Below are 42,260 nucleotides of genomic sequence, written 5' to 3'. Positions count from 1 at the left end.
ACCCTTTTCGTCCCGTAACCTGTGTATTTTCAGCGCGGAAGTCTTCCTCCAGCAATGGGAGTATCTCCGGGTGAGCGTCCAGCACCCGCGATAGATTACTAAGGAACAAGCCAAACTTGTGTGGTGCATACACATCAAATAAACTGTTCTGTGCCGTGCGGGATTCTCGCATGGTAAGGCCCTTTTCTTTGTGCTTTGCTTTTTTGTCGAAGACAATTCTACAAAGTATTAGGGCCTTTTTAACCCTCTGATCGAGATTTTTCTTTTATTTTCAGAAGCTTAGCCGTTTATGGACGGGCACTAGCTAACAGCTCGCAGCTTCTTCGTCCTCTTCCTCCTACTTCGCGAATGGCCAGCGCGACAAAAAGCGCCAGAAACGGTCCCAGATGTTGACCAGACCCATCGGTTCAAAAATCAGAAAGCCAATGATCATCAGGCCGAATAAAATGTCGCGGACCGGGCTTACCCAGGTTTGCGCCGTAGCATCACCGCCAGTGACGTAGCCGGCGACAACTTTCAGCAACTCCGGTACCAGCAGTATCAGAATAGTGCCGAATATGGGCCCGAGTGTGCGCCCCATGCCACCGGCAACGAGGCACACAACCAGAGTAATAGACATGTTCAGCCCAAAGTCCTCCGGCAGTATAGCCGGGAAAAAGTAAGCCCACAGGCTGCCGGCCGCACCGCAATAAGCAGCAGAAATGGCAAAGCTTTTCAGCTTGTGGCTGAACAGGGCAATGCCGAGAATCTCGGCCGAGTAATCTTTGTCGCGAATGGCAATCAGAGCACGGCCAAACCGGGTGCGGAACAGGTTTTGAGCGAACAGCAGCATGATCACCATCACTGGCATAATGAAGAAATACTTGGCTTGCTGTGACACCAGTTCATAGCCAAAGAAAACGGCATTGGGCGTTTCAGTGCCGCGCACGCCGCCGGTCCATTCGGCCAGCCAGTCCTGCTCGATCAGAAACAGAATGATGAAGTTGGCCGACAAGGTCGCCACGGCCAGGTACAGCCCTTTAACGCGAAGCGATGGCAGCCCGAACAGAACGCCAAAAGCTGCCGCAACAACGGTTGAAATGACCAGTGTGATCAGTGGAAAGGTCAGCGGCCATTCATGATGAATGGCGACTGTGGTGTAAGCGCCCACGGCGAAGAAAGCGCCGTGCCCGAGCGACATCAGCCCGGTATAGCCGATCAGGACGTTCAGCCCGACAACGGCCACGATGAAAATGCCGATCTGGCCGGCCAGCAGCAGTGCATAATTGCTCGCCATAAAAGGGAAAACGGCCAGGGCAATGAGGGCTGCCACCAGCCCCCAGCGTTTGGGCCAGATCGACCAGATACCCTCATCGGCGCTGTAGTCAGTCTTGAAATGTCCGGTGATCATGGCGTTATCCTGTGGTCTGTCTGGTTTGGTTTGAGTGCCAATGCCGCCCAATCGGCACGTTCTTCGAAACGTGAGGTTAAGGGTTGGGAATCAGATGCTTCGGTCATATTCGCTCAATCTCCTCCTGACCCATAAAGCCATGGGGCCGGATCAGAATAACCACCAACACCGCAACATAAGGGACGATTTCTGCCACGCCACCGCCGAGTTTCCATTGCGCCATCGAACTGAGAATGCCGACCAGCATCGAGGCGATCAGCACGCCGGCAAAGGAGTCGAGCCCGCCCATCAACACCACGGCCAGCACAGACAAACCAAACAAACCAATCGCCGGCGACAACCCATTGCGGCTGGCCAGAATGGCCCCCGCGACGGCCCCGGTCGTTGAAGCGACCAGCCAGGCGGTGGAAAACACTTTGGGCACATTGATGCCCATGGCGTAGGCGGTGCTCTGATCTTCAGCTGTGGCTCGTATCGCGACGCCGGAACGGGTATAGCGCAGCACCAGCATCAGGGTCGCGAATAACAGCAGGGCGACCAGCAGGTTGACCAGAGAACCGCTGAACAAAAACAGATTCTGGTCGAACAGTTGAAAACGGATCGGGAAATTGGGCCCGAGCGCCGGGACTTGCTCGGCCTCGGCCGTCCAGATCAAACCGGCACTGCCTTCGAGGACCCAGATCAGACCAACCGTCGATAGAATCATCGCGAAGGCCGATTGCCCCAGCAGCGGGCGCATCACCAGTCGTTCGATGATCAGCGCCAGCACCGCATTGGCGGCTAATGCGCCCACCAGTCCCAGCAAAATGCGGGGCAGGTCACTGACCCAACTGGCAATGGCGGCGCGGGGCGAAAACATCGGAGCGTCACCAGCGTAGGCTAGCAACCAGGCAGGCTCCCAACTGCTGACCCAGCCAGGCATGAAGGCCGCTTCCGGCAGAACCACCGAAAAGGTGAAATAGAAGTAGGCACCGAAGAGAATCAGGTGGCCGTGTGCAAAGTTGACCACCTTGGTGGCCTTAAACACGGCAACAATACCCAGCGCGATTAACGCCAGCAGGCTGCCGGAGATCACCCCGTTGATCATGTACTGAATGAACTGGCCCATCAGGCGATTGCCTCCCCGGCTGTGTTGTCACTGCGATCGCTGGTGCCGAGGTACGCCTCGATAACAGCGGGGTTAGCTTGCACCTGTTCGGGGCTGCCTACAGCAATCTGGCGACCGAAGTTAAGCACCACGACCTGGTTGGAGATGTCCATCACCATGCCCATGTCGTGTTCAACCAGCAAAATGGTGGTGCCCCAGCGGGCCTGAATGTCGAGAATGAAACGGGCCATGTCTTCCGTTTCCTCCCGGTTCATGCCAGCCACTGGTTCGTCGAGCAGCAATACCCGGGGTTGCATGGCCAAGGCGCGACCCAGCTCGATACGTTTTTGCAAACCATAGGGCAGGGCGCCTACCGGGGCTTTTCGGATGTGGTCCAGTTCCAGAAAATCGATGACGTCCCGCTCGATCTCAGCCCGCAGCCGGGCTTCTTCCCGTTGGGCGTTTCCGTAATAAAAGCCTGCAGACCAAAACCCCGTGTTCAGTCGGGTATGGCCACCGAGCTTGATGTTTTCGAGCACTGACATTCCACGGAACAGGGCGATGTTCTGAAAGGTCCGGGCAATGCCAAGTGCGGCCCGTTTGTCGGCGCGCATGCCCGTGATGTCCTGTTCATCGAACAGAATTCGACCCTTTTGGGGGGTGTAGAACCCGGAAATGATGTTGAACAGGCTGGTTTTGCCCGCACCATTTGGGCCGATAATAGCGGTGATTTCACCAGACGCGGCGGTAAACGAGACATCGTCCAACGCCTTGATTCCGCCAAAGGCCAGGCTGGCCTCGGTAATACTGAGCACGGTCATACCCTCCCGGCCAGGCGAGGGATGGTAAGAAATAGCATGGCAGCGACTCCGGAGTGGCTCAGGTCGTGCCCGACCACTCGCTTATTGTTGTTGTTCGTCGTGATACTAACGGGCGTCCTGTTCAATCACTGTGCGGCTATGGCATCTGTGCTTTTTACCCGATGCCTGGCGCTTGAACGTCCGCGTATGTGCAATTTTGCTCTACTTATAACTAGTCCAGCTCGGGTGTTTTGTAAACGAAAGGTGGCTATTTGTTATTTTTTTGCATCAATGGTTCGGCTGGGGCGTGATCCGTGATTTGGTATCAAGGTGCGTGGCCGGGTGCTTTCGGCTTTTTAGTGGGCAATAGTTGACTGTTTTACTCAGGTATTTATAATTCGCGCCCATCAGAGCCTCTTTGCCATTCGGCAGCGGCTCGACGACCTTGATCCATGAACATCCAGCCATTTGGGGGATCACCCGCATGAGACTGACGACCAAAGGCCGCTATGCGGTAACGGCCATGCTGGATCTGGCGCTGAACCAGGAGGCTGGCCCGATCAGTTTGTCGGATATTTCCGACCGGCAGGGCATTTCACTGTCTTACCTGGAGCAGCTCTTTGCCAAATTGCGGCGCCATACGCTGGTGACGTCTGTGCGTGGGCCAGGCGGTGGTTATCAGCTGGGCCGGGCGAGTGATCTGATCAGCGTGGCCGACGTGGTGGATGCCGTCAGCGAATCGCTCGATGCCACCAAATGCCAGGGGAAAATCGGGTGCCAGCAGGGCGAAGTCTGCCTGACCCATCATCTGTGGCAGGACCTCAGTCAGCAGATTCATGACTTTCTGCACGGCATATCCCTGTCCGATCTGGTCGGGCGGCGTGATATTCAGGCGGTCAGCCAGCGTCAGCATCAGTTTTTGAAAACCGGGCGTTCCGAAGTCCCGAACGAAGCCACCATATTGGCCAGTCAGTTATGAGCACGCAACCGATGTACTTTGATTACGCCGCGACGACCCCGGTCGACGAACGCGTCGCCGAGCGAATGATGGCGCACCTGACCCGTGATGGTATTTACGGTAACCCGGCCTCACGCTCGCACCTGTTGGGTTGGCAGGCCGAGGAAGCGGTGGAAGATGCCCGCAATGAAGTCGCCGACCTGCTGGGTGCCGACAGCCGCGAGATCGTCTGGACCAGCGGTGCCACCGAGAGCAATAACCTCGCTATTAAAGGTGTCGCGGAACAATTCGCGCCCGGCGACTGCCATTTCGTTGTTGCCGCAACAGAACACAAAGCCGTGCTCGACCCGGTCCGCTACCTGGAACAAAAAGGGTATGGCCTGACGGTGGTTATGCCCGATGCCGATGGTGTTGTTTCGGCAGAAGCCGTCGCCGCCGCGCTGCAACCCAATACGCGTCTGGTCAGCATCATGGCGGCCAACAATGAGACCGGTGTGCTGAACCCGGTGGCGGGCATTGGCCAGCTGTGTACCGATCACAACATTTGGTTTCACGTGGATGCTGCGCAAGCCGTTGGCAAGATCCCGGTTCAGGTCGATGACTGGCAAGCGACGATGGCGTCGGTGTCGGCGCACAAGTTTTATGGCCCCAAGGGCGTCGGCGCTTTGTACGTGCGGCGTCGTTCCAGTTTAACGCTGTTGCCCCAGATTCACGGCGGCGGTCATGAACGCGGCATGCGTTCCGGCACCCTGGCGACTCATCAGCTGGTGGGTATTGGAGTGGCGGCCAGTCTGGTCGCAGAACACCTGACTGACGAAAGCCAGCGCATCGCCATGCTGCGCGATACGCTCTGGCAGGGCATTGCCGATCTCGGTGAGATACACATTAACGGCGGTCAGGCGCCACGTACGCCGGGGCACTTGAACATTCATTTCGGCGGCATCGACGGCGAGTCCCTGATGATGGCGTTACGCGATCTGGCGGTGTCTACCGGGTCGGCCTGTACGTCCGCCAGCGTTGAACCTTCGTACGTATTAAAAGCCATGGGCCTGAGTGATCAGGCTGCACACGGTTCCTTGCGCTTCAGCCTGGGCCGTTTCACCACCCGTGAAGAGGTGGACCAAGCCATACACCGTATTAGGGACGCCGTGACGGCCTTGCGCAAGCAAGCCAGCGCGGTGACCTCCTGACCTTCGCAGGGGAATATCATGAGTGAGAATATTGACCAGTATCTGAAGTCGGAATACTCGGCCGGTTGGATAACCGATATCGAGTCACTGACCATTCCGCCCGGTTTGAATGAAGACGTCATTCGTCTGATTTCGGCCAAAAAGCAAGAGCCAGAATGGATGCTCGAGTGGCGTCTGAAGGCTTACCGTGCCTGGCTGGACATGAAAGAACCAGAGTGGGCGCACGTGGTCTACCCAAAGCCGGATTTTCAGGCGCTGTCTTACTATTCGTCGCCAAAAAGCATGGAAGACGGCCCGCAGTCACTCGATGAAGTCGACCCCGAACTGCTGCGCACCTATGAAAAGCTGGGCATTCCCGTTCACGAGCAGGAAGTGCTGGCGGGTGTAGCGGTTGATATGGTGTTCGACAGCGTATCGGTGGGTACAACCTTCCGTCAGAAACTGAAAGACGCGGGTGTGATTTTTTGCCCGATTTCTGAAGCCGTGCATGAATACCCCGAGCTGGTACAGAAGTATCTGGGTTCGGTTGTGCCGCAGAAAGACAACTTCTATGCCGCCCTGAACTCAGCGGTCTTTTCCGATGGTTCCTTTGTGTACATTCCCAAGGGCGTGCGTTGCCCGATGGAACTGTCGACGTATTTCCGAATTAACGAAGCCAAGACCGGACAGTTCGAGCGTACGCTGATCATCGCCGATGAACGCAGCCAGGTCAGTTATCTTGAAGGCTGCACCGCGCCGATGCGCGATGAAAACCAGTTGCACGCGGCCGTGGTTGAACTGGTTGCGCTGGACGATGCCGACATCAAGTATTCAACGGTACAGAACTGGTACCCGGGCGATGCGCAAGGCAAGGGTGGTATCTACAACTTCGTGACCAAGCGTGGCATTGCTCACACCCGTGCCAAGATTTCCTGGACCCAGGTCGAAACGGGTTCTGCGGTGACCTGGAAATACCCGTCGTGCATCCTGAAAGGGGACGACAGCATTGGTGAGTTTTATTCCGTTGCGCTGACCAGTAATTATCAGCAAGCCGATACCGGCACCAAGATGATTCACCTGGGCAAAAACACGCGCTCGACCATCATCGCCAAGGGCATCAGCGCCAAGCACAGCTCCAATAGCTACCGTGGTCTGGTGAAGATGAACCCCGGAGCCGAAGGCGCGCGAAATTATACCCAGTGCGACTCATTGCTGATCGGTGATCAGTGCGGGGCTCATACCTTTCCGTACATTGAATCGAAGAACCCGACGGCGGTGGTCGAGCACGAGGCAACCACCTCAAAAGTCAGTGACGACCAGATGTTCCTGTGTCAGCAACGCGGCATCGATGCCGAAAAAGCAGTCTCGATGATTGTTAACGGTTTCTGCAAAGACGTGTTCCGAGAATTGCCCATGGAATTCGCCGTGGAAGCCGGCAAGTTGCTGGAAGTCAGTCTGGAAGGCGCAGTGGGTTAGTACCCCGGGCGGGCATCGCCGGCCTCTTGCGCACTCACGATGAACCGAATTTGAAGGAATGAGATTGAAACATGCTGAACATTAACGATTTGCACGCCCGGGTCGAAGATACGGCCATTTTGCACGGTCTGAACCTTGAGGTTAAGCCGGGTGAAGTGCATGCCATTATGGGCCCGAATGGGGCCGGCAAGAGTACCCTCGGCAATGTATTGTCGGGTCGTCCCGGTTATGAAGTGACCGGCGGCACGGTAACCTATAAAGGTCAGAATCTGCTCGAACTCGAAGCTGAAGAACGCGCCCGTGCGGGTATCTTTCTGGCGTTTCAGTATCCGGTTGAAATACCCGGCGTCTCGAACATGGAATTTCTGAAAGCCAGTGTCGATGCCATTCGTTCCGCACGCGGTGAAGAGGCGATGAGCTCGATGGATTTCATCAAGCTTGCCCGTGAGAAATGCAAAGCGGTGGACTTGCCCGCCGATTTTCTCAAACGCGGTGTTAACGAAGGTTTCTCCGGTGGCGAGAAAAAGCGCAACGAACTGCTGCAAATGATGCTGCTCGAACCGAGCCTGTGCATTCTGGATGAAACCGATTCCGGTCTCGATATCGATGCATTACAGGTGGTTGCCCGGGGCGTTAATGAACTGCGCAGCCCGGACCGGGGCATCATCGTGGTGACGCATTACCAGCGCCTGCTCGACTACATTGTGCCGGACTATGTGCACGTTCTGGCCAAAGGGCGCATCGTGAAATCCGGTGGTCGTGAACTGGCGCTGGAACTGGAAAAACACGGTTACAGCTGGATCGACGAGGAGGTGGCCTAAGTGTCCGACCCGATGCAGGCAGAACAGGCTCACCATGGCTTGCAGGCACAGTCAGACTGGGGCTGGCTGAAAGACTGGCGCGCGAGCGCCTGGTCGCAATTTGCCGCCACCCCCTGGCCGACCCGCAAGACGGAAGCCTGGAAGTACACACCGCTGAAATCCATGCTGGGCACCGAATGGTCGCTGTCTGAGCAGCCAGGTAGTGCGACCGGTACCGTGTTTGCCGACTGGGATCGCACCGTAATTACCCTGGTCGACGGCAAAGTCACCGATCATGGTGCCTTGCCTGAAGGCGTTAGTGTGCAGTTGCTGTCGAAAGCAACGGCCGAGCAGCGTGCCCGGTTTGAGCAACGGCTGGCCAAGACCCTGGCGGGCGATCAGCTGTTTACCACTTTCAACCAGGCGTTATTGGCTGAAGCAGTCTGGATCGAAGTAGCCCCGGAAACGGTGCTGGAGAAACCGCTGCACATAAACCAGGTGTTGTCGCCCAATGCCAACGGAAGAGCAGTGCCAGTTCGGGTTATGCTCGACTTGGGTTCTCGCAGCCAGATGACCCTGGTTGAAACCTTCGCCAGTGAATCTGACGGGCCGGTGTTCATTAACCCGGTGACGGAAATTGACGTGGGCGACAGCGCAAAACTGACGCATTACCACTTGCTGCTGGAGACCGGTGATGTTCGTCATCTGGGGTCACTGCAGGCGGTATTGCGCGCTCATAGCCAGATGAACAGTTTTCATATGGCACTGGGCGGTGTACTCAAGCGCAAAGACATCGTGGTTCGCCATTGTGGCAGTGGCGCTCACCTTCAGTTGAACGGGGTTTATCTGCCAAAAGGCAAAGAGCACGTCGATTACCACACCACACTGGAACACGAAGTACCGCACGGTACCTCCAATGAAGTGTTCCGCGGGATCATCGGCGATGATGCGAAGGCGGTGTTTAATGGCCGTATTCACATTCATAAAGACGCTCAGAAAACGCTGGCTGAACTGAGCAATAAAAACTTGCTGACCAGCCACCGTGCCGAAATCAACACCAAGCCGGAACTGGAAATTTACGCCGACGACGTCAAGTGCGCGCACGGTGCGACCGTTGCACAGCTCGACAAAGGCTCGCTGTTTTATTTTCTGTCTCGTGGCATCAGCCGGCAGGAAGCTGAAGTGATGATGAGCTTCGGCTTCATTAATGAGCTGCTCGAAGCGCTTGATGATGATCCGGTAAAACGGTTGCTGCGGCCTTTGCTGGCATCGCTGTTTGCCAAAGAAGATGACCTGGCGGGGCATTTGCTATGAGCTTCGATGTGAATGCGTTGCGCGCGCGCTTTCCGATACTCGACCAGCAAGTGAACGGCAAACCGCTGGTCTACCTCGATAACGGCGCCACAACGCACAAGCCCAACGACGTCATCGACGCCATTGCCGACTATTACCGGCACGATAACAGCAATGTGCATCGCGGTGCTCACACCCTGAGCGATCGCGCCACGGCGCGGTTCGAACAGGCCCGGGAAGCGGTGCGCGGTTTTATCAATGCGCGCAGTACCGACGAAGTGATCTGGACCAAAGGCACTACCGAGGCGATTAACCTGGTAGCGTTCAGTTGGGGTCGCGATAACCTGAAAAAAGGCGATCGCGTTCTGGTCTCCGGCATGGAGCACCACGCCAACATCGTTCCCTGGCAAATTCTGGGCGGTCAGACCGGCGTCGAACTGGTACCGATACCGGTGGATGATCGGGGTCAGTTAGACATGGCTGCGTTTGCGGATTTGCTTGATGAGCGCGTGAAGCTGGTATCCATCGTGCACGTTTCCAATGCGCTGGGCACGGTAAACCCGGTTGAAAGCATTATCGAGCAGGCCCACGCCGTGGGTGCGAAAGTGCTGATAGATGGTGCACAGGCGGTGGCTCACTGGCCGCTCGACATGCAGGCGCTGGATTGTGACTTTTACGCGTTTTCTGCGCACAAGATGTATGGCCCGATGGGCATTGGTGTCTTGTACGGCAAGCGTGAGTTGCTTGATGCGATGCCTCCGTTTATGGGCGGTGGTGAAATGATTGAAACGGTGTCTTTTGAAGGCACTACCTTCAATACCTTGCCGTTCAAGTTTGAACCCGGGACGCCAAATGTCGCGGGTGCCATCGGTACCGGAGCGGCCATTGAGTTTATCAACAGCCTCGATCGTGATGCCGTTGCTGCCCATGAGCGGGACGTACTCGATTACGCGGTCAGCCGCGCCAAAGACTACCCGGGTCTGACGCTGGTGGGCGATGCCGATCATCGTGCCGGTGTCTTGGGTTTTATTCTGGACGGCGCGCACCCGGCTGATCTGGGCATGTTGCTCGACCAGCAGGGTGTTGCGGTGCGCACAGGCAACCATTGCGCCATGCCGATCATGACCCGGTTTGGTTTGACCGGCAGTGTGCGTGCCAGCTTTGCGCTCTATAACACCCGTGCCGATGTCGATGCGCTGTTTGCCGGGCTTGATAAAGCCAAAACTTTTTTGATGTAAGCGCTGTTGACCCCATATCGGTAGTACAAATCGGTACTACATATCGGTACTGTAAATCGGTACTTTTAATCGGTACTGCACCGACGGGAAACAGCCCCTTTATGAAACAGGAGTACGACCATGAGTGTTGAATCCTTTGATCCGAGTCAGTCGGCCCAGCTGACCATGACCGCCGCCGCCGTTGAGCACAGCCGCCGCCAGATACAGGAAGCTGGCGCCCAGGGCATACGGCTATCGATCAAGGAAAGTGGCTGTTCCGGCTACATGTACATTGTCGATCTGGTGACGGAAGCCGATGAGACCGATGTTCGGTTACCGATGGCCGATGACGTAACCTTGTTTGTGCAAAAAGACGCGCTGCCCATTGTGCAGGGGACCGAGATCGATTTCGCCAAAGACGGCATTAACCGGGTGATCAAGTTTCGCAACCCGAACGTAACCGCCGAATGCGGTTGTGGTGAAAGCTTTGTGGTCGACTCCGATGCCGCTGACACGGATCTGGCGGAGCCTGCGCACTGATGGAAAAACGCATGGTGGTCACCCAGCGGGATGTTGAAGCGCGGCTGGTGCCGGTAGGTACGCCCATCACCATTCCGCAGGACAGCTTCGTCACCCTCACTCAATCGCTCGGTGGCAACTACACCGTGGTGCATAACGGCAATATGGCCCGCATTGACGGGACTGATGCTGATGCACTCGGTTTTGAACCGCAAAAACTGGAATTTGAGCCGCGTGCTGATGGCCAGATCGATGAGGCCCAGGTTTGGGCGGCCATGGAATCCATTTTCGACCCGGAAATCCCGGTCAATGTGGTCGCGTTGGGCTTGATCTACAAGGTGGCCATCGAAGGCCATAACGTGATGATCGACATGACCCTGACCGCCCCGGGTTGTGGCATGGGACCCGTGCTGGTCGACGACGTCAAATACCGGGTCGCCAAGGTGCCGGGTGTCGAATCGGTCTCGGTCGAACTGGTGTTCGACCCGCCCTGGAGCCGGGATAAGATGTCGGAAGAGGCCCAGTTGGAAACCGGTCTGTTTTTCTGAATGCGTTTTGCCCACTGCACTAATAAAATATTTTGTTTGCAACCAATAGAGTGCCGGGTGCCGAGTATACCTTTCCGGGGAAGTCCGCAGCAGGGATGCTGCGGTCTAGGCCCCATGGATGGGTTAACGCCGACCCCGGAAAGGTATGCTCGGTGGCTGGCACGGGCGATTGGCACCAATGATACTGAGCCACCAAATGTGACTAACAACCAACCAGCAGGTCAGCCATGAGCACCGAATTCGGAACCGATGTTACCAGCGACGACATAGTCGAAACCCTGTCTTTTTTTGACTCCTGGGAAGACCGATATCGCTATATCATTGACCTGGGCAAGGATTTGCCGCCCATGGACGATTCCCTGAAAACCGATGAGCGCATCGTACGCGGTTGCCAGAGCCAGGTTTGGCTGGTTGATGACGCCGGGGGTGAGCGCATCCGTTTTCAGGCCGATTCCGACGCCCACATCGTTCGTGGCTTGCTTGCCATTGTTTTAGCTGCCTACAATGGCAAGACACGTCAACAGATTCTAGACTTCGATACCGAAGCCTATTTTTCGCAGCTGGATCTGGTCAAACACCTTAGCCCGACCCGTGGTAACGGGTTGAGAGCCATGGTTGCCCGGATCAAGGACATCGCTGCTCACTGACATCAAGGTAGAGCCAACCTGGCGGGTAGCCTGTGCGTCACAAACGATGGATCAGTCTGGGGCTGTTATTGCTCTGGCAGGGGTCGGCCTGGTGGTCATTGCGGTCACTGGCGATGCCCTGGGGTTTGTGGGTTGCGCTGGCCAGCGGGCTGTTCTTTGGTGGCATTATTCTTCTGGTTTGGTCCATTCATTATCGCCGTCTCAAGCGAACGGCTGACTATCGGGTGCTGGAAGCGCATCAGCAGATTGAGTCTGTGCGTCAGGAAGCCAATAAAGACCCGTTGACCGGTTTGAACAGCCGGCGTTATATGCGTGAGCGGCTCGATGAAGCCTTGCACGTGGCCATAGAGCGTAACCATCTCTGTGCGGTGCTCATGATGGACCTCGACTTTTTCAAGGACATCAACGAAGCCCTGGGGCACCAACTGGCCAATCAACTGCTGGAGAGTGTGGCCGTGCGGTTGCGTTCTGTGGTGAAAAAAGGCGATTTGCTCGGATATTACGGGGCCGATGAATTTATTGTGCTGTTGCCGCACATTCAGGATGGCATGGCGGCCGAACTTGTCGCTCGGCGAATACTGGCCAGTATGGCTGAGCCCTTTGCGGTTAATTCGCATTCGTTGGCTGTATCGGCCTCCATCGGAGTCAGTTTGGGCCCTGTTGATGGCCGCGACGGGGAGACGCTGATTCGGGAGGCGGACAGCGCGCTGGCGCAGAGCAAGGCCAGTGGTCGCCGGGGGTATCAGTTCTTTACCCAGTCGATGAATATTCAGGCGGCCGAGCGGTTGCAGATCGATCAGCACTTGCGCGGCGCCCTCGGACGCGGTGAATTATCGCTGGTCTATCAGCCTATTGTCGCGACTGAAGGCCGGAGCCTAAAGGGGATGGAAGCGCTTATTCGCTGGAACAACCCGGCGCTGGGGCGGGTGCCACCGGATGTCTTTATTCCCATTGCCGAACAGATCGGGGTTATTGGAGAAATCGGGCACTGGGTATTAACAGAAGCTTGCGCGCAACTGAAGCATTGGCAGTCACTGTATGAAGTTCCCATGATGATGTCGATTAATGTGTCGCCGCGTCAGTTTCAGGACGGGAGTATTCTGGCGGCTGTGAAGTCGGTTCTCGGTCAGGTGTTGCTGAACCCGAATTCATTGCAGTTGGAGGTGACTGAAGGGTTGCTGGTTAATGCGTCTGAACGGGTGGTCGGGGAGCTGAACGTGTTGAAAGACGCCGGAGTACACCTGGCTCTGGATGATTTCGGGACCGGATACTCATCGTTATCCTATTTACGTTACTTACCGTTCACTGTATTGAAGATCGACAAAACCTTCATCAACGATATCGCCCGGCGCAGCCAGGATGAAGCGATGGTCGGCGCCATGGTAAGAATGGGGCACAGTCTGGAGATGACGGTTGTGGCCGAAGGTGTGGAAACGGCAGCACAGATGCATTGCCTGGAGGCTTTGGGCGTAGACAGCATTCAGGGCTACTATTTCAGTCAGCCGTTATCACCGCGTGAGTTTGAAAACCGTTTTCTGTCCCGGGGCCGCGCCACAGGCGTAGCGCTGGACGCGTCGGTATGGGATCGGCTCTGAAGACGCCATCGGCGTTCCGTTCACTTTACGGTCGCTCCACCGGGCGGTCCTGACGCCCGGGGCGCCTGCCTGTGTCAAGTCGGGTAAAACCCGCTCCGGAGCCATGGTAACGGCGGCTCCAGCCACGTATAATCCGCGCCCGACTCAATTCGTACACAGTGGAGCTTTACTGAACATGGCTATTGAACGCACTTTTTCCATCGTTAAACCCGATGCTGTTGCTAAAAACCTGATCGGCGCTATTTACAGCCGTTTTGAGGCCTCTGGTCTGAGCATTGTGGCCTCCAAAATGGTCCACCTGAGCCAGGAACAGGCTGAAGGCTTTTACGCCGAGCATAAAGAACGTCCGTTTTTTGGGGCACTGGTCCAGTTCATGACCTCTGGTCCTGTTATGGTTCAGGTTCTGGAAGGCGAAAATGCGATAGCCAAGAACCGCGAAATCATGGGTGCAACCAACCCGGCAGAAGCTGCAGCTGGCACTCTGCGTCACGACTTTGCTGACAGCATCGATGCGAACGCCGTTCACGGTTCTGATGCACCGGCTTCTGCAGAACGTGAAATTGCGTATTTCTTCTCCAACGATGAGCTCTGCCCGCGCGGCTGAACCATCGATGCGGGGCCGTTACAGACGGCCCCGGCAGGCCGATACTGGCAAGCCAGCGGGTTTTCCCGGTCTGCTGTTTTAGAACGATCGACTGAATACAACGGTGAATCCATGACTGAACAAACGGTACAAAAAGTGAACCTGCTGGGGATGGGGTTGCCCGCTCTGGAGGCGTTTTTTGTCGACCGACTCGGCGAGAAGAAATTCCGCGCGATCCAGGTTATGAAGTGGATTCACCAGCATGGCGTCGACAATTTCGACGACATGACGGATATCAGCAAAGTAACCCGGGCCAAACTCCAGCAGTGTGCCGAGATTGTCGCGCCCGAGGTGACTTTTCAGAAAGATTCCAAAGACGGCACCCGCAAATGGGTCATGAAGATGCCAGGCGGCAGTGCCATTGAAACCGTGTTCATTCCTGAAGATGACCGCGGCACGCTTTGTGTCTCCTCCCAGATTGGCTGCGCGCTCGACTGTTCCTTTTGTTCCACCGGCAAGCAAGGCTTCAACCGCGACCTGAGCACCGCTGAAATCATCGGCCAGGTCTGGATTGCGGTGCAATCCTTTAATCAGCCCGGTGAAAAGCGCCAGCGTCGGGTCACCAATGTGGTCATGATGGGCATGGGTGAGCCCCTGTTGAACTTCGACAACGTGGTCGAAGCCATGGGGATGATGATGGAAGACAATGCTTACGGCTTGTCAAAGCGTCGGGTTACCTTAAGCACCTCGGGCGTGGTGCCTGCCATTTACGAGCTGGCCAAGGTGACTGATGTCGCCCTGGCGTTGTCGTTGCATGCCCCAAACGATGCTTTGCGCAACACCCTGGTGCCAGTGAACCGCAAGTACAACATTCAGTCGGTGCTGGATGCCTGCAATCATTACATGAGCCGGTTCTCGGAGAAGCGGGTAACCACCATCGAATACACGCTGATGAATGAAGTCAACGACAAGCCCGAGCACGCTCATGAACTGGTCGAGGTATTGCGCGATACTCCGTGCAAGATCAACCTGATTCCGTTTAACCCCTTTCCGAACTCGGGTTATGAGCGGCCCAGCAACAATCGCATGCACCGCTTTCGCGATATTCTGCTGGCCGCCGGCTATAACGTTACCATTCGCAAAACGCGAGGCGACGACATCGACGCCGCTTGCGGTCAGCTTGTTGGCGAAGTGACCGACAAGACGCGCCGCTCTGACCGGTTTATCGAAGCCGTCCAATTGGGGCAAACGGCGGCTGGCCTGGCCGGAGCCCGGTTCCAGAGGAGCGTGTCATGAACCTGTTGCGAGCTATAATGCTGGTGAGCGTCTCGTTGCTGTTGACTGCCTGTGTTACCACGACTCAAAGCCCGTTCTCCGGCAAGCAGGATCTGGAAAAGGCCGTCGAAACCTATATCCAGATCGGCTATGCCCATTTCGAGAACAACAACCTGTTTGAAGCCAAGCGCTCGCTTGATCAGGCGCTCGATATTGATAGCCGGGCATCCGGCGCGCATCTGGGGTTGGCCCGGGTGTATGAGGTTGAGCGTGAAGTGGACCTGGCTGATCATCATTTCCGACGCGCCATTCGCTACGATGGCGGTACTGAAGCCCGGTTTCAGTATGCCGTGTTTCTATACAATGAGCGCAGATATGAGAATGCCCGCGAGGAGTTCGAGGAAGTCACCAAGGATACGTTTTACCAGCGTCGCGCCCAGAGCTTTGAATACCTGGCGTTGAGTGCCCGGCGGGTTGACCGGGTTGATGAGGCTATAACCGCCTATGAGCGGGCCATTGTTCTGGATCGTTTGCTGGTGAACAGTTACATCGGCCTTGCCGACCTGCAGTTCCAGCAGGAACGCATGCAGGAAGCGTTGCGCGCTTATCGCGGCTATATCTCCCTGGTGCGAGCCGAACGCGCCAATCAGAGCCCCTTCAGTCTGTGGCTGGGCATCCAAATTGCCTACGCCATGAACGATGAAGACCTGTATTCTTCACTCGTTTTGCAACTTCGCAACCGCTTCGCCAACAGCCCTGAGTTCGCCGAGTACCAGCGCTGGAAGCAAGCACAGGACGAAACATGAACAAGCAACACGTCAGCCCGATCAAACGTCGGGTTTCCCGTAAAATCTGGGTTGGAGATGTTCCTGTGGGTGGGGACGCTCCCATTGCCGTGCAGAGCATGACCAACACCGAAACCTGCGATGTGGATGCCACGGTCGGTCAAATCGAACAACTGCAGCAGGCAGGTGCCGACCTGGTTCGCGTATCCGTGCCCAGCATGGACGCCGCCGAGGCCTTTGGCGCCATTCGCAAACGCGTCAGCCTGCCGTTGATCGCCGACATTCATTTTGATTATAAAATTGCTCTGCGCGTTGCCGAACTGGGCGTCGATTGTTTGCGCATCAACCCCGGCAACATTGGCCGGGAAGACCGGGTTCGTGCCGTGGTAGAAGCCGCACGGGATCGCAATATCCCGATCCGTATCGGTGTAAACGCCGGCTCGCTGGAAAAAGACCTGCAAAAAAAGTACGGCGAACCGACACCGGAAGCGCTGGTCGAATCGGCCATGCGCCACATTGATATTCTGGATCGACTGGATTTTCAGAACTTTAAACTCAGCCTTAAAGCGTCCGATGTGTTTATGACCGTCGCCGCCTACCGCCAGATTGCCAGCCAGATCGAGCAGCCCCTGCATCTGGGTATCACCGAAGCCGGTGGTTTGCGCTCGGGCACGGTTAAATCGTCGGTCGGTTTGGGCATGCTGTTGATGGACGGCATTGGCGATACCTTGCGGGTGTCGCTGGCCGCAGATCCGGTCGAGGAAATCAAAGTCGGGTTTGATATTCTGAAAAGCCTGCGACTGCGCAACAAAGGCATTAATTTTATTGCCTGCCCCAGTTGCTCGCGGCAAAATTTCGACGTGATTGGCACCATGAATGCCCTTGAGTCGAGACTTGAAGACGTACTGACACCGCTGGATGTTGCCGTGATCGGGTGCGTGGTGAATGGGCCAGGCGAAGCGAAAGAGGCCGATCTTGGTCTGACTGGCGGCAGCCCTTCGAACTTGATTTATGTCGATGGCAAACCCGATCACAAGGTGCAAAACGACACGTTGGTTGATCATTACGAACAACTGATCCGTCGTAAAATTGCCGAAAAAGAAGCTGAAGAAGCGCTGGTCATTGCCCGGAGTGAGTAATATCCGATATTGCTTGCACGGCCCCGGGCGTGCGACAGGCCACTCGCTGACCGAATTGAATTAGGGAGAGACAGGTTGTCCACTTTACAAGCCATTCGTGGCATGAACGATATCCTGCCGGATGCAAGCCCGGTGTGGCAGTACCTGGAAAGTCAGATCAAGGCCGTTCTGGATCAATATGGGTATCGTGAAATTCGCATGCCTGTTGTGGAACCGACGGCTCTGTTCAAGCGCGGTGTGGGCGAACATACCGACATCGTCGAGAAGGAAATGTACACCTTCGACGATCGCGGTGGTGACAGCCTGACCTTGCGCCCCGAGGGAACCGCCGGTTGTGTGCGGGCCGCCCTGCAACATGGCCTGCTGCACAATCAGATTCAGCGGCTTTGGTATAGCGGCGCCATGTTTCGCTATGAACGGCCGCAGAAAGGGCGTTATCGTCAGTTTCACCAGATCGGGGCAGAAGTGTTTGGCATTGCTACGCCGGACATCGATGCTGAGCTGATTCTGGTGTCTGCCCGCCTGTTCAACAACCTCGGGTTAAGCGATTACGTGACCCTTAACCTGAACACTCTGGGCAGTGCCGAGGCGCGAGGCCGCTATCGCAAGGCGCTGGTCGATTACCTCGAAACCGTTAAAGAGCAGTTGGATGAAGACAGCCAGAACCGACTGTACAGCAACCCCCTGCGTATTTTGGACAGTAAGTCAGAGAACACCCAAAAGCTGCTCGACAGCGCGCCCCGGTTCGATTCCTACCTGGATGACGACTCGCGACTGCACTTTCAAAGCCTGTGCACGCGGCTGGACAGCGCAGGTGTCCGTTACGTGGTGAACCCGCGTCTGGTCAGGGGGCTCGATTACTATTCCCAGACCGTATTTGAGTGGATAACCGACAGCCTGGGTGCGCAGGGCACTGTTTGTGGTGGCGGGCGCTATGATGGCCTGGTGCCCATTCTGGGTGGCAAGCCGACACCGGCAGCCGGGTTTGCCCTGGGTGTCGAGCGGCTGTTGTTGATGCTCGAAACACTCAACAAAATACCGACCCGTGTCTTTGACACTGTCGATGCCTATCTGATCATGGCCGGAGATCTGGCTGAAACCCAGGGTATGGCGCTGGCTGAAAAGCTTCGCAGCGATGTCGCCGGTCTTCGGCTGATTTCCCACTGTGGTGGCGGCAGTTTCAAAAGCCAGATGAAGAAAGCCGACAAGTCGGGCGCTCGCTGGGCGCTGATTCTGGGTGAAGACGAGGCCGCCGGCAGTCAGGTCACGGTTAAGTTCCTGCGCGATGATGCACCACAGCAAACCCTGGCGCAGGGGGAACTGGCGAACTGGTTGATGAATCAGTATGGTAGCCAGTCGCAACACGCGGTTACGCACGCACAATCATAAAACAGACCCTCCGGTTGACACCGGGGAACCGGATGCCTGGGGTTCATGATGAACCGCCTGGTATCCGCCAGAGGAGAAAGACAGGGTGTACGATACCGAACAGGAACAGATTGAAGCGATTAAACGCTGGTGGGCAACTTACGGCAATGGCGTGATTGGTGGCATTCTGGTGGCACTGATCGCCTATTTTGGCTGGTTGTATTACAGCAATTCTGTCGATGCGAAACAGGAAGCCGCCTCGGGTTTGTACATCACCCTGATGGAGCTGGTAGACGACCCGCAAAGCGATGCCGGGGAGCGCCTTGCGCTGGCACAAACGCTGAAGTCTGATTACGCCGACACAACCTATGCTGTATACGCAGCTCTGCAGGCCGCCAAAAGCCGTGTCGAGCAAGGTGATTTGCCCGCGGCTGAGGTGGAGTTAACCTGGGCAGTTGAGAACAGCGATGCGCTGTTGCTGCCTGTGGCTCAGGTCCGGTTGGCGCGGGTTCAGTTTGCCCGCGACAACAATGCTGCCGCGCTGGCGACGCTCGATGGCATTGCATCGGAGGGTTATGACCTGGTTATCAATGAACTGCGTGGCGACATCCACAGCGCTGAAGGGGATGCCGCAGCCGCACGTGAAGCCTACCGGCTGGCCTATGAGCAGGCGCAGCAGCAAGGCGTGGAAAGCCCCTATCTGAAAATGAAGCTGGATGACCTGGCTGCCACGACGGACGACGCTTGATGCGGTTGACTGCGATACTGACGCTGGTCGCCAGTTTGTTGCTGGCGGCCTGTTCGTCGGGCCCACTTCGAGAGGCGCCGACGCCTCTGCCTGAAGAGCGGCCAGAGAAAGCCCGGCTGACGATTGACTGGTGGCATATTCTGGTCGATTTCTACACGGAAGTGCCGTTGAATCGGATCACGCCGACCGTTACGGAGCAGGGCATTCTTACGGCATCGCCACTGGGTGAGATTGTATTGTTGAATGACCGTGGCCGGTTCATCTGGCGCCGTCAGGTGGCTGATCAGATCGTGGCGCCGGTTGCGGCCGATGATCGGAACATGCTCATTGTCACCGGTAACGGTGATTTGCTGATGCTCGACTGGAGCGGCGAGCCACTCTGGCGCAACGCGCTGGGCGCGCTGGCAACAGAAGCCCCCGTTTTGCTTGATGACCGTATTATCGTGCAAACCACCGATGGCCGCGTTTCGGCGCTGGAGCGCACGACAGGTCGCACGCTCTGGGCCTATCAGGACCTGGAGCCGAGTCTGACGGTGACTGGCACCGCGGCGCCGGTTGTGGTGAATGACTGGGTCGTCACCGGGCTGGCCAACGGCAAACTGGTTGCGCTGAACCTGAACGATGGCTCTCCGGAATGGGAATATCGCCTGGCGAGGGCATCCGGCAAAACCGATGTGAGCCGATTGGTCGATGTTGATGGTTCGGTTACCGTTGTTGATGGCTATATTCTGGCCGCCGGGTATCAGGGTGATATGCTGGTGATCGAGGCAAATTCGGGTCGGGTAGTGGCGTCGAAGCCTTTCTCGACCTATCGTGCCATCGTTGCCGGTGAAAATTACTGGTATGGCGTTAACGATCAGAGCCACGTAATAGCCCTTGATCCGCAAACTCTGGAGCCAGTCTGGACTCAGGAACAGTTCACTTACCGCCGGTTGACTAAAGTCGTTGAATGGCCAGGGCAGAATGCCCTTGCCGTGGCCGATGGCGCTGGCTTCGTGCATGTGCTGGATGCTGATTCCGGTGAATGGCTGGTCTCACATCAGATCGACTGGACCGGCATTTATACCGCCCCGGTGCCGTATGGCGACCGCTTGTTGCAACAAGGCAACAGCTCGCGCATCAAGATGTTGAGTTTGCGCCGGCGCGATCAATAACGGCCGTTGGTGGCGGACTGAAGGGTAGATTTTAATACTTCACGTTTCGGAGTTTGCAACCAACTGAGTGTCAGGTGCCGGGTGTGCCTGTCTGGGGGAGCCCGCAGCAAGGATGCTGCGGTCTAGGCCCCATGGATGGGTTCACGCCGACCCCAGACAGGCACACCCGGTGCCTGATACGGACGCCTGGCACCAAGGCAAAAGCGAACTCTGAAACGTGACAAAAATACAAACCGCGAGCCCATGATGGGCCTCGCGGTTTCTTGCATTTTATAGCCTCTAGAGGCACTGGAAGACGACATGATCCCTGTAATTGCCCTGGTCGGGCGACCCAATGTGGGTAAATCGACCCTGTTTAACCGCTTCACCCGCACCCGGGACGCCCTCGTGGCCGATTGGGCGGGCCTGACACGTGACCGTAAATACGGCGATGGCAAGCTGGGCGAGCGCCCCTTTATTGTTATCGATACCGGGGGCATCAGCGGGTTCGAGCAGGGGTTGGATGCGAAAATGGCCGAGCAGAGCCTTGCCGCCATTGAAGAGGCCGATGTCGTGCTGTTCATCACCGATGCCCAGGCGGGTGTGACCGCAGCTGACAATCACATAGCCCAGCATTTGCGCAAAACCGGCAAGAAAACCGTGCTGGTGGTGAACAAGACCGACGGTCTGGATACCGATGTCGTACTGGGCGACTTTCACGAGCTTGGCTTGTCGACTGACCCGTTGCCCATCGCTGCAGCGCATAACCGTGGCGTGCGCTCCTTGCTGGAACTTGCCCTGGAAGATTTTCCCGAGCCGGAACCCATTGAAAGCGCTGAGGACGAACACGATAACATTCGTCTGGCCATTGTCGGTCGGCCGAATGTCGGTAAATCGACGCTGATTAACCGCATCATGGGGGAAGACCGGGTGGTGGTGTACGACCAGGCTGGCACCACCATGGACAGCATCTATATCCCCTACGAGCGTGACGGCCAGGCCTATACCCTGATTGATACCGCCGGGATTCGGCGTCGGCGCAGCGTGTCTGAAGCCGTTGAAAAATTCTCCATCGTCAAAACCCTGCAAGCCATTCAGGACGCCAATGTGGTCGTGCTGGTACTGGATGCCCGGGATGGCCTGGTCGAGCAAGACATGCATATGCTGGGCTTCGTGCTGGAATCTGGCCGGGGTCTGGTCGTCGCCATCAATAAGTGGGATGGCCTCAGCGAAGACGAGAAAAAGAAGATCAAGGAAAGCATCGACCGGCGCATGCCGTTCCTCGACTGGGCTGATATGCATTTTATTTCTGCGCTGCATGGCACCAACGTGGGTCACCTCTACAAGTCGGTCGATCTGGCGTATCACTCGGCGCGGCGCAAGTGGAGCACCAATCAGCTGACCACCATCATGCAGGGCGTGATTGAATTGCATCAGCCGCCGATGGTGCGTGGACGCCGCATCAAACCCCGTTATGCTCACCAGGGCGGCTCGAACCCGCCGATCATTGTCATACACGGTAACCAGCTGGGTGATTTGCCGGGCAGCTACAAGCGGTATCTGGAAAACGCTTTTCGCAAAGCCCTGAAGGTGCGCGGAACGCCGATCCGGTTCGAATTTAAAGTGGGCGAGAACCCCTACGCCAACAAGCCTTCGGGCTTTGGTCCCAAGGGTGGACGTGGTGGCAAGCAAACGACTAAGAAAACACAGCGCGCTCGTCGCTAGCGCGCTGGCGTTATCGCTGCTGAGTCATATACCAGCAGCGTTCGCCGACGATACGAATCAGCTTGAGCGCTGCTATGAAGAGCTGGCTGTGCTCAGTGAGTCTCCGTTACGCACGCTTGACCGTTATCCCCGGTATTTGTTGCAACGACACCAGGCGTCGCAGGGCTCTGACCTTTCCGAAGACCTGGCACGTTGTGAGTCTCAGTTGTCGGTTCTGGTGGCCGAAAACCGGCAGCTTAACCCGGGCTTGCTGAGCCGGTTGTGCAACCAGTCGGAGCGTGTCCCGCGGGGCTATGACGATCTGCAGACCTATATGATGGGTATTCCGTCATTGCAGTGCGAAAGCCAATGGTTTGATGCGTTGACTCCAGCTCAGTGGCAGCAACTTCAGCCACAATTGGCCCGCATAAACGCGCTTGAATATGACTGCACCCTGGCGCTTGAATCGCTCGCCAGAGGAGGGCGATTGCGCGAGCAATTGGCGCAGACGACGCAACGACTGATCAGCCTCTCCCGACGGGTGTTTACGCCACGGTGGAACAGTACCCTGAACTCACTTCCAGCCGAAGTGGCCCTGGCATTGACCGAACGGGAAAGCCAGCTCGACCAGTGTGAGCGCTTGCTAACAGACCAACTGGCGGTTATCCATGTCGAATGACACCACAGCACTGAACCAGCAGAATACGCCACTCGACCATCTGGATGATGTTTGGTTGTTCGGCTATGGCTCCCTGCTCTACAAAGTTGATTTTCCCTATCTGGAGTGTCAGCCAGCCAGTATTTCGGGCTGGTCACGCCGATTCTGGCAAGGCTCTCACGATCACCGTGGTACGCCGGAAGCACCGGGTCGTGTGGTGACTCTGGTTGAGGAGCCCGGTGCCGTCTGTCATGGCCTGGGCTACCGGGTTACCCCGGATACCTTTGCCCACCTGGATGTGCGTGAGAAAAACGGGTATCTACGCTTTTTTACGCCCATGTCCTTTACTGACGGCCACTCTGTTGACGGACTGGTGTATGTGGCCAGCGATGCTAACCTGGCGTTTCTCGGTCCAGCCTTGCTAACCGACATGGCCCGTCACATTGCGGATAGCCACGGGCCTTCCGGGTCCAATGCCGACTACCTGCTGCAGCTTGATGAGGCCTTGCAAGAACTGGGCGCAGCGGATGATCATGTAGCCCAACTGGCCATCCGTGTTCGAGAACTGCTCGAATAACTCTGTTTACCCCCGCGAGGCGCCATGCTCAGGCTAAACCAGGTCGTCAAACAATTTGCCCAGCCCGATGGCGATGTCACCGTTCTGAATGGGGCCAACTTTCATTTGCCGGTTGGCCGGTCTGCGGCTTTATTGGGGGAAAGTGGCAGCGGTAAAAGCACCTTGTTGCACCTGATCGCCGGGCTCGATACACCTGATTCCGGTGACCTGACGATCGATGGGCGCAGCAGCCTTACCCTGCACACCAATGACTGGAATCGCCTGCGACGTGATCGGCTGAGCCTGATCTTCCAGCAATACCATCTGGTACCTACCCTGACCGTACTCGACAACCTGCAATTGCAAGCCCGGTTGAGCCACCGTCTGGATACCGCCTTTCGGGACCATCTGATTGATCGGTTGGGGCTCGACGGGCTGACCCGGCGCCTGCCTCATCAATTGTCCGGCGGGCAGCAACAGCGCGTTGCCATTGCCCGGGCGCTGTTGCATCGCCCGGCACTGGTTCTGGCCGACGAGCCGACGGGTAATCTGGATGAAGACACCAGTGAGCGGGTGATGGGCGTCCTGGTCGACCTGGTTCGCGAGACCGGCAGCAGTTTGCTCATGGTGACCCACAGCGCTCACATGGCAGGCTTTCTGGATGAACAATGGCGCCTGCAACATGGCCAGTTACGTCGGCTGTCCGGCGCGTGAAGGCCGGGTTCGCGCGCTTGCTGCGGGTGTTGTTGACGCTGCTGAGTCATTACCGGCGCCACCCTCTGCAAACGATGTTTCTGCTGACCGGCCTGGTCACGGGTGTCGCGCTCTGGTCGGCGGTGCAGGTGATCAACGCCCATGCCCGTGCCAGCTATGCCGAGGCCGATCAGGTGCTCGGCGCTCAGGCCAGCCATTGGGTGCGGGCACGCCAGGGGCAGGGTATTTCGGTTGACGATTACGTTCAGTTGCGCCGCCAGGGTTGGCGATCGGTTTACCCAATACTGGAACAACGACTGACCACGGCGGAGCAAGGCGTCATCAGTCTGATTGCGACCGATTTGCTGGTGTTACCCGCTGACGCGGCGACGGGCGATTCGGGGCTGGCTGAAGGCGGCTGGCTGCAGTTGGCCACGCCGCCGTTCGAGGTCTGGCTGCCCGAGACGCTGGCGCAACAGTTGGGCGTGGAAAGTGGGGAGCGGCTGCAACTGAGTAGCGGTCGTGAGTTGCCTCCGGCGCGGCTGTTCAGTCGCGAACAACAAGGCTTGCGTGCCTTCATGGACATCGGCGCTGCTCTGACGGTGCTGGATCAGTCGCGTCTGAGTTATCTGGTGGTTGCCGAACTGACGGTTGAAGATGAGGCCAGGCTAAACGCCGATCTGGCTGAACTGAACCCGGATCTGGCCCTGGTCGCCAATCAGCAACGGCTTGATTTGAATGAACTGACCCAGAGTTTGCACACCCAGTTGTCGGCCATGAGTCTGCTGTCGTTCGCCGTTGGCCTGTTTATCGTGTTCAATGCCGTGCGCTTTGCACTCACCTCGCGTCGGCACACGCTCACCACCTTGCGTGAACTGGGTGTCAGCCAGCGCTTGCTGCTGGCTGCAATCGCGCTGGAAACGCTGGTTATGAGTCTCGTCGGAACGGCCGGAGGACTGGCCCTCGGGTACGGGCTGAGTCTGTTGTTGCTACCGTCGGTCGCTGCCACCCTGCAAAACCTGTACGGCGCCGTACTGGATCACAACTTGCTGCTGCAACCCCAAACACTCATTCAGGCCTGGTTGCTGACGCTGGCGGGGCTGCTGCTGGCACTGGCCTGGCCGCTGTGGCGACTGGCGCGCCAGTCGATTCAATCGCAACGCGATGAACCGGCCGACTGGCAACAGGATGCCCGGGCCCGCAGGCGCCTGTTAGGGTTCAGCATGATATTGGCCGTTTTGGCAGTGCTGCTGTATTTCCGGCTGAACTCCATCGTCATGGGTTTCACGGTACTCGCGCTCATTCTGTTTGCCGGTGCCGGGCTGCTGCCCTGGAGCGTTGCTCTGGTGTTGCAGGGTATTCAGCGGGTTTTGCCCGCCTCAGCCTGGCGCCTGAACTGGGCCTGTGGCGATGGCCTGGCGCAGCTGGGCACTTTGCGTACAGCGCTTATGGCCCTGTTGCTGGCACTGACCGCCAACTTCGGCGTCGATTCACTGGTCGATTCGTTTCGAACGTCACTCAGTGACTGGCTGCAGCAACGCCTGGCGGCTGACCTGTTTGTGCAAAGCGATACGCTCGATATTGATGCACTGCTGGCTGAACCGGGTGACTGGCTGGTGGAATCTCACCGGCGCAACGGATTGACGGTACGCTGGCAAGACCGACCCACTCAGATACGGGGTCTGAATACAGAAACATCGGATACCCGGGCACTGCCTTTGGCCGCAGAATCTGATCGGGCATCTGACTGGTTTGACGGCGCACCGGACGTGATTTTTGCCAACGAGCAGGCGCGCTATCTGGCTGGCATAGAACTGGGTGACCGGGTGCAATTGCCCGTTGAAGGTCAAACAGTCTCGTTCGAGGTGGTTGGTTTCTATCACGATTACGGCAACCCGACCTATCAGTTTTACCTGCCCCATGAACGGGTTGAGGCGCTCTGGTCGACAGCGGGAGAGCAGGGTTTGGGCCTCTGGCTCAGTGACGATGCAGATGCTCTGGCCCGGGCGGAAGCGGCGCTTACCCGGGCCGGTGCCCGCCCCGGTGACTGGACCCGGCGCGACGATGTGCTGGCGATTTCCCTGCGCGTCTTCGACCGGACGTTCGCCATGACTGCCGCGATTAACGCCCTGACGTTTACCGTCGCCGGTATCGCCCTGCTGGCGTCGTTGCTGGCGATTCACCAGCAACGGCTGCCCAGCTATGCCCACTGGCGCAGTATGGGCGTGAGTGGCCCCGAGTGGCTGTTGATCGTCGGTTTGCCACTGGGTATCGGGTTGCTGGTGACCTGGTTGCTGTCGATCCCACTGGGCACCCTGCTGGCCGGACTGTTGATTTATGATCTGAACGTCCTGAGTTTTGGCTGGACCATGCCCCTGATCTGGCGGTTTGAACCGGCGCTGACGCTGTTCTGGCTGACGCTCGCTGTGGCTGGTTTTACCTTTGCGATCAGCGCCCTGCAAGTCCGCCTGCGGTTGCCGCAGGCATTGAAACATCTGGGGGAGGATGCGGCATGAGGGGTTCGTTGCCGATAGTTGCATGGTTGAGTGCCGTCGCCCTGGTCAGTCCGGTACTGGCCGAGAGTGATTCAGACGCAGGGTCTGCGCTCGATATCATGCGGGCCAGCGGCGAGGGCTACCGTACAGCTCTGCCCGGGCAACCCATAGGGTTTCCGCAAGATCATCTGGCCCACCCGGATTACCGCATCGAATGGTGGTACCTGACCGCCAACCTCATCGATACCGAAGGCCAGCCCTACGGCGTTCACTGGACTCTGTTTCGCACGGCGCTGCGCCCGGTTGATAGTGTTGTCGGGTGGTGGCGCAGTAACCAGATGTGGATGGCGCATTCGGCGGTTCATACACCCACCGGTCACCACTACGAAGAACGTTTTGCGCGAGGCGGTATTGGCCAGGCCGGTGTTGGCCTGGCGGAGGCAGGGCAGTTCAACGCCTGGCTGGATGACTGGCAATTGCTGGGCACCTCCGACGCCCCGGTGCCGGGCCACCTAAGCACCACGGTCAATGGCCTGGCCATTGAGCTCGACTGGCAGGCTGACCAGCCCTGGGTGTTGCACGGTGACAACGGTTTCAGCCAGAAATCCGGTCAGGGGCAGGGCAGTTACTACTACAGCCAGCCCCGTTTGCAGATCACCGGTGAACTGACCATCGACGGTACCGCGGTTCCGGTCTCCGGTGAAGGCTGGCTGGACCGAGAATGGAGTTCTCAGCCGCTGGCCCGGGATCAGCAAGGCTGGGACTGGTTTTCCCTTCAGTTTGACGATGGTACTTCGTTGATGGCCTTCCATCTGCGTCAGAAAGACGCAGAGCCCTATGTGCGAGGCACCTGGATAGATGCTGATGGGCAGTCGCGGTCACTCAATGAAGGCGATTTGGTGATTGAGCCTCTTGAGTGGGGCGAAGTGGTTGTGGACCCGGGCGAAGGCACTCGAAAATCGTTGCCACTGCGCTGGCGCATCGAACTCCCGAGTCAGAATGCCCGCTGGACGGTTCGGGCGCGGCAGGCTGACAGCTGGCTGGCGACGCTGGTGCCATACTGGGAAGGGCCGGTTAGGGTTGAAGGCAGTTCTGGCGGCGTCGGGTATTTGGAGATGACGGGGTATTAGGATAGCGGGTTGGATGCCGTGGTTTATTGTGCTCCCTGTCACCCAGAGGACTGGCTTCCTACAAAAGATTAAACCAGCCCCGGATAAACCGTAGGAGGCCAGTCCCCTGGGCGACGGGGAGCATCCCAGCCGGTGAAAACAACTATTCCACCCGGCTGGTCAGGGTACCATCACGCAATAGCGTCGTGATCCGATCTCCGGCTTTGGTTTGACTGGCCTGCTGAATAACCTGGCCATCTTCAGCCCGGGTGATGCTGTACCCGCGTTCAAGGGTATTCAGTGGTGACAGGGTATTCAGTTGCCCGGCATAGGCGGCCAGCTGCTGGCGCCGGGGTTTTATTTGTTCGTAACCCAGGCGTTCCAGGCGTTGCCGCCATTGGGCGAGTCGCTGTTGATCGGTCTTGAGGCGAACCATCGGGCTCGCCCGGTGCAATCGTTTTTCCAGTGCATCGAACCGCTGAACCCGCAGGCGTTGCTGACTTTGAGCGGTACTGACGAGTCGACGTTCCCGGTCATCCAGCCGCTGTTGCCATTCGCGCAAGAGTGTACCGGGGTCGCGCAAGCGCTGGCGTAAATACGACAACCGCTGCTGCGCCGTCTGGTTGATGGCCGACCAGCGTCTTACCAGCTGGTCGCGTCGGTGGGTGAGCAACTGGCGAATATCGGCCTGGTCCGGGCTGACCAGCTCGGCGGCCTGCGACGGTGTTGCTGCCCGCACATCGGCGACGAAGTCACTGATCGACACATCCACTTCATGACCGACCGCCGATACCACCGGCAGTGTTGAGGCAAACAGGGCTCTTGCTACGCCCTCGTCATTAAAACTCCACAGGTCTTCCAGCGAACCGCCGCCACGGCCGACAATCAACACATCGACCTGATTCAACCGATTCGCGGTTTCAATCGCGCTGATGATTTGCCCGGGTGCGTCAGCCCCCTGCACCTGAACCGGATAGAGAACCACACTGATCGCCGGGAAGCGGCGCTTCAGGACCGTTAGAATATCGTGCAGTGCGGCGCCGGTGCGCGAGGTCACGATGCCGACCCGGTGAATGGCACCTGGCAGGGGTTGCTTGTGCTCGGCCGCAAACAGGCCTTCGCGCTCCAGCTTCTCTTTCAGTTTGAAAAACGCCGCCTGCAGGGCGCCTTCGCCTTCGGGCTGAATGCTGGAGACGATGATTTGATAGTCACCCCGGCCCTCATAAAGGCTCAGTTTGCCCCGCAGCAGCACCTGGTCGCCTTCTTTGGGCTTATAGGCCGAGCGCGCCAGTACCGATTTGAACAGAGCGCAACGAATCTGGGCGCCCTGGTCCTTGAGGGTAAAATAGACATGGCCGGATGCCGGGCGAGACACATTGGATAACTCGCCGGTGACCGGTATCGCCGGGTATTGGGTTTCCAGCAGGAATTTGACCTGACGGTTCAGTTGGCTGACAGAAAGTGGGGCGTTTGGATCGGCAAGGCTCATGAACAGTCGAATCCGTAGGCAGGTCTGACCGGTCGGCAATGCCTGCTGTGCAGAGGCAAACAGGAGCGGAAAGCCGGAAAGATCCCGGTGCATTTACCGCGACCGCATTGAGGCACGGTATATAAGCGCGTTATTTAACCACAAAACTTTGTTCGCAGGCAAAAATGGTTATAATGCCGCCGCAATTCGGATCCGACTCTGTTCGGATCGTTTCCCACACACCCCGGAGGGAAGTCCACCATGTTGCGTATTGCCGAAACCGCCCTAACCTTTGACGACGTCTTGCTTGTACCCGGTTATTCCGAAGTACTGCCCAAAGACGTAACGCTGAAAACCCAGCTTACCCGCAACATCAGTCTGAACATCCCTCTGGTCTCGTCGGCGATGGATACCGTTACCGAAGCTCGTCTGGCCATTGCCATGGCGCAGGAAGGTGGTATCGGCATTATTCACAAGGCGATGACCATTGAAAAGCAGGCGCAGCAAGTGCGGCTGACCAAAAAGTTTGAAGCCGGCGTGGTCCGCGACCCCATCACCATTGAGAAATCCGCCAGCGTGCGTGAGCTGCTGGCCCTGACCCGGGAAAACAACATTTCCGGCGTGCCGGTGATGGAAGGCGACGATCTGGTGGGTATTGTGACCAGCCGCGATGTCCGGTTCGAAAAGAACCTGGATGCCCGTATCGAAACCGTCATGACCGGCCGGGACCAACTGGTGACGGTCAAAGAGGGCGTCAGCCCCCAGGAAGTGCGCGACCTGCTGCACGAGTACCGCATCGAGAAAGTACTGGTAGTCGATGACGATTTCCGGTTACGCGGTCTGATGACGGTAAAAGACATCAACAAAGCCGAAGCTTACCCGAATGCCTGTAAGGATGCCGATGGTCGCCTGCGCGTCGGTGCCGCAGTCGGTACCGGGCCTGAAACGCCGGACCGGGTCGATGCCCTGGTGCGAGCGGGAGTCGACGTTATTGTGGTTGATACCGCTCATGGCCATTCCAAAGGCGTGATTGACCGGGTGCGCTGGGTTAAGGAAAACTACCCGCAAGTCGACGTCATCGGTGGCAACATTGCAACCGCCGACGCGGCACTGGCACTGGCTGAAGCGGGCGCCGATGGCGTTAAAGTGGGCATTGGCCCCGGTTCTATCTGCACCACCCGAATCGTTGCCGGTGTTGGTGTGCCGCAAGTATCGGCAGTCGCCAATGTCTCTGCTGCGCTGAACGATAAAGGCATACCGGTCATTGCCGACGGTGGTATTCGTTTCTCCGGCGATCTGGCCAAGGCCATCGTGGCTGGTGCTTCGGTGATTATGGCCGGCAGCATGTTTGCCGGTACCGACGAGTCGCCCGGTGAAGTGGAGCTGTTTCAGGGCCGCGCGTACAAAAGCTACCGGGGCATGGGTTCCATTGGCGCCATGGGTCAGACCCAGGGGTCCAGTGACCGGTACTTCCAGACGGTGGAAAGCGGCGTTGAAAAACTGGTGCCGGAAGGCATTGAAGGGCGTATCGCCGTTAAAGGCCCGTTGCACGCTGTGGTGCACCAGCTGATGGGCGGGCTGCGCGCCGCCATGGGGTACACCGGTTGCCGCTCGATCGAAGAAATGCGCACCAAACCGGAATTTGTGCAGATCACCGGTGCGGGCATCAAGGAATCGCACGTACACGATGTGCAGATCACCAAGGAAGCGCCAAACTACCGGGTTAGCTAAGCCCGAATCAGAAGCGGCCCGAGGGCCGCTTTGTTGTTAATACGATCAGACCCCATTCAGGACAACCAGCCGGAACCCGCCATGAGCCACCTCGACATTCATGCCCAGAACATCCTCATTCTCGATTTCGGATCCCAGTACACCCAGTTGATCGGACGCCGCGTGCGTGAGATTGGGGTTTACTGTGAAATCCGCCCCTACGACATGACCAGCGAAGAGATTCGTGCGTTCAACCCGAACGGTATCATCCTCTCTGGCGGACCGGAGTCGGTGCATGCTGAGGACTCACCCCGGGCGCCCCAGGCGGTATTTGACCTTGGCGTCCCGGTGCTGGGCATTTGCTATGGCATGCAAACCATGGCTGAGCAATTGGGTGGCTCGGTCATCGGGTCGAAAGAACAGGAATTTGGTTACGCCGAAGTGCAGGTCGATACCGCGTCACGGCTGCTTGATGGTCTGAGTGACAAAACCTCCAAGGGGCTGGATTTTCTGGACGTCTGGATGAGCCACGGTGACAAAGTGAGCGCCATGCCGGACGGCTTCTCGTTGATGGCATCGACCCCCAGTTGCCCGATTGCCGGTATGGCCAACGATGAACGACGCTTCTATGGCGTGCAGTTCCACCCGGAAGTGACCCACACTCTGAAGGGACTGGACATTCTGGAGCGCTTTGTTCGCACCTTGTGCGGGTTGGATGCCTTGTGGACGCCGGCCAACATCATCGATGATCTGGTCGATAAAGTGCGCGACCAGGTAGGCAGCCAGCATGTCTTGCTTGGCCTGTCCGGCGGTGTGGATTCTTCCGTCGTAGCCGCCCTGTTGCACAAAGCCATTGGTGATCAGCTGACCTGCGTGTTTGTCGATAATGGTCTGCTGCGCAAGCAGGAAGGTGACCAGGTTATGGCCACTTTTGCCCGGGAGATGGGCGTAAAAGTCATCCGCGTCAACGCCGAAGAGCGTTTCCTCAATGCACTGCAAGGCGAAGCCGACCCGGAGAAAAAACGCAAAATCATCGGTCACCAGTTCATTGAAGTGTTCGACGAAGAAGCCTCGAAAATCCCCGATGTTGCCTTTCTGGCCCAGGGCACTATTTACCCGGATGTCATTGAATCCGCCGCCTCCAAAACCGGCAAGGCGCACGTGATCAAATCCCACCACAACGTCGGTGGGCTGCCGGACGACATGGCCCTGAAACTGGTCGAGCCATTGCGTGAGTTGTTCAAAGATGAAGTGCGCAAGATCGGCATGGAACTGGGCCTGCATTACGACATGGTCTACCGCCACCCCTTCCCGGGGCCGGGCCTGGGCGTGCGCATTCTCGGCGAAGTTAAAAAAGAATACGCGGACCTGTTGCGTGAAGCCGACGCCATCTTCATTGAAGAACTGCACCGGGCTGACTGGTACCACAAGACTTCACAGGCGTTTGCCGTGTTCCTGCCAGTCAAATCGGTCGGCGTGGTCGGCGATGGCCGTCGCTACGAATGGGTGATCGCCGTGCGCGCGGTAGAAACCATCGATTTCATGACCGCCCGCTGGGCGCACCTGCCTTATGAAATGATGGAGCGCGTGAGTAACCGGATAATTAACGAGATCTCTGGCGTATCACGTGTCGTGTATGACATTTCCGGTAAGCCGCCGGCGACGATTGAGTGGGAGTGACCGGTACTCCCAGGCATTGAACTGTTGATGGACGCTATGGTTGACTATGCCTTTGCGGCAATCGCCCGGGACGGTGCAGCTAATGTGGAGGTGTCGATTCGACTGCGGAAAGCGCTTTGTGTGCTGCTTTACGCAGGCGCTCTAAATCTGAACGATTCGCATTAACTTGCCAGAATGGCTATGTGGGCTAGTGCACCGACCGGGGTGTGTCTCATTGCCTATGATTTGATGGTTTTAAAGGGAGCAAAACCATCAAAGCGTTCACAGTGTCAGCCCGGACAGGGAATGAAATACGCCATGATCGGGACACCCAATTATTGCGCGCTGAGCTGTTCAGTATTGAGCAACTCAAGCGTCACGCGGTTTTTCTGGGAAGTCAGCATCAAATAGACCCGCACCCGGGTCCGGACACATTGCTGTCGCGCCTGGAGGATAACGCAGGCGTCCTCTTGGCGGCCTATCAAGTGGTCACCGTGGCCGCGACGGCAGGCCAGCGTATTGTGCCTACAGAGGCCTGGCTGCTCGACAACTTCTATTTGATTGAACAGCAGGTTGGCCTGGCACGCCGACTGCTGCCACGTGGATACAGCCGGCAATTACCCCGTTTGGCCGACGGCCATTCGGCCGGTTTCCCCCGAATTTACGACCTGGCGCTGGCGTTGATCTCCCACATGGATGGCCGCGTCGACAGCGAAAACGTGACCCAATTCATTGCCGCCTACCAAACGGTAGAACCCCTGACGCTAGGTGAACTGTGGGCTTTTCCCATCATGTTGCAATTGGCGTTGCTGGAAAATTTGCGTCGCGTTGGCGTGCGCATTGCCCAGCGGCGAGAGGAACGGGATGCCGCCATTACCTGGGCAGATCGCATGCTTGCGGCGGCCGAGAGCGACCCGAAGCAATTAATTCAGTTGCTGGCGGAGTTTGCCTATGCCGACGTACCACTGACGGCACCCTTTGTGGAGGAGTTTTATGACCGGCTTCAGGTAATGGGGCCTGCCATGGCCTTCGTGCAAACCTGGGTCGAGCAGACGTTGCTTGAACAGGGGGTAACTGCATCGAAGTTGTCGGAGGCGGCCGGGCGGACGGATGCCGCGAATCAGATCTCCATTGCCAACAGTATTGGCAGTCTGCGCTTCATTGGCACCATGGACTGGACGCTCTATGTTGAGTCGCTCAGTATCGTCGAAATAACGTTGCGCGAAGACCCTTCTGGCATGCACGCATGCCAGGATTTCGCGACCCGTGATCGCTACCGGCATGTCATCGAAGACGTAGCACGGGCCAGCCCCCTCAGTGAAATAGAGGTAGCACGCGAAGCCATCGTGTTGGCCCAGGCGGCGGCTGCCGAGCGGGGTGGGGATGATCGGAGTGTGCATGTGGGCTACTACCTGGTCGATCGGGGGCGTCCCTGCCTGGAACGGGCAGTCGGCTACCGTTCGTCATGGGCAGATCGTGTCAGGAAAGTGAGTCGGCATTGCCGACTTGCTCTGTATCTCGGCGCTATCGCGTTACTCACACTGCTGACGACTGCCGGTGTGCTAACCGTTCTGGGTGGATTCGCTCTCCCAGTCTGGTACTACGGATTTTTTGCGATAACTGGCATGGTGGCTGGCTCGGCGCTGGCAGTCGCTTTGGTCAACCAGGCCGTCATACTGTTTATGCCACCGCGCGCTTTGCCGCGACTGGATTTCTCCCGGGGAATTCCGGCGGTCCACCGCACCATGGTGACCGTGCCAACGCTGCTGTGCAGTCGGCAGCAGATTGATGCTCTGCTGGAGGCACTGGAGATTCGATACCTGGGCAATCGCGATGCCAATCTGTATTTTTCCCTGTTAACGGACTTCTCTGATGCGCCCGAGCAAACGTTGCCGGGCGATGCTGACTTGCTTGACCACGCACGTGCGGCGGTTTTAGCGCTCAATGACACCTACCGTGATGACCGACCCTGTATTTTTTATCTTTTTCACCGGCCGCGGTTGTGGAATTCGTACGAGCGGGTCTGGATGGGTTACGAGCGCAAACGTGGCAAGTTGGAGCAGTTTAACGCCTTGCTACGGGGTGAGGCGCCTCTGGCGTTTTCAAACATCGTAGGTGATCAGGCTATCCTGAGTTCGATCAGGTACGTCATCACGCTGGACACCGATACTCAATTGCCGCGAGACGCCGCCTTCAACCTGGTTGGCAATCTGGCGCACCCACTCAATCGGCCGGTTTACGACGCCGCTTGCGGCCGTATCGTTGAGGGCTACGCGATTCTTCAGCCGCGCGCTTCGATCAGCCTGACCAGCGCCGGCCAGTCACGTTTTACCCGGCTGTTCGCAGGAGACTCAGGTCTCGACCCTTACACGCGCGAGGTATCAGATGTGTACCAGGATGTGTTCGGGGAAGGCTCGTTCATTGGCAAGGGCATATACGATGTCGATGCGTTTCGTCAGGCTGTTGACGGCCGCTTTCCGGAGAACCTTATCCTCAGTCACGACTTGCTGGAAAGCGGCTATGCGCGCTCGGCGCTGGTGACCGATGTCGACCTGATTGAGGAGCAACCAGCCAGCATTGCCATCGAGTCCAGTCGACGTCATCGCTGGATACGGGGTGACTGGCAACTGATCGGCTGGCTGCTGCCACGGGTGCCGGGGCCGCCCGGAGTGAATGGCGATGAATCACGTCGACAGGCGAACCCGCTGTCGGCTTTGTCCATCTGGAAAATTTTCGACAACCTGCGACGCAGTCTGGTAGCCCCAGCGCTGCTTGCCATATTGGCAGGCGGTTGGCTGGCGGGTCCGGGACCCGCCTGGTTAGGGGTGCTTTTCGCGTTGACGGTGCTGTTCTTACCGGTTGCGCTGTCCACTTTAACAGGTCTGATCCGCAAGCCTGCGCAAGTCGACTGGTTGCTGCATCTGAGCCTGTCTGGGAAGTCAGCGGGCCGTCCAATCACGCTGGCCGTTCTGACCCTAATGTTTTTACCCTATGACACGCTGATTGCCCTCCGGGCAATCTGGCATTCCGTTGTTCGCATGGCGTTCACGCGGCGCGGCTTATTGCTGTGGCAATTGCCGGGTTATGCACGTCGCAATGCTTGCCGGTCACTGCCTGAATTTTTCCGGGAGATGTGGATTGCCCCCTTGCTGGTGGCCGGGCTGGGTGTGATTCTGGTCATGTTGGCGCGCCCGGCGTCGGTGTGGCTTGCAGCCGCCCCGGTGCTTTTGATGTGGCTGCTGATGCCCGTTGTCGGCTGGTGGATCAGCCAGCCCCTGATAGCGCCCAAGCCTGGTTTAAGTAGCGAGCAACGAACATTTTTACGGCTGGCAGCCCGCCGCACCTGGCGCTATTTTGTCGACTTTGTCGGGCCGGTCGACCATTGGTTGCCACCCGACAATTTTCAGGCCTATCCGGCTGCGACGGTTGCCTCGCGCACGTCGCCAACCAACATGGGCATGTCGCTGCTGGCCGACCTGGCCGCGGTCGACTTTGGCTATATTACCCCGACAGAGTGCCTGCATCGCGTCGGCAACACCCTGACGTCGATGGAAAAGCTGGAACGCTACCATGGCCATTTTTTCAACTGGTATGACACCCGAACCTTGTTGCCCTTGTACCCGAGATACGTCTCTTCGGTAGACAGCGGTAACCTGGCCGGCAGTCTGCTCACGTTGGAAGCGGGGTTGGTCGAACTGAAAAGCCGGCCTTTATTGTCACCGGGCGCCTTGTACGGTTTGCAGGACACGCTGCAGCTACTGGCGGAACAGGTACCCGTGTCACCCTCGGTCAAACTGGCGGAAAACATACGCCAGGTGCAGAGCACCCTGGTTACGATCATACGGGAGGGACCACCGCAGTTGCCTGGCGATGTTGTGAGCGCGTTGGACAAGATTCGTCAGGCCAGTGACGGACTGATTGCCTGGCTGCCAGCAACGGTGGACAACGACAGTGAACTGCTCTATTGGATGCAGACTTTCGACCAGCAATTCCAGGCGCTTTGCGACGACGTTGAAGATCGCACGCTAACGGCAGGGCAACACAAAGGTCTTGCGAACAAGGTGGGGTTGGCTGACAACGCTGTCGGGGTCGTGCAGCAGCAACTCGATCTTATCGACACCTTGGTGGACCGCTGTCGGGCGCTGGCCGATATGGATTTCGGGTTTCTCTACGATGACGGGGCGAGTTTGTTGAGCATAGGCTATGACGTCGGTGAACGGCGACGCGATCCTGCCTGTTACGATCTTCTGGCATCGGAGGCGCGCCTGGCCAGCTTCCTGCTGATTGCGCGAGGGCAGGTGCCGCAGAAACACTGGTTCGCACTCGGCCGGCTTTTGACCAGCCATGGTGGCGATGTCAGCCTGATTTCGTGGAGTGGCTCGATGTTCGAATACCTGATGCCGCAACTGATCATGCCCAGTTACGCCAATACGCTGCTGGACCAGACTTGCAAGTCCGCCGTGTCACGCCAGATCGAGTACGGCCGGCAACGCGCTGTGCCCTGGGGCATTTCTGAATCCTGCTACAACGCGACTGATATCGATCACGTTTACCAGTATCGGGCATTCGGTGTGCCAGGTCTTGGCTTCAGACGCGGTTTGGGCGATGACCTTGTCATCGCACCGTATGCCAGCGCCCTGGCGTTGATGGTGATGCCTCAGGAGGCCTGCCGCAATTTGCAAGCGCTGGCCGAGCAGGGTTTCCTCGGTACCCATGGCTTTTATGAAGCCATTGACTATACGCCCACACGCGTGGCTCGGGGCAAGCAGCACGCCATCGTGCAAAATTTCATGGTGCACCACCAGGGCATGAGTTTGCTGGCGTTTGCGCATGTCTTGTTCGATCAGCCCATGCAACGCCGTTTTATGTCCGACCCGCTGATTCGGGCGACTGAGTTGTTGTTGCAAGAGCGGGTTCCGAAGCATGGCGACAGGCTGAATCCTCACGCGGCCGAAGTAAGCGCCGCTGCTCGCCCGCCAAGCGTGGAGGCGGGTTCGAACATGCGAGTTTTTACCGATCCCAATACCCGACTCCCTGAGGTTCACCTGCTGTCGAACGGGCGCTATCACGTTATGGCGACCCATGCCGGTGGTGGCAGCAGCCGCTGGCACGATGTCGCTGTTACTCGCTGGCGTGAAGACGCCACCTGCGATAACTGGGGTACCTTTATTTATCTGCGTGACCGCGATTCCGGACAATACTGGTCAACAGCCTATCAGCCGACGTTGTGCGAGGCCGACTATTACGAAGCGATTTTCGTGCAGGCGCGGGCGGAATACCGGCGCTGTGACCACGCGATCGAAGCGCACACCGAGATCAGCGTCTCCCCGGAAGACGATGTCGAGATCCGTCGCGTCACACTGACTAACCAGTCCTCCCGTACCCGCCACATAGAAGTGACGAGTTTTGCGGAAGTGGTGCTGGCACCGCTGAATGCCGATCTGGCGCATCGCTCGTTCAGTAATTTGTTCGTTCAGACTGAAATATTGCCCGGGCAGCAGGCCATTCTCTGCACTCGACGCCCGCGCACGCCCGGCGAGCAGGTGCCCTGGATGTTTCACCTGCTGGCAGCGCCCGGCGCTCTGGCCGAGCACTTATCTTGTGAAACCGACCGGGCCCGCTTCATCGGCCGCGGCCGCACGGCGGCCAATCCGGTGGTGCTGGACAGCGCAGATCGACAGTCGAGCTTGTCGAACACCGAGGGTGCAGTGCTCGACCCCTGTGTGGCCATTCGCAGCATTCTGACGTTGTCTGCTGATCAAACCGCTTGCGTGCAAATCATTTCCGGGATTGCAGACACGCGCGAAGGCGCACTGGCATTGCTCGAGAAATACGCCGAACGCCACTTCGTTGAACGCGCATTCGAAATGGCCTGGTTTCAGAGCCAGGAGGTGTTGCGGCACCTCAATGCGAGCGAAGCCGATGCCCAGGTTTTTGGCCGTTTGGCCAACTCGGTCATTTATGGCAATAACTTGCGCCGTGCGGATTCCGACGTCATTGCCCGAAACCAGCTGGGGCAGCCGGGATTGTGGCGCTTTGCCATCTCGGGCGATCTGCCGATTGTGCTGCTGCTCATCGGTGACCTGCATCGCATCGATCTGGTCAAACAGGTGCTGCAGGCGCATGCCTATTGGCGGCTGAAAGGTCTCGCCGTTGACCTGGTGATCGTTAATGAAGATTTTTCCGGCTACCGGACAGAGCTGCAGGACATGATCACGAGGCTTGTCAACGCGGGACCCGAGGCACAGGTAGTTGATAAACCGGGAGGCGTCTTTGTCCGCCGTGCCGACGAGCTTTCGGAGGACGAACGTGTCCTGCTGCAAACGGTCGCGCGCATCGTCTTCAGCGACACGGCTGAGACTCTGATCGAACAAGCCGATCGCCGCGTTTCGGCAGAACGCAAATCCGACTTGCTGGTGCCTTCGAGCAGAGCGAGCGCCGAACCGGTGCAGCCGCTAGCCGAGCGTGAGCGTATTTTCTGCAATGGGCTGGGCGGCTTTACCACCGATGGCCACGAATACGTCATCACTCTGGAGCCGGGACAAACCACGCCGATGCCCTGGGCTAACGTCATTGCCAGCCCGCACATTGGTACGGTTGTCAGTGAGAGTGGCAGTGCCTATACCTGGGTGGGTAACGCGCATGAATTTCGTCTTACCCCCTGGCAAAACGACCCGCTCAGTGACAGCAGTGGCGAGGCATTCTACATTCGCGATGAAGACACTGGCGCGTACTGGTCGCCGACACCGCTGCCGGCCCGTGGCCGCTCCGGCTATGTGTGTCGGCACGGTTTTGGCTACAGTGTGTTTGAGCATTGTGAGGCGGGTATTGCGTCGGAAATGACCACCTATGTTGCCATGGATGCACCCGTCAAGTTTGTGGTGATCAGGGTGCACAATCAGTCGGGGTATGCGCGCAGTCTGTCGCTCACCGGGTGCTGGGAACTGGTGCTTGGTGAGTTGCGCCACACCAACCTGATGCATGTTGTTACCGAGGTCGATCTGCAAACGGGGGCATTGTTAGCTCGCAATACCTACGGACGTGAATGTGCCAACCGGATCGTATTCGCACAGGTCAGCGAGGGCGAGCGCTCAGTGACGGGTAACCGGACTGAGTTCATTGGCCGCAATGGTGCGCTTACCCATCCGGCAGCGATGCGCCGTGAGCGTTTGTCGGGCGCAACTGGGGCTGGATTCGATCCGTGTGCCGCGATTCAGACCCGAATTGAACTCGATCCCGGTCAGGACCGCGAGATTGTCTTCGTCTTCGGCGCGGCCGAGAACACCGATGAAGCGCGCCACTTCATTAAACAATTCGGCGGCCGGGCGGGCGCACGGCAAGCGTTGGAGGCTGTATGGGATCACTGGAACCGTACGCTGGGCGCTATCAACGTCGACACCCCCGACGTGGCACTGAACGTACTGGCCAATGGTTGGTTGGTCTATCAGACGTTGTCTTGTCGGTTGTGGGGTCGCAGTGGCTATTATCAGTCCGGCGGGGCCTATGGTTTCCGCGACCAGCTGCAGGACACCATGGCGCTGGTCCATACCACGCCCTGGCTCGTGCGTGAGCAATTGCTCCGGCACGCCGGTCGCCAGTTTCTCAAAGGCGATGTGCAACACTGGTGGCATCCACCGGGCGGGCAGGGCGTACGCACGCATTTCTCCGACGATTATCTATGGCTACCCTACGCCACATGCCGTTATGTGCAGTCGACGGGTGATACCGCTGTACTCGACGAGTCCATCCATTTTCTGGAGGGCCGTGAGCTGAATGCGCAAGAGGAAGCCTACTATGATCAGCCGCAACGCTCGTCCGAAGCGGCCAGTCTTTACGAACACTGCGTGCGCGCGCTTAAGCACGGCATGCGCTTTGGTGCTCACCAACTGCCGCTGATGGGCTGCGGCGACTGGAACGATGGCATGAATCTCGTCGGCAAGGAGGGCCGGGGTGAGAGCGTCTGGCTGGCCTGGTTTCTGGTTGATAATCTTGATCAGTTTGCCAGCCTTGCCCGTGCCCGCGATGATCATGCGTTTGCCGATATTTGCACTGATCAGGCGACACAGTTGCGCGGCAATATTGAGGCTCAGGCCTGGGATGGAGCCTGGTATCGGCGAGCTTATTTTGATGACGGTAAGCCTTTGGGTTCGAGCACTAACGAAGAATGCCAGATCGATTCAATCAGCCAGAGCTGGGCGGTGATTTCCAGAGGCGGCGATCCGCTCAGGGCTCGCCAGGCCATGTCAGCGGTAGACCGCAGACTGGTGCGGCGTGACAACAAAATCATTCAATTGCTTGACCCTCCCTTTAACGCATCGGACCTGGAGCCCGGTTACATCAAAGGCTATATTCCCGGAGTGCGGGAAAACGGCGGTCAATATACCCATGCCGCGATCTGGGCCACGATGGCACTCGCTCTGCAGGGCGATACCGAGCGCGCCTGGGAATACTTTGACATGCTTAACCCGGTACACCACGGAAGTACGGCTGAATCCATTGAACGCTACAAAGTCGAGCCGTACGTGATGTGTGCTGACATTTATGGCGTGACACCACACCTGGGGCGCGGTGGCTGGACCTGGTACACCGGAGCGGCGGGTTGGATGTATCGGTTGACGGTAGAAACCCTGCTGGGATTGCAATTGGAGGCTGATCATCTGCGCATCAGACCCTGTATACCAGCCGGTTGGGATGACTATAAAATCCATTACCGTTTTGGTGACACCTGCTATCACATTACTGTCGATTGCCGTGGCCGGACCAGTGGAGTGGCAGATCGTATGACAGTGGATGGAACCGAGCATTCCGACATGCGAATACCACTGATCGATGATCGTCAGGAACACTTTGTCGAGGTGACGTTGGGCGGATAGGGTCGACCGATTCGTCTACAGACCCGCTGGATGAGCTACACGGATGTAGCTTAAAAGAAAGCAGGAGACGTTTTTCAACAATCTCTCAAAGCACCGTTTCCGGTACGGTTATTGTGGCAACTGCGTGATGTATTGCGGAAGAGGTGCTGTTCGCAGTGGCAGCGTTCCGTTCCGGCAATGGCCACCCGGTAACGCTGCCTGCAAAGCCGTCAGTGGTGTTGCATCAAAAGTTATAGCCCAGACCTACTGTATACGCCCATACTCCATCGTCCTGGAACGCGTCGGAAGCGTCACTGGTGCTATCGAAAAGGAACTGATACTCAACCCGTGACAGGAAATAGGTCTTCGTTTGAACGTAGTATTTCAATCCTGTCTCCAGGCCGGCGAAGGCGCTATTGTTGATGCCATCGCCATAGATGCCACCAAGGCTAGCGCCAACAAATGGCCGAGCGCGATCATTAAGGAACTGGTAGTTAGTGCCCGTCCAGAAAGGGCGATTTTTCAGAAAGATGCCAACGTCCTCCATTGGTCGTCGGATCCGCTTGGTGGTAACCCCCGCTTTTAGCTTTTTTTCCTGCCATAACCAATCAAAATCCAATCAGTACGACAAATTCGGCGTAGCCGCCTCTGTGCCAGCACCTTTCTGACCCTTGTATCTGGCGGTGATCGAGTCAGTCGCAGCGCTAGCTGCTGTTCAACCTAACCAGACGCGTCAGGTTATAGCTGATGGCCGACGCCCAGACAAAAGACATGAAGCCGTCTTCGCCTTTCCATAACGCTTTTGAAGCCCCAAAGGCTCGTTTGA

The 42,260-nt window shown here is 57.6% G+C and carries 31 protein-coding genes; 26 read left to right on the top strand and 5 right to left on the bottom strand.

Translation table 11 applies throughout. The features are described 5' to 3' along the window. Positions 1-337: 337 nt before the first annotated feature. From G565_RS0115475 to G565_RS0115465, 3 genes are all read right to left on the bottom strand, one after another. Positions 338-1,390: a branched-chain amino acid ABC transporter permease gene (locus G565_RS0115475; RefSeq protein ID WP_028671712.1), complete on the bottom strand. Its 1,053-nt coding sequence runs from the start codon at positions 1,388-1,390 to the stop codon at positions 338-340. Positions 1,391-1,493: 103 nt separating this feature from the next. Next, positions 1,494-2,498 carry a branched-chain amino acid ABC transporter permease gene (locus G565_RS0115470; RefSeq protein ID WP_028671711.1) on the bottom strand — a complete coding sequence of 335 codons (1,005 nt, stop codon included), beginning with the start codon at positions 2,496-2,498 and terminating at the stop codon, positions 1,494-1,496. Then, positions 2,498-3,298 carry an ABC transporter ATP-binding protein gene (locus G565_RS0115465; RefSeq protein WP_028671710.1) on the bottom strand — a complete coding sequence of 267 codons (801 nt, stop codon included), beginning with the start codon at positions 3,296-3,298 and terminating at the stop codon, positions 2,498-2,500. The genes G565_RS0115470 and G565_RS0115465 overlap by 1 nt, the downstream gene beginning before the upstream one ends. A gap of 463 nt (positions 3,299-3,761) precedes the next feature. On the opposite strand from G565_RS0115465, the gene iscR reads away from it, so the two are divergent. The 23 genes from iscR to G565_RS0115345 all read left to right on the top strand — a co-directional run bounded on the left by iscR (position 3,762) and on the right by G565_RS0115345 (position 27,766). After that, positions 3,762-4,256, top strand: a complete 495-nt coding sequence (iscR, locus tag G565_RS0115455; protein WP_028671709.1) for a Fe-S cluster assembly transcriptional regulator IscR — start codon at positions 3,762-3,764, stop codon at positions 4,254-4,256. Next, positions 4,253-5,425, top strand: coding sequence for an aminotransferase class V-fold PLP-dependent enzyme (locus tag G565_RS0115450; RefSeq protein ID WP_037339661.1), 1,173 nt, complete (start codon positions 4,253-4,255; stop codon positions 5,423-5,425). The genes iscR and G565_RS0115450 overlap by 4 nt, the downstream gene beginning before the upstream one ends. A gap of 18 nt (positions 5,426-5,443) precedes the next feature. Beyond that, positions 5,444-6,880 carry a Fe-S cluster assembly protein SufB gene (gene sufB, locus G565_RS0115445; RefSeq protein ID WP_028671707.1) on the top strand — a complete coding sequence of 479 codons (1,437 nt, stop codon included), beginning with the start codon at positions 5,444-5,446 and terminating at the stop codon, positions 6,878-6,880. A 71-nt stretch (positions 6,881-6,951) separates the two neighbouring features. Next, positions 6,952-7,701, top strand: coding sequence for a Fe-S cluster assembly ATPase SufC (gene sufC / locus G565_RS0115440; protein WP_028671706.1), 750 nt, complete (start codon positions 6,952-6,954; stop codon positions 7,699-7,701). Continuing rightward, complete coding sequence (sufD, locus tag G565_RS0115435) at positions 7,702-8,994, top strand: Fe-S cluster assembly protein SufD (protein ID WP_051208038.1); 1,293 nt, start codon at positions 7,702-7,704, stop codon at positions 8,992-8,994. It abuts the gene before it with no gap. Next, positions 8,991-10,211: an aminotransferase class V-fold PLP-dependent enzyme gene (locus G565_RS0115430; protein ID WP_028671704.1), complete on the top strand. Its 1,221-nt coding sequence runs from the start codon at positions 8,991-8,993 to the stop codon at positions 10,209-10,211. Before sufD ends, G565_RS0115430 begins: the two co-directional genes overlap by 4 nt. Positions 10,212-10,331: 120 nt before the next feature. Next, positions 10,332-10,730 carry a HesB/IscA family protein gene (locus tag G565_RS0115425; protein ID WP_028671703.1) on the top strand — a complete coding sequence of 133 codons (399 nt, stop codon included), beginning with the start codon at positions 10,332-10,334 and terminating at the stop codon, positions 10,728-10,730. Then, a complete protein-coding gene (gene sufT / locus G565_RS0115420) occupies positions 10,730-11,257 on the top strand; it encodes a putative Fe-S cluster assembly protein SufT (RefSeq protein WP_028671702.1) in 528 nt (175 codons plus the stop codon). Before G565_RS0115425 ends, sufT begins: the two co-directional genes overlap by 1 nt. Positions 11,258-11,484: 227 nt before the next feature. Further along, on the top strand, positions 11,485-11,904 hold the full coding sequence (locus tag G565_RS0115415; protein ID WP_028671701.1) for a SufE family protein: 420 nt from the start codon (positions 11,485-11,487) through the stop codon (positions 11,902-11,904). A 32-nt stretch (positions 11,905-11,936) separates the two neighbouring features. After that, positions 11,937-13,499 carry a putative bifunctional diguanylate cyclase/phosphodiesterase gene (locus G565_RS24405; RefSeq protein WP_051208036.1) on the top strand — a complete coding sequence of 521 codons (1,563 nt, stop codon included), beginning with the start codon at positions 11,937-11,939 and terminating at the stop codon, positions 13,497-13,499. A 175-nt stretch (positions 13,500-13,674) separates the two neighbouring features. Continuing rightward, on the top strand, positions 13,675-14,103 hold the full coding sequence (ndk, locus tag G565_RS0115405) for a nucleoside-diphosphate kinase (protein WP_028671700.1): 429 nt from the start codon (positions 13,675-13,677) through the stop codon (positions 14,101-14,103). Between the two features lie 111 nt (positions 14,104-14,214). Beyond that, positions 14,215-15,378, top strand: coding sequence for a dual-specificity RNA methyltransferase RlmN (gene rlmN, locus G565_RS0115400; protein ID WP_028671699.1), 1,164 nt, complete (start codon positions 14,215-14,217; stop codon positions 15,376-15,378). Continuing rightward, positions 15,375-16,163, top strand: a complete 789-nt coding sequence (locus tag G565_RS0115395; protein ID WP_028671698.1) for a tetratricopeptide repeat protein — start codon at positions 15,375-15,377, stop codon at positions 16,161-16,163. The genes rlmN and G565_RS0115395 overlap by 4 nt, the downstream gene beginning before the upstream one ends. Further along, positions 16,160-17,281 (top strand): flavodoxin-dependent (E)-4-hydroxy-3-methylbut-2-enyl-diphosphate synthase, encoded by a 1,122-nt coding sequence (ispG, locus tag G565_RS0115390; RefSeq protein ID WP_028671697.1) that lies wholly within the window; start codon positions 16,160-16,162, stop codon positions 17,279-17,281. Before G565_RS0115395 ends, ispG begins: the two co-directional genes overlap by 4 nt. Before the next feature lie 102 nt (positions 17,282-17,383). Further along, positions 17,384-18,670 (top strand): histidine--tRNA ligase, encoded by a 1,287-nt coding sequence (hisS, locus tag G565_RS0115385; protein ID WP_037339656.1) that lies wholly within the window; start codon positions 17,384-17,386, stop codon positions 18,668-18,670. A gap of 85 nt (positions 18,671-18,755) precedes the next feature. After that, entirely contained in the window at positions 18,756-19,397 is a 642-nt protein-coding gene (locus G565_RS0115380; protein ID WP_028671695.1) for a YfgM family protein, read from the top strand. Further along, positions 19,397-20,551, top strand: coding sequence for an outer membrane protein assembly factor BamB (locus G565_RS0115375; RefSeq protein WP_028671694.1), 1,155 nt, complete (start codon positions 19,397-19,399; stop codon positions 20,549-20,551). Before G565_RS0115380 ends, G565_RS0115375 begins: the two co-directional genes overlap by 1 nt. Positions 20,552-20,851: 300 nt before the next feature. Continuing rightward, positions 20,852-22,255, top strand: a complete 1,404-nt coding sequence (der, locus tag G565_RS24400; RefSeq protein WP_051208033.1) for a ribosome biogenesis GTPase Der — start codon at positions 20,852-20,854, stop codon at positions 22,253-22,255. Beyond that, positions 22,212-22,913 (top strand): hypothetical protein, encoded by a 702-nt coding sequence (locus G565_RS0115365; protein ID WP_028671693.1) that lies wholly within the window; start codon positions 22,212-22,214, stop codon positions 22,911-22,913. Before der ends, G565_RS0115365 begins: the two co-directional genes overlap by 44 nt. Further along, a complete protein-coding gene (locus tag G565_RS0115360; protein WP_028671692.1) occupies positions 22,903-23,469 on the top strand; it encodes a gamma-glutamylcyclotransferase in 567 nt (188 codons plus the stop codon). Before G565_RS0115365 ends, G565_RS0115360 begins: the two co-directional genes overlap by 11 nt. A gap of 24 nt (positions 23,470-23,493) precedes the next feature. Then, the gene (locus tag G565_RS0115355) at positions 23,494-24,162 is read left to right on the top strand and encodes an ABC transporter ATP-binding protein (protein ID WP_028671691.1); all 669 of its coding nucleotides are present in this window, start codon (positions 23,494-23,496) and stop codon (positions 24,160-24,162) included. Next, a complete protein-coding gene (locus G565_RS0115350; RefSeq protein WP_051208030.1) occupies positions 24,117-26,657 on the top strand; it encodes an FtsX-like permease family protein in 2,541 nt (846 codons plus the stop codon). Before G565_RS0115355 ends, G565_RS0115350 begins: the two co-directional genes overlap by 46 nt. Next, positions 26,654-27,766: a lipocalin-like domain-containing protein gene (locus tag G565_RS0115345; protein ID WP_037339652.1), complete on the top strand. Its 1,113-nt coding sequence runs from the start codon at positions 26,654-26,656 to the stop codon at positions 27,764-27,766. The genes G565_RS0115350 and G565_RS0115345 overlap by 4 nt, the downstream gene beginning before the upstream one ends. A gap of 142 nt (positions 27,767-27,908) precedes the next feature. On the opposite strand, the gene xseA is transcribed toward G565_RS0115345, so the two are convergent. Next, positions 27,909-29,234, bottom strand: coding sequence for an exodeoxyribonuclease VII large subunit (xseA, locus tag G565_RS0115340; protein ID WP_028671688.1), 1,326 nt, complete (start codon positions 29,232-29,234; stop codon positions 27,909-27,911). A 240-nt stretch (positions 29,235-29,474) separates the two neighbouring features. Here xseA and guaB point away from each other — a divergent pair, with 240 nt between their 5' ends. From guaB to G565_RS0115320, 3 genes are all read left to right on the top strand, one after another. Beyond that, positions 29,475-30,944 carry an IMP dehydrogenase gene (gene guaB / locus G565_RS0115335; RefSeq protein WP_028671687.1) on the top strand — a complete coding sequence of 490 codons (1,470 nt, stop codon included), beginning with the start codon at positions 29,475-29,477 and terminating at the stop codon, positions 30,942-30,944. A gap of 81 nt (positions 30,945-31,025) precedes the next feature. Next, a complete protein-coding gene (guaA, locus tag G565_RS0115330) occupies positions 31,026-32,603 on the top strand; it encodes a glutamine-hydrolyzing GMP synthase (RefSeq protein WP_028671686.1) in 1,578 nt (525 codons plus the stop codon). Positions 32,604-32,869: 266 nt separating this feature from the next. After that, entirely contained in the window at positions 32,870-41,455 is an 8,586-nt protein-coding gene (locus tag G565_RS0115320) for a GH36-type glycosyl hydrolase domain-containing protein (RefSeq protein ID WP_211227190.1), read from the top strand. A gap of 223 nt (positions 41,456-41,678) precedes the next feature. On the opposite strand, the gene G565_RS24395 is transcribed toward G565_RS0115320, so the two are convergent. Beyond that, the gene (locus tag G565_RS24395; RefSeq protein ID WP_245584197.1) at positions 41,679-42,053 is read right to left on the bottom strand and encodes a porin family protein; all 375 of its coding nucleotides are present in this window, start codon (positions 42,051-42,053) and stop codon (positions 41,679-41,681) included. Between the last annotated feature and the right edge of the window lie 207 nt (positions 42,054-42,260).

The organism is Saccharospirillum impatiens DSM 12546, assembly GCF_000423605.1.
GTDB classification, from domain to species: Bacteria; Pseudomonadota; Gammaproteobacteria; order Pseudomonadales; family Natronospirillaceae; genus Saccharospirillum; species Saccharospirillum impatiens.
The sequence above is the reverse complement of the archived record's forward strand: the minus strand, read 5'-3'. Positions and strand labels throughout refer to the sequence as shown.

What these genes read in the sequence shown, in the direction of transcription:
- G565_RS0115475 (WP_028671712.1), bottom strand. Translation starts at nt 1,390, where the DNA reads ATGATCACCGGACATTTCAAGACTGACTACAGCGCCGATGAGGGTATC.
- G565_RS0115470 (WP_028671711.1), bottom strand. Translation starts at nt 2,498, where the DNA reads ATGGGCCAGTTCATTCAGTACATGATCAACGGGGTGATCTCCGGCAGC.
- G565_RS0115465 (WP_028671710.1), bottom strand. Translation starts at nt 3,298, where the DNA reads ATGACCGTGCTCAGTATTACCGAGGCCAGCCTGGCCTTTGGCGGAATC.
- iscR (WP_028671709.1), top strand. Translation starts at nt 3,762, where the DNA reads ATGAGACTGACGACCAAAGGCCGCTATGCGGTAACGGCCATGCTGGAT.
- G565_RS0115450 (WP_037339661.1), top strand. Translation starts at nt 4,253, where the DNA reads ATGAGCACGCAACCGATGTACTTTGATTACGCCGCGACGACCCCGGTC.
- sufB (WP_028671707.1), top strand. Translation starts at nt 5,444, where the DNA reads ATGAGTGAGAATATTGACCAGTATCTGAAGTCGGAATACTCGGCCGGT.
- sufC (WP_028671706.1), top strand. Translation starts at nt 6,952, where the DNA reads ATGCTGAACATTAACGATTTGCACGCCCGGGTCGAAGATACGGCCATT.
- G565_RS0115430 (WP_028671704.1), top strand. Translation starts at nt 8,991, where the DNA reads ATGAGCTTCGATGTGAATGCGTTGCGCGCGCGCTTTCCGATACTCGAC.
- G565_RS0115425 (WP_028671703.1), top strand. Translation starts at nt 10,332, where the DNA reads ATGAGTGTTGAATCCTTTGATCCGAGTCAGTCGGCCCAGCTGACCATG.
- sufT (WP_028671702.1), top strand. Translation starts at nt 10,730, where the DNA reads ATGGAAAAACGCATGGTGGTCACCCAGCGGGATGTTGAAGCGCGGCTG.
- G565_RS0115415 (WP_028671701.1), top strand. Translation starts at nt 11,485, where the DNA reads ATGAGCACCGAATTCGGAACCGATGTTACCAGCGACGACATAGTCGAA.
- ndk (WP_028671700.1), top strand. Translation starts at nt 13,675, where the DNA reads ATGGCTATTGAACGCACTTTTTCCATCGTTAAACCCGATGCTGTTGCT.
- rlmN (WP_028671699.1), top strand. Translation starts at nt 14,215, where the DNA reads ATGACTGAACAAACGGTACAAAAAGTGAACCTGCTGGGGATGGGGTTG.
- G565_RS0115395 (WP_028671698.1), top strand. Translation starts at nt 15,375, where the DNA reads ATGAACCTGTTGCGAGCTATAATGCTGGTGAGCGTCTCGTTGCTGTTG.
- ispG (WP_028671697.1), top strand. Translation starts at nt 16,160, where the DNA reads ATGAACAAGCAACACGTCAGCCCGATCAAACGTCGGGTTTCCCGTAAA.
- hisS (WP_037339656.1), top strand. Translation starts at nt 17,384, where the DNA reads ATGAACGATATCCTGCCGGATGCAAGCCCGGTGTGGCAGTACCTGGAA.
- G565_RS0115375 (WP_028671694.1), top strand. Translation starts at nt 19,397, where the DNA reads ATGCGGTTGACTGCGATACTGACGCTGGTCGCCAGTTTGTTGCTGGCG.
- der (WP_051208033.1), top strand. Translation starts at nt 20,852, where the DNA reads ATGATCCCTGTAATTGCCCTGGTCGGGCGACCCAATGTGGGTAAATCG.
- G565_RS0115360 (WP_028671692.1), top strand. Translation starts at nt 22,903, where the DNA reads ATGTCGAATGACACCACAGCACTGAACCAGCAGAATACGCCACTCGAC.
- G565_RS0115355 (WP_028671691.1), top strand. Translation starts at nt 23,494, where the DNA reads ATGCTCAGGCTAAACCAGGTCGTCAAACAATTTGCCCAGCCCGATGGC.
- G565_RS0115350 (WP_051208030.1), top strand. Translation starts at nt 24,117, where the DNA reads ATGGCGCCTGCAACATGGCCAGTTACGTCGGCTGTCCGGCGCGTGAAG.
- G565_RS0115345 (WP_037339652.1), top strand. Translation starts at nt 26,654, where the DNA reads ATGAGGGGTTCGTTGCCGATAGTTGCATGGTTGAGTGCCGTCGCCCTG.
- xseA (WP_028671688.1), bottom strand. Translation starts at nt 29,234, where the DNA reads ATGAGCCTTGCCGATCCAAACGCCCCACTTTCTGTCAGCCAACTGAAC.
- guaB (WP_028671687.1), top strand. Translation starts at nt 29,475, where the DNA reads ATGTTGCGTATTGCCGAAACCGCCCTAACCTTTGACGACGTCTTGCTT.
- guaA (WP_028671686.1), top strand. Translation starts at nt 31,026, where the DNA reads ATGAGCCACCTCGACATTCATGCCCAGAACATCCTCATTCTCGATTTC.